Raw genomic sequence first — 57498 nt, forward strand, 5'->3', positions numbered from 1 at the left:
CAGCGGGGCTTCGCCGCCCGCGAGGTCCGGCTCGGCCGCATCGGCGACACCACGGCGGAGGTGATCGCCGGCCTCGCCGAGGGCGACCAAGTCGTGACCCAGGGCGCGCTGCTCCTCGACGGCCAGGCCCAGCTGGCCCATGCCGCCAACGGCAGCAGTCAGGACCACGGCACGCCCGTGCCCGCCAAGGTTTCCGCGGCCGAACCCGGACACGACGAAACCGGCTACAACCTGCTTCGGCCCCTCGCCTTCGCCGCGGCCGATGCCGCGGCCGCCCTCGCCGCCGACGACCTGCCGGGCTACCAGCACCACCTGCCGGCCCTGCGTGCCACGTTGGCCGCCTACCTGGCCGGTCATGCTCCGGCCTCCCGGGGTCCCTTGGCCGGCCTGCAGGAATCCCTGCGGGACGGACCCGACCTGGACGCGGCCCGCCGCGCGTTCGAGCCGTTCAGCACCGCGCTGGTGGATCTCGCCCGCGCCGCACACCTCACCCATCGCGAGAAGCTGCACGCCTTCGAATGCCCGATGACCCCGGTCCTCGGCAACGGCCGCTGGCTCTCCCGGAGCGCCGAGCTCCGCAACCCGTACTTCGGCTCCGCCATGCTGGAGTGCGGCGACGAGCTCAAATGAGGACCCGACCATGATCAACCGCCTCATCCACTGGTCGCTCCACCACCGGTTCATCGTCCTCGCCGGCTTCCTCGCGCTCTGCGCATGGGGCGTGGTCGCCCTGACCCGCGTGCCCATCGACGCCATCCCCGACCTCTCCGAAAACCAGGTGATCGTCTACGCCGACTGGCCGGGCCGCAGCCCACAGGAGGTCGAGGACCAGATCACCTATCCGCTCAGCGTCTCACTGCAGGGCCTCGCCGGCGTGAAGACCGTGCGCGCCACCTCGATGTTCGGCTTCTCGTTCCTCACCGTCATCTTCCAAGACAAGATCGACCCCTACTTCGCCCGCACCCGTGTACTGGAACGGCTCAACTCGCTCGGCGACCTTCTGCCCGAGAGCGTCACCGCCCGCCTCGGCCCCGACGCCACCGGCCTCGGCTGGATCTACCAATATTACCTCCAGGATTCATCCGGCACCCAGGACCTCGGCTCGCTGCGGGCGCTACAGGACACCTTCGTGCGCTACCAGCTTGCCGCGGTGCCCGGTGTGGCCGAGGTCGCCAGCATCGGCGGCTTCGTGCGCCAATGGCAGGTCGAGGTCTCCGCCCTGAAAATGAAGCAATATGGCGTGATGATCGGCGAGGTCATGGACGCCGTCGCCGCCAGCAACCAGAACATCGGCGGCAAGACCATCGAGGAGAACGGCGCTGAATTCATCGTGCGCGGCGTCGGCCTTGTGCAAAGCGCCGCCGACCTCGAGACTATCGCCCTCATGCCGCGCAATGGCACGCCGCTCCTGCTGCGCGACGTCGCCACGGTGCGCATCGGAGGCGACTTCCGCCGCGGCGCCCTGGACGTCAACGGCCGGCAGGTCGTGGGCGGCATCGTCGTCATGCGCTACGGCGAGAACGCCTGGCAGGTCATCCGGGATGTGAAGGCCCGGCTCGCCACCATCGCCCCCGGGCTGCCGGCCGGCGTAACCGTCGAGTCCTTCTACGACCGCAGCGACCTCATCGGCCGCGCCATCAACACATTGAAGCACGCGCTTACTGAGGAAATCATCCTCGTGACGCTCGCCCACATCCTGTTCCTGTTTCATTTCCGCAGCATCCTCATCGTCACCCTGCCGCTTCCGGCCTCGATCCTCGTCTCGTTCATCCTGATGGACCAATTCGGGATCCCCTCCCACATCATGTCGCTGACCGGCATCGCCATCTCCATCGGCGTGCTCGTGGACGCCGGCATCGTCATGACGGAAAATGTCATCCGCCACTGCGAACGCGCCGAGGAGGAGCTGAAGCGACGACTGACCCCGCCCGAGGTTTTCCAGCACACGCTCGAGGCCGCCACCCAGGTCGGCCGGCCGATGTTCTTCTCGATGCTGGTCATCATCCTGGCCTTCGTACCGGTGTTCATGCTGACCGGGCAGGAGGGCAAACTCTTCCACCCGCTCGCCTACACCAAGAGCTTCGCGCTGCTCGGCGCGGTCCTGCTGGCCATCACCGCCGTCCCGGTGTTCTGCACGATCCTCGTGCGCGGCCCCTTCAAGCCCGAGAGCGAAAACTGGATGATGAAGGGTTTGTTGAAAATCTACGAGCCGGTGCTCGACTGGGCGCTGGTCCACCGCAAGACCGTGATGGGTTGCGCCCTCGGCCTGCTCGCCGCTTCGTGCATCGTCGCCTTCGGCCTGCCGCGTGCCGTCACCGCCCGCTTGCCCGATTCGATCGCCCGCCACACGTCGGGTTTCGGCAGCGAGTTCATGCCGACCCTCGAGGAGGGATCGCTGCTCTTCATGCCCGTGCTCCTGCCGGCCACCTCCCTCACCGAGGTCCAGCGCATCATGGCCTGGCAGGACAAGATCATGAGTGAACACCCCGCGGTCGCCTCCGTCGCCGGCAAGCTCGGCCGCGCCGAGACCGCCACCGATCCGGCCCCGGTCGAGATGATCGAGACCACCATCATGCTGAAGCCCGAGAGCCAGTGGCCCGCCGGCACGACCAAGGCCTCTATCATCGCCGATCTCTCCGCCAAGCTCATGAACGTGCCCGGCTATGTGCCCGGCTTCCTCCAGCCCATCGAGAACCGGATCCTGATGACTAGCACCGGCATCCGCGCCCAGGTCGGCGTGAAGCTCTACGGCGACAACCTCGACGCCCTCCAGCAGAAGGCCTTTGAGATCGAGCGCGTGGTCACCCGCATCCAGGGCGCCACCGGCGTCGCGCCCTCCCGCGTGCAGGGCAAACCCTACCTCGAGATCGCCGTCCGCCGCGCCGACCTCGCGCGCTACGGCCTGAGCGTCAGGCAGGTCTACGAATACGTCGAGGCCGGCCTCGGTGGTGCCACGGTCGGCACCACCTTGAAGGGCCGCGAACGCTGGCCCCTGTCTGTCCGGCTGGAGCAGGCCGACCGCGAGGACATCGACAAACTCGGCGAACTCCCCCTGCCCACGCCCTCGGGCGCCAACATCCAGCTGAAGCATGTGGCGGACATCAAGCGCACCGTCGGCCCCAACGAGATCCAGAGCGAAAACGGCCGCCTGCGCGTCTTTGTGCAGGCCAATGTCACCGACCGCGACCTCGGCGGCTTCGTGGACGAAATCAAGGCCCGCATCACCCGCGACGTAAAACTCGAGCCCGGCATGTCCATCGAGTATTCCGGCCAGTATGAGCACCAGCTGCGCGCGCGGCAGACGCTGCTCTATGTGTTCCCCGCCGTCATCCTCATCATCTTCGTGCTGCTCGTGATCACGTTCCGCTCGATCCCGGAGGCGGCGCACGTGCTCCTGGCCGTGCCGTTTGCCCTCACCGGCGGGGTCATGCTGCAGGCCTTGCTCGGCTACAACTTCAGCGTCGCCGTCTGGGTCGGTTACATCGCCCTCTTCGGCACTGCCATCCAGACCGGCGTCATCATGGTCGTCTATCTGGAGGAGGCTGTCGCCCGCCACCGCGAGCGCCTCGGCCGCGATCTCACCCACGACGAACTCATCCTCGCCGTGAAGGAAGGTGCCCGGCTCCGGCTCCGGCCCAAGGTCATGACGATCGCCACCACCGTGGCCTCGCTCCTGCCCATTCTCTGGAGCACCCAGACCGGTTCCGAGGTGATGAAGCCCCTGGCCGCCCCCGTGGTCGGCGGCAGTATTTCCAGCCTCCTGCACATCCTCATCGTGACCCCGGTGATCTTCACCTGGTTGCGGAAACGGAAACTCACGATGTGAGGCAATTTTGCACGGAACCAGACCACCCCCAACCCAGTCGAAGACTGCATCATGAACCACCGTCTCTTTCGCACCCTCGTGCTCGCTTCCAGCCTCGGCTTCCTCGCCGGTTGCCAGTCCGTGGAAAGCCGCATCAAGGAAAAGCCCGAAGTCTACGCCGGGCTCGATCTCGAAACCCAGGACAAGATCCAGCAGGGCATCATCGATATCGGCTTCACCCCGGACATGGTCTACCTGGCCCTGGGTGAACCCAGCCAGAAGCGCGAGACCAAGACCGAGAACGGCCGGACGCAGACCTGGATCTACAACACCTACTACAACCGTTACGACGGTTCCCAGATGGTCGGCTACCACCGCCGCGTCTACTACGACCCCTACCTGCGTAGCTACCGGGTGCACTACCGTCCGGCCTTCGCCGACACCTACCGCGAGGAGGTCCAGGAGAACATCCGCATCACTTTCCAAAACGGCAAAGCCACCGTCATCGAGCAGGCCAAGGACTGATCCGCGGCCGCGGGATTACTTCTTCGCGAAGGGCGAGCTGGTCTCGCGCTTGAGCTCGCGGGTCATGAGGGACATCAGGGCATCGATCGGCTTCTTCTGCTGGTAGAGAATCGCATGCACCTCGCCCAGGATCGGGGCGGTGAGGCCGCGCTGCAGGCACAGATCATGCAGCGCCTGCGTGGTGCGATAGCCCTCGACCACGGTGCGCCGCCCGGCCAGCAGGTCGGCCACGGATTCGCCGGCGCCGATCTTCTCGCCGAACTCACGGTTGCGGCTCCAGGCGCCGTGGCAGGTGGCCACGAGGTCGCCGAAACCGCTCAAGCCGTAGAAGGTCTCCTTCTTCGCGCCCAGGTGTTCACCGACGCGCACCATTTCCGTGAGCGCCCGGGTGATGAGCGAGGCCTTGGCATTGTCGCCCAGCTTCAGCCCGTCGCAAAAACCCGCGCCGATCGCATAGATGTTCTTGAGGGACGCCCCGTATTCGGCGCCGGCCAGGTCATCGCTGGTATAGAGCCTCAGCGTGGAGCCGCTCATGGCGGCCTGCACCTGATCCACGAAGGCACCCGGCGTGGCCACCGCCAGCACCACGGCCGCGGGCAGGCCTTGCGCCACCTCCGCGGCATTGGTCGGCCCGGTGAGGGTGGCCACGTTCACGCCGGGCAGCGCCTGCGCCATGACTTCGCTGGGCCGGAGCAGCGTGCCGAGTTCCAGCCCCTTCACCAGGCTGATGAAAAGCTGCAGCCGGCCGACGCCCCCGAGCTCGGTCGCCATGCGCTGGCACCAGTCGCGCAGGGCATGCGAGGGGCTGGCGATCAAAGCCACGTCGGCCTCCGCCAGCGCCGCCCGCAGGTCCGACGTGACCATCAGCGCCGCGGGCAGTTTCACCCCGGGCAGATAATCCCGGTTCTCCCCGGCCAGTTGCATGGCGACGGCGTGCTCGGGCCGGCGGGTCACCAGCGAGGTGCGCTGGCCGCGCCGGGCGAGGTGCGCCGCCACCGCCGTGCCCCAGGCTCCCGCCCCGATGACGGTGAACTGGAGTGGGCGGGGGTCGGACATGGGGTTGGCCGTCAGATTTTGAGGAAGCCGGGGATCTTTTCGCCGGCGACCATAGTCTCGAAAGACTCGCGGACGTTGACCAGCTCGAAGCGGCTGCCCGACACGAGCACCTCGGCGACCTGGCCGCGGGTGTTGTAGCGGCTGGCCATGGTGTAGCCGTAGGCCCCGGCACTCATGAAGGCGATGAGCTCGCCCTCGCCGACGGCCTGCAGCGTGCGGTCCTTGGCAAAACAGTCGCCGGACTCGCAGATGGGGCCGACGATGTCGGCCTTGAGGGCGGCGCGGGTGGTGTCGCGCGTGAGCGGCACGATCTCATGGTAGGCCTCGTACATCGCCGGGCGCACCAGGTCGTTCATGGCGGCGTCAACCACGAGGAAGTTCTTGGCGGCACCCCGCTTGAGGTACTCGACGCGGGACAACAGGATGCCGGCGTTGCCGACCAGGAAACGGCCGGGCTCGAGCAGGATCTTGAGCCCAAGCGGGGCGAGCAGCGGGGTGAGCGCCGCGCCGTAGGCCTCGGGCGTGAGCGGACGCTCGGCCTCGGGCTGGGCGTCCCACCAGGCCTGGCTGCCGCTGGCGAGGGCGTCCTGGTAGATGATGCCGATACCGCCGCCGATGCTGAAATAGGTGATGCCGTAGAGCTTTTTCAGCTCCGCGACGAAGGGCACGACCTTGGCCACGGCCTCGGCGAAGGGCGTGACGGAGGTCAGCTGCGAACCGATGTGCATCTGTACGCCCTTGAGCTCGAGGTGGGGGAACTGCGCGGCGGCGGCGTAGGCCGCGGCGGCGTGCTTGAGCGGGATGCCAAACTTGTTGTCGCTCTTGCCCGTCGTGATCTTGGCATGGGTCTTGGCGTCGACATCGGGGTTGATGCGGATGGCGATGGGCGCCTTGCGGCCCAGCTGCCCGGCCACGTGATTGATGCGGGCCAGCTCGGGCTCGCTCTCCACATGAAAACCAAAGACTCCGGTCTCCAGCGCGAGCCGGATCTCGGCCTCGGACTTGCCCACGCCGGCGAAGACGCTGCGGGTGGTGTCGCCGCCCGCGGCGGCCACGCGCCGCAATTCTCCGCCGCTCACCAGATCAAAGGCCGCGCCGAGGTTCGCGAAGTGGCGCAGGACGGCCAGGTTCGAGTTGGCCTTCATCGCGTAACAAATCTGCAAATCCAGGCCGGTGAGGCTGGACGCCAGCCGCCGGTAATTATCGGCAATCGTCTGGGCACTATAGACGTAGGTCGGCGTGCCGTGGAGCTGGGCGATGGCGGCGAGGTCGACGGACTCGCAGTGCAGTTTTTGACCGGCGTAGTGGAAGTGATGCATCGGTGGGTAAAGGCGGCGTGAAAGGTGTCCAGATAGAGATAAACGATTTGAACGGAAGCGCTATTTTGAAGGAGGCTGACCGTCCGCCCATGTCACCGACGCTCCGCCGCCTGCTCAACTACCTCCCGCTGCCCACCGGCGGCCGGGTGCAGTATGTGCGGGCCAGCTGGCACAAGCCGACCCCCTACGACCAGTGGCGCAGCCAGCCGCCGTTCCGTCCGGTCAACACCCTGCGGGCCGACCATTTTGGCCGCGGCCTGCGCCGGCGTCGGCTGGGCCGGGCCGCCCTGCGCTGGACGCTGGCCGCCGGCGTCGCTTGGGTCGTCGTGGAAAGCGTCCGGGCCATGACCCTTTTCTAGGCAATTGGCGGTGGGAATTGACGCCGGCTGTACCGGCGGTTGGATCGGGCCATGACTCCATCGCCCGCCCCCGTCGCGACGTCCTCGTGGTTTCAGCGTTTTCTCACGGTCATCGAGCGGCTTGGCAACCTCCTGCCGAATCCCTCCACCCTCTTCGCCCTCCTCGCAGCCACCGTTGTCGTGCTGTCCTGGATCTTCAGCCGGATGGGCGTCTCGGCCATCCACCCGGCCACGGGCCAGGTCGTGCCCGTGATCAACCTCCTGAATGTCGAGGGCCTGCACCGCATGCTGATCAGCGTGGTGCCCAACTTCGTGGGGTTTCCCCCGCTCGGCACTGTCTTGGCCTGCCTCGTGGGCATCGCGGTGGCCGAGCGCACCGGCCTCGTGACCGCCGGGCTGCGCCTCATCGTCCTGGCCACCCCGCGCCGCTGGCTGGCCTCGATCGTCGTGTTCGGCGGCATCCTGTCGCACTCGGGGGCGGATGTCGGATACGTCCTTTTCATCCCGCTTGGCGCGGCGATGTTCCATGCCGTGGGCCGGCATCCGCTGGCCGGCCTGGCGGCGGCCTTCGCCGGCGTCTCCGGCGGCTTCAGCGCCAACATCGTGCTCGGCACGATTGACGCCCTGCTGGCCGGCATCACCCAGGCGGCGGCGACGGTGGTGCGGCCCGGCATGCTGGTGAACCCCGCGGCCAACTGGTACTTCCTGATTGCCGCTTCCATCCTGATCACCGTCGTGGGCACCTGGGTGACCGAGAAGATCGTCGAGCCGCGTCTCGGCCCCTACCAGGGCGACGCCCAGGCGGAGGAAATCAAGCCGCTCAACGCCGGCGAGAAGCGCGGCCTGCTTTATGCCGTGCTCGCCACGCTCGCCGTCACCCTCGTGATCCTCTGGGGCACCCTGACCGACGGCGGCTTCCTCCTCGACCCGAAGAACCCGACCTTCCTCGGCTCCTATTTCATCAAGGGCCTCATCTTCTTCATCTTCTTCTACGGGCTGGTGGCCGGTCTGGCCTATGGCATCGGGGCCGGCACGATCCGCAACGACAACGATGTCATCCGCGGCATGGACGCCTCGGTTTCCACGATGGGCTCTTACATCGTGATGGCCTTCTTCGCCTCCCAGTTTCTCGCCTACTTCAACTGGACCAACCTCGGGACCGTCCTGGCGGTGAAGGGCGCGGGCCTGATCAAGGACATGAACCTGCAGGACAGCCCGACGCTGCTCATGGTTTCGCTGGTGCTGTTCACCGCGACGGTGAATCTGGTGATCGGCAGCGCCTCGGCCAAGTGGACGCTCCTCGCGCCAATCTTCGTGCCGATGTTCATGCTGCTCGGCTACACGCCCGAACTGGTGCAGGGCGCCTACCGGGTCGGCGACAGCTGCACCAACATCATCACGCCGCTGAACCAGTATTTCCCGCTGATTCTCGGCTTTGCGGTGCGGTACGTGCCCAAGACCGGCATCGGCACCATGCTGGCCATGATGCTGCCCTACTCGATCGCCTTCCTCATCGCGTGGACGCTGATGCTCATCGCGTGGATCGCCCTCGGCCTGCCGGTCGGCCCCGGCGCCGGGCTCTTTCTGCCACAATAACCCCCGCGCCCCACCCATGAGTTCCTCCCCCGCGCCGACCTCGCCACTCCAGCGTTTCCTCAATACCGTTGAGCGCACCGGCAACGCCCTGCCCCATCCGGCCACGCTGTTCGCCCTGCTCGCCGCCCTGGTGGTGCTCCTCTCCTGGATCTGCCACACCCTCGGCGTGTCCGTGACCAACCCGGCCAGCGGCAAGGTGGTGACCGTGATCAACCTCCTCTCGGCCGAGGGCATCCAGCGCATGATCCTTGAGCTGCCGCGCAATTTCCTGGCCTACCCACCGCTCGGCATCTCGCTCACCTGCATGCTCGGCATCGGCATCGCGGAGTACACCGGGCTCATGGGCGCGATGCTCCGGCTCATCGTGCTCAACTCACCTGCCCGGCTCATCACGCCGATGGTGGTCTTCTCCGGCGTCATGTCTAACGCCGGCAGCGAGGTCGGCTACGTCTTGCTCATCCCGCTGGCGGCCGCGCTCTACCACACCCTCGGCCGGCATCCTTTCCTCGGCCTGGCGGCGGCGTTCGCCGGCGTGTCGGGGGGCTACAGCGCCAACCTCATCGTCGGCTCGGTGGACGTGCTGCTCGCCGGCCTGTCCGAGGCCGCCGCCCACATCGTCGATCCCACCTACACGGTGGATGCCTTCAGCAACTGGTATTTCATGATGGTCTCCACCTTCTTCATCACGGCCGCCGGCACCTGGGTGACGGAGAAGATCGTGGCCCCGCGCCTCGGCGAGTACCGCGGCGAGACCAAGCGCGACGAACTGAAGCCTCTCTCCGCGCAGGAAAAGCGCGGCCTGTGGGCCGCGCTGGCCGTGACCGCGGGCCTCACCGGCCTCGTGCTTTGGGGTACGCTCGCCCCGGGCGGATTCCTCATCGACCCGAAGAACCCGTCCTTCCTCGAGTCCTATTTCATCCGGGGGCTGATCTTCTTCATCTTCGTCTACGGCCTGTTGCCCGGCATCGCCTACGGTGTCGCGGCCCGCACGGTCCGGAACGACCACGACATCATGGGCGGCATGACGACGACCATGAAGTCCATGGCCTCCTTCATCGTCCTGGCGTTCTTCGCCGCCCAGTTCATCTCCTACTTCAACTGGACCAACCTCGGCATCATCACCGCGGTGAGCGGCGCGGAGTTCATCCAGCATCTTGGCCTCGAGAGCATGCCGCTGCCGCTGATGCTCGCCCTCGTGCTCTTCGCCGCCACGGTCAATCTCCTGATCTCCAGCGCCTCGGCCAAATGGGCGCTGCTTGCTCCGGTGTTCGTGCCCATGTTCATGCTGCTGGGCTACTCGCCCGAGCTTGTGCAGGGCGCGTTCCGCGTCGGGGACAGCTGCACCAACATCATCACGCCGCTGCTCAGCTATTTTCCCCTGATCCTGACCTTCGCCCAGAAATACGACCCGCGGGCCGGCATCGGCACCCTCATCGCCACCATGCTGCCCTACTCGCTCTGCTTCCTGGTCGTCTGGACCCTGCTGCTCATGGCCTGGATCGCGCTGGGCGTTCCCATGGGACCGGGCGCCCCGTTGCTGCTCGGGAAGTGACCGTCATGACCGACCTGACCGCCCACTACCCCTGGATCTCCGCCGGCGCGATCGCCTGGGGCCTGCTCGACGTGTTCTTTGGGTACCGGGTCTTCAAGGTCACGCTCGCCGTGGTCGGCGGCCTGATCGGGCTCGGCGGGGCCCACGTCCTCGCCACGTTTCTCGCGGTCACTCCGGGCGTGGCCACCGCGTTGCTGGTGGTCGGCGCGATGCTCGGCGCGGCGCTGGCGTTCCTGCTCTACCTCGCGGCGGTTTTTGTCGCCGGCTTCGGCTTCGGGGCCACGCTGGCGCTGCTGTTGCTGGCCCGCCAGCCCCCGGTCGTCGCCCTGGTGGCGGGCATCGTGCTCGGCATCCTCGGCGGCTTTCTGGCGGTTAAGGTCCAACGCATCCTGATCGTGCTGTCCACCTCGCTGCTCGGCTCGTTTCGCGCCCTGCTGGCCCTCACCTATTTCACGGCGCAGATCGACTGGTTGTTCTACGTGCGCCAGCCCGAGCAGCTGCCGGCCCTGCTGGACGGCCACAGCTGGATCATGCCTGCCACCCTGGCGCTCGCCACGGTCGGGGCGGTGGCCCAGCTGGGGCTGGGCGGCGACAAGGAACCCAAGAAAAAGAAGGCGGAGTAGTTCTTGCCGCCCCTCCCGCCATCGCCACATTTGTCGCCATGAAGAAGCTGTTCGCCCCTCTGCTGTTCATCCTTGCTGCGCTCGTCCTCGGCGGCTGCGGCAGCAACACGGCGGTGATGACCGCCGGCCTGCGGGCCGATCTGGTCCGTCTCCAACGCGCCAGCAACGGTGACGTCCAGGTCACCTGGCGGGTCCAAAACCCTAACGTGGTCGGCTACGTGCTGACCCGGAGCATAATCAAGCTCACCCTCGACGGCGTCCCGGTCGGCACCCTGGCCAGCCAGGAGCGCATCGGCATTCCCTCGATGAACCAGGCCGAACGGACCGCGGTCCTCACGATTGCCAATCCGGCCGCCGGTGCGGCCATTGAGCAGGCCCTGGCCCGGGGTTCCGCCAGCTACGCGATGCACGCGACGATCTGGATGCTCGTGGTCGATCAGGAATTCGAGAAGTTCACGCTCACCGCCACCGGCACGGTGCCCGCGGGGGCCGAATAAAAAAGGCCCCGGCATGAGCCGGAGCCTGTAGAGTCACTTGCGGAGGGACGGGACTTACGCGGCCATCCGCTGCGCCGGCGTCGCGACACTCGCGGCGCGCAGCGCCACGGGCAACCGGATCGGGCGGCGGCTCATGAGCGACCGCGGCACGCGGCTGTATTGCTCGACGGTCCAGGCCACGAGGCCGGTGCTGAAGAGGATGGCGGTGAAGTCGGCGGCGTCGAAGGGACGACCGCTGGCGAGAGACGCGATGCCCAGGAGGGTCGCGGTGAGAACGGAGATAAGAGCGGTTTTCATGGGATTCATTGTTGTTTCCCTGATAACCCGGGTCCCCGCGAAAAGTTGCAGGCATTCGTCCGCGGCCCGGCCCAGGGCCAAGTCCGCAGTCTGCCCACGGTGAATGAAGGATTTGCGCAGACCGGGCGGGGCCGGGTCGGCGCCGGTCCTCAGCCGGGGCCAAAAAAAGGGCGCACCATGTGCGCCCGGGTTGCGATCCTCGTCGAATCGAGACTCAGCCCGCGCCGCCGGCGCCGGCGTTGGACGCGGGCTGGAGGCTGCTGCGGAAGAGGGCGCCGATGTAGTCGCGGTTCATGCGCGCGATGAAGTCGTGCGAGATGAGCTTCGGACAGGCGGCGGAGCACTCGTACTGGTTGGTGCAGTTGCCGAAGCCGAGTTCATCCATCTTGCTCACCATGTTCAGCACGCGGGTGTCGCGCTCGGGCTGGCCCTGCGGGAGGAGGCCCAGCTGGGAGACCTTGGCGGACACAAAGAGCATCGCGGAGGCGTTCTTGCACGCGGCCACGCAGGCGCCGCAACCGATGCAGGCAGCCGCATCCATGGCCAGGTCGGCGACGGGCTTCGGCACCGGGATGGCGTTGGCGTCGCAGCAGGCGCCGGTGCGCACGCTGATGAAGCCGCCGGCCTGCTGGATCTGGTCGAAGGCGCTGCGGTCGCTGATGAGGTCCTTGATGACCGGGAAGGGCTTGGCGCGGAACGGCTCGATGACAATCGTGGCGCCGTCGGCGAAGCTGCGCATGTAGGTCTGGCAGCTGGCGACGCCCTGGTGCGGGCCGTGGGGTTTGCCGTCGATGACCAGCGAGCAGGTGCCGCAGATGCCCTCGCGGCAGTCGTGGGCGAAGGCGATCGGGTCCTCGCCGCGCTTCTCGAGGTCGTCGTTCACGACATCCAGCATCTCGAGCAGGGACATGTTGGGGCTGAGGTTCGCGGCCTGGTATTCGACGAACTTGCCGGCACTGCCGGGGCCGGCCTGACGCCAGACGCGGAGGGTGACGGAGATGAGCTTGGGGGAGGTTTCAGCGACCATGGTGGTTTTTTGAATTTCGATTGCGGGTGGGGCGGGCGCTTACTTGTAGGAGCGGACGCTCATCTTCGTGAACTCGTAGTTGAGGGCCTCGGTGTTGCGGAGGGGTTCCTTGCCCTCGCCCTGGTATTCCCAGGCGGCGACATGCCCGTATTTTTCGTCGTCACGTTTGCACTCGCCGTCGGGGTGCTGGTATTCCTCGCGGAAGTGACCGCCGCAGCTTTCCTCGCGGGTGAGGGCGTCGCGGCACATGAGCTCGCCGAGGTCGATGAAGTCGGCCACGCGGCCGGCGCGCTCCAGAGCCTGGTTCATGTTGTCGGCGGAGCCGGGGACATTGACGTTGGCCCAGAACTCCTCGCGCAGGGCGGGGATTTCCTTGAGTGCCTGCTGCAGGCCTTCCTTGGTGCGGGCCATGCCGCAATACTTCCACATGATCTTGCCGAGCTTCTTGTGATAGTAGTTCACGGGCTCCTTGCCCTTGTTGCCCATGAGGCGCTGCACCATCGCGTTCACGCTGGCCTCGGCGTCCTTGAACTCGGCGCGGTCGGTCGAGGGCTTGTTGTTGGGCTTCTGGCCGGCGAGGTAATCGCCGATCGTGTAGGGGATGACGAAGTAGCCGTCGGCCAGGCCCTGCATGAGGGCGGAGGCACCGAGGCGGTTGGCGCCGTGGTCGGAGAAGTTCGCCTCACCGAGCACGAAGAGGCCCGGGATGTTGGACATCAGGTTGTAGTCCACCCAGAGGCCGCCCATGGTGTAGTGCACCGCGGGGAAGATGCGCATCGGGGTCTGGTAGGCGTTCTCGTTCGTGATCTCGTGGTAGATGTCGAAGAGGTTGCCGTAACGCTCACGCACGGCGGGCTCGCCAAGGCGCTTGATGGCGTCAGCAAAGTCGAGGTAGACGCCGAGACCGGTCTCGCCGACGCCGCGGCCCTCGTCGCACATGCGCATGGCGGCGCGGGAGGAAACGTCACGCGGGGCCAGGTTGCCGAAGCTCGGGTAGATGCGCTCGAGGTAGTAGTCGCGGTCCGCCTCGGGGATGTCGGCGGGGTTCTTCTTCACGTCCTCCTTCTTCTTCGGCACCCAGATGCGGCCGTCGTTGCGGAGGGACTCCGACATGAGGGTCAGCTTGGACTGGTAGTCGCCGGAAACGGGGATGCAGGTCGGGTGGATCTGCGTGTAGCAGGGGTTGGCCAGGCAGGCGCCGCGTTTGTAGGCGCGCCAGATGGCGGTCGCGTTGGAGCCGCGCGCGTAGGTGGAGAGGTTGAAGACGTTGCCGTAGCCGCCGGTGGCGAGGATCACGGCGTCGCCGGAGTGGCGGTGCAGTTTGCCCGTGACGAGGTCGCGGGTGATGACGCCCTTGGCGTGGCCGTCGACCACGACGAGGTCGACCATCTCGTGCTGGGTGATGAGCTCGACCGCGCCGGCGCCGACCATCTTGGAGAGGGCGGAATAGGCGCCGAGGAGGAGCTGCTGGCCGGTCTGGCCGCGGGCGTAGAACGTGCGGGAGACCTGGGCGCCGCCGAAGGAGCGGTTGGCGAGGAGGCCGCCGTACTCGCGGGCGAAAGGCACGCCCTGGGCGACGCACTGGTCGATGATGTTCACCGAGACCTCGGCGAGGCGGTGGACGTTGGCCTCGCGGGCGCGGTAGTCGCCGCCCTTCAGGGTGTCGTAGAAGAGGCGGTGCACGCTGTCGCCGTCATTCTGGTAGTTCTTGGCGGCGTTGATGCCGCCCTGCGCGGCGATGGAGTGGGCGCGGCGCGGGCTGTCGTGAAACACGATGCACTTCACGCGGTAGCCGAGCTCGGCGAGCGTGGCCGCGGCGGAGGAGCCGGCAAGGCCGGCGCCGACGACGATGACCTCGTATTTGCGCTTGTTGGCGGGGTTGACGAGCTTGATGTCCGCCTTGTGCTTGCGCCACTTGTCGGCGAGCGGGCCGGCCGGGATTTTGGAGTCGAGTTTGGCCATGGCGGGGAAGATTAGCGTTGGGCGAGGGTGGTGGCGGCGGTGGTGCCGGGGGCGGGTCGGGCCACGCCGGTGAGGATCGCGCCGGGGATGGCGAGGTTGCCGAGGAAGTAGGCCAGGCAGTAGACCGCGACCACGCGGCGGAGGCCGGGGGCCCAGCGGTGGTTGCGGAGGCCGAAGGTCTGGAACATCGAGTCCACGCCATGCAGGAGGTGCAGGCTGAGCAGGCCGACCGCGATGATGTAGAAGATCGAGACGACCGGGCTGGCGAAGCCGAGGTAGACCATGCTGTAGACATCGTGGACGTGCAGGCCGGCGGCGACGACGGGGAAGCCGAGGATGTGGAACTCACTGCCCATGGCGTATTCCGGCAGCGCGGTCTTGAAGCTGTCCGCCTGCGCGGCGCCGACGGTGAAGTGGGCGATATGGTAGACGATGAAGGCCAGGATCACGAGGCCGGTGTGTTTCATGTAGCGGGAGGCGAAGATGGCCTGCAGCCACTTGCTCACGCCGTAGGATTCCGGACCGCGGGCCGCCTTGTTTTCCAAGGCGAGGGCGATGGCGGCCCACACGTGGATGCCCACACAGGCCAGGAGGAAGAGGCGGATGCCCCACAGCGCCGGCCCGAGGGACTGGAGGAAGTGGGCGTAGCCGTTGATCTTGTCGGGATGGGCGAAGATCTGGAGGTTGCCCACCAGGTGCCCGGTGACGAATCCGACGAGCACGAGGCCGGTCAGGGCCATCAGAAATTTTCTGCCGATCGAGGAGCGAAGAAGCGCACCGGGTAGATTCATCGAGTGTGGGTGGGGGTGGGTAAACGGAGCGTCGTAACCGAAATAGTGGCTGGAGGTTAGTCCACCCGTTCCGAGGTTGTAAAGAAACGCGACCGAGCCAAACCCAATATTAGCGAGCCTACAGCGTGGCAGAAGGCCCGGGGCGGATCTCAGGGCCGGGCGACCTGGTTGCGTTCGCGAGCCGCCGTCACCAAGGCCCGTTCCTCGGGCAGGAGAGCTTCGCCGTCTGTGCCCCTGAGCAGTGCCTCACTGGCAGCGGCGCGTCCCGCCTCCGCCAGGATCACCCCTCCGGCCAGCGCATAACGCGGTTCGTTGTAGGAACTGGAGGGCAAGGTCTCGAGTACGGCTAGGGCGTCTGGCACCCGCTTTTCCCGCCAAAGAGCGAGGGCATGGGCTACGGTGGCGCCGGAATTCAACGGCTGCTGCCGCAGGTATTCCGCCGTCTCGACCGCGGTGGCGACCCGCCGGCGCCCGAGGAGGTGGCCCATGATGGCACTTTCAACCTGCACGACGGGGTCGCCGGGCATGGCCAGCCGCCATTCGGTGTAAACCTGCCAGAGCTGTTCACTATCACCGCGTCCGAGGGCCGACGCAATCAGCTGCCGCCAGGCCCAAAGCTCGCGCGGCATGGTGCGGGCAATGGTCAGCAACACCAAGCGGTGCTCGGCCGGCCAGCCCCACAGCTCGGCCAGACGCAGCAGCATGCGCAGTCCGGCGGGTGAGGCCTTGCCGGCGTCGAGCGCCGCCGCCCAACCCGGGCGGATTCCCCCGGAGCGGCCCAGCGTGTCACTGGCCTGCGCGCGGAAGGCCTGTTCCACGGCCTCGGTGGGCACAGGCCCCCAGACCCCGGCCAGCAGCAAACGCCGCAGACGGGGCCAGTCTTTCAATCGGGCCGCGAATTCCCCCTCGGCGGATCGCAGCAGCGGGTTCGAACGCAGGTCCTCCGGGAGCGTGTCGATCCACTGCAGCACGGTCTCGGTCTGGCCGTTCAGGGACATCCAGTTGGCGAGACTGATGACATCTTCCGCCGCAGGTCGCGGCTGCTGCATCGCGTAGGCGACCAGCCGATCGACGTGGTCCAGCTGGCTCGGCAGCGCGAGCAACGGTCCGCGAGGCGGGGCGAGGGTCACGGCTAGCGCCCGCAAGGCTGCGTCACGCTCCGCGGTCGGCCGAGGCCAGCGCCGCGCCAGGTCGCCGAGCAGCTCCGCCACGGCACGCATGCGCACCGGGTCCTGGCGCGCAAGTTCCAGCAGGGCGGCGCGAGCCGCCGGGGCCTTGGCCCCGTGCGGATCAGCCAGCCGGATCATCGCCAGGTTGAGCCGCACGCGAAGATCGTCCGGCGCGAGCCGGGCCAGCTCGGCCAGAGATTTTTCCTGCTCGGCCGGATTTCGCTCCAGCAGGGCCAAGCCGGCTTGCAGACGAAAATACTCGGCCGGCTCGGGCCCCGGCGCCGGTACCTGCTCCAAGGCCGCGCGCGCGATTCGTGGATCACCGAAACGGATGGCGGCCCGGGCCAATCCCAAACGGCTACGCTGATCTTCGGGATCGAGCGCCACGGCTTCCTGCCAGACCACAATCGATTCAATCTGCCCCATCCGTTCGTAAAATGCCGCCAAGCGTCGGCGGATCGCGGCGTCGCCCGGATGGAGGCGGGTGAGCTGTTCCAGGGTCAACATGGCGCTGCGTCCGTCTCCCTCTTTCTCGTAGCGCTCGGCGTTTCTTATGTCCCTATCATACCTCCACTTGGCTATAAAGGGACGTCCTGAATAATAACCCACCACCAACAAGGTGAGGCTAGCCGCCGAGACCAGCAGATAGCGTTTCACGGTTCGGCGCTGATTCAGCCGAAAGGGGGGTTCCGTGCGACGATCGTCGATCATGTGTTAAAACCGATTCAGGACCATTTAGGACTGGCAAGCCACCCATAATAAAATAGGTATAAGTACCTAGATGAAGACTGGCTCATCCCGCAAACCCAATCGCGCCCGGCTCCTGCCCTCCCGCTGGCAGACCGTCGTATTGGCGGGGCTTTTTCAAGCGGTTAATTTGTCCGCTCAGGTCGCGGTCACCGGCATCACCTACGACGCGCTGGTGGACAACGCCAACACGAGCTCCGGGGGCATCACCTATCTGAATCGCGACCGGGAGGTAAGCACGGTGGTCACCGGGCTGGGCTCCTATCGCTTCGACGGGCCCTTGGCCGACAACGTCTTTTTCCGCCGCAACACGGACTCGAACGGCAACGGCACCGCCAACCAGGCCGCCGACAATCCGAACAATTCGACGATCATCTATCAGCACGACGGCTCGAACCGGCATTATGGCGAGTATGAGTCCAGCCTCGAGCAGCTGTTTCTCGACGGCAATCTGTACGGCGGGTTGCGCAATCCCTTTGGCAACGGCGCCGGCACCAGCACCAACAGCAACATTGAGCGCATCGATTTCAATTTCGCCGGCGGCTACACGGTGCAGGCCGACGACGCCCTGGTGTTCTTCGATGTCGAGAATCTCGGCAGCTTCGGCGATGGCTTCCGCATAGCGGCCTACACCAGCGTCGGGACCGTGAACGGGTTCAGCAACGCCCCCACCGCCTACGCCAACACCGGCCTGCTGGTGGCCCCCGATTCCTTCGGCGGCCCGGTGAACAATCCGCAGGGCGGGGCTTCCGGCAACTACCGCCGCGCCACCTTCACCAACGGCGACAGCCTGGCCGGCACCGCGTCCGGCATCACTTCCGTGGGTGAACTGCAGCTCGTGGGCATCCTGATCCGTTTTGCCGATCTGGGCATCACCGCCGGCACAACCATCCAAGGGTATTCCCTCCTGGCGGGCGACACCGCTCCCACCACGGCCGCGAGCCTCGTCAACTGGAACGACGCAACCTACTACCCGACCAACACCGACCCGGCGGGCTACGGCAACATGGATTTCATGGGCTTTGGCGCCCAGATTTCCCGGCCCGTGCCCGAACCCTCGACCTACGGCGCCATCCTCGTGGCACTCGGGCTTGCGTGGGTCGGCGTGCGCCGGCTGATTGGGCGTCACCACCCGCAGCCCTCCTGATGCGCCTCGCCCGATCCACCGCCCCGCAGTTCATCCGCCACCTGCTCGGAGCCGTGGCGTTGGCCCTGGCCGCGCGCGCGCCGGCCCAGATCGCGATCAACCTGGTGAACACGGCCACGACCGACCAGTCGAACCAGACCATCAACGGCACGGTGTTCGAACGGACCACCACGCGCATCACCACATTCTACGACGCGGCGGCCAACATCTACGATGCGAACACGGTGGCCGGCTCCGCCTTCATCCGGCGCAACACCACGGCGGGCAACGGCAACAATTCCTCGGTGTGGTATGACCAGGGCACGCAGGCGGGCCGCTTCAGCTCGCCCTACGCCACCACCTATGCGGACCTGCTCCTCGGCAACAACATCCTCCGCGGCTCCGACAACACCTTCTCGAACGACGCCGGGGTGGCCGGCGGCAACATCGAGCGCATCGATTTCCTCCTGAGCAGCACCGGCATCAGCGCCTCCCTCGACACGGCCTTCGCCATCTTCGACCGCGGAGCCGTCAACCAGCACGACTACGTGAAGATCGCGGTGATCACGGGCTGGGATTCCGTCAATAACCGCCCGACGGCCTACGGCGGCACCTTGGTGAGCGTCGACACCGCCGACTACGGCTCCACCAACCCAATCGGCGATTTCGGCTACAACCTCTTTCGCTACGACAGCGGCGACGCCATGGGCGCGGGCACCTACTGGGACAACAACACCGAGACTGGCAGCCAGGGCATCGGCGGCGTCGCCGTCTCGCTCTCCGACCTGGGCCTGGCCGCCGGCACCACGATCTACGGCTATTCCCTCATGGGCTACGACGTCACGAATGGCGGCAACATGGCCAACCTCGTGGATTGGAACAACACCACGTATTACGCCACCAACACCACCGGTCAGTCCGGCACGGGCGGCATCGACCTCTCGGCGGTCAACGGCGTGCTCTACAACCGGCGCGTGCCCGAGCCCTCGACTTACGGGGCGTTGTTGCTCGGTCTGAGTGCGGCGTTTTTCGGGTGGCGCCGCTGGCGCCGCAGCCTCACCGCGCGAGCGGCTTGATCAGCGCGAACTTCCCGCTGGCTGCCGGCTGGATAAACTTGCGGCGGAACAACGCCACGCGCGTCCCCGCCCCCAGGGCGCCGGCCAGGGCCTCGGCCACCGATTCGGCGGCGACTTCGTCGGCCACATACTGAAATTCCCAGCGCTGCTCGGAGACCTGCACCAGGCTCCAATGCCAGCAGGCGAAGCTGTCGGGCAGGACCACATCGATCTCGTGGGCCGAAACGACCGTCCCATCCGCGCGCAAATGGAGATCCTTCTCGCGCCCGAGGATCCGGTAGCCCCGGGACGTGCGGCGCACGATGTCGCCGGTGAAGTAACGCAGCAGCGGCATGGCCTCGCGCCCGCGCGTCGTGACATTGATCTGGAAAACATCTTCTTCGCCGTTCGCCGACCCTGAGGCTGCCTGCGGCGAGCCGGTCGAAACCGTCGCAGGGCACCACGGCGTGAGCTCGATGAAGGCATTGTCCTCGACCACGCGCAGGTTGTCGCCAAAGGCGTCGCCGACGAACAGGTAGCCCGCCTCGGTCGAGCCATAGAGATCCACCTGCTCCGCTCCCGGGAAAGCCGCGGCGATCCGCCGGCCGTGCTGCCGGCTGGCCTTGCCGTAGGTGAGGATGACGGTCTCGACGCTCGGCACCGTGATCCGCCGGCGCGCGAGGGCCCGGGCGAGCAGGGAGAGGTAAACGGGCTCCCCCTCGATGACCTGCGGCTGCACCGCCTGCAGCTCGAGCGTGATGCGGTCCCACTCCGCCTCGGGAAAGGCAAAGGGATCGCTGGAGAGATTCAGGTACACCGTCCCGTCAAAATAGCGGTGGGGAAACGGGTGATCCTCGTACGGGCAGAGGTTGCTCGAGCAACCGACCGGCGCGAGCACGCACTTGCGGTAGGGCCGGTCCACGTAGCGCGCCAGCCGCGGATGCGCGAGGTAGGCGCGGCGGGTCTGGGCATTCCACCAGCCGTCCTCCATGACCACCGTCATCGGGCCGCTCGTCGTGCCGGAAGTGTGCTCGTATTCGAATTTCTTCTGGGCGAATCCGCGTTCGATCTCGGCGTAGTCCGCGAAAAAGGCGGTGTGGCCGTGCTGCACGATCTCCTGTTTCGTCAGCAGGGGAATCTCGCGGTAACAGGACCACTGCAGCGGTTCGGAGTGGAGGGCGAAGCGCGCGGGATAAAGCGGGCTGCGGCGATAAATCGCGCGGATCTCCTGTTCCAGGACCGCCGGCACCGCGCCGGCCTCGGGTGGGAGGCAGGCATTGGCGAAGGCGGGAGCGAGGGTGGCAGTTTCCATCAGAAGCGGGGAGTGAAGCCCGGGCCGGGGGTTAGTCAAACGACCTCCGGCCGCCATCGCGCCCAGTGGGGCTGGAACAGCAGCAAGGCGTTCAGCACCATCGCGTGCGTGATGCCGCCCGCGGCGGCGAGCGCGAACACCTCCGCCACCGGCCGGGTCAGGATTTCAAATTCCTCGTCGGGGTCCCAGTCAAGGTCGGCCACGCGCCGGGCCTCCTCCACGAGCACGAGGTGACAGCGGTTGCTCTGCATCGCGGGATTGGGGTGGACGGCGCCGAGCAGCCGCGCCCGCGCGCCGACGTAACCCGACTCCTCCCGCAACTCGCGCACGCCGGCCGTCACGGGATCCTCGCCGGGATCCATCACGCCGCCCGGGATCTCGAGGGAAAAATCATTGATGCCGTAGCGGAACTGCCGGACCAGCACGAGCTCACCCGCGGGCGTGAGCGCGACGACATTCACCCAGTCCGGCGGCTTGATGACGATGAAGTCCTGCTCCTTCTCCCGCGCCGGATGCCGGAAGATCGCGCTCACGACGTCGAAAATCCGTGTCGTGCTATGCGGCTCTTCGCGCAGTTTCTGCCAGCGCCGCGGGGGACCGGGATGATTCATGGCGAAAAAAATGCCTCCGCGACACGAGGTCTGGGAGGCACGGGGAAAGGGGATTCCGGAAATTTACTTCTTGGGAATGCGGATCTTCTGGCCGACGCGCAGCTTGGTCGGGTCAAGGCCGGGGTTCTCCGCCTCGATGGCATCCATCTTCACCGCGAACTTGCGGGCGATCTTGGCGAAGGTGTCGCCGGAGCCGATCGTGTAGGTGCCGTCGGCGTTCAACACGCCGGTGGGGGCAGCGGCGCCGCCCTTGCCCGCGGGAGCCGCGGCCTTGGCTTTCTGGGCTTCCTCCACCTTGGTGATCTGGGCGCGCAGCGTGCCGATCTCGGTGCCGACCTGGGTCAGGGCGTTCTGCACCCCTTCGCGCAGGCCGCGGAGATCGGTCTCGGACTTGGCGGTCGCGGCCCGCAGGTCGCCCTCGATCGTGACGATCTTCGGGATCTCCAGGTCATGCGCGGCCACGGTCTTTTGGAGCGTGGAAAGTTTGACCAAGGCGACGATCGCAAGGATCAGGCCAAGGGCACCGGCAATCACACCCACCAGGGGCAAAACATTGCTGGAGCTGCTGCTGTCACGGGAAAGAGTATCCATTTTTAGTTAGGTTGAGGATTCGTGTTTAGGGCGGGCTGCAGGGTGAAGCAAGAAGCTTTTATGCGCAAAAGCCCTGATCCTTGCGGTTAGGTCGGTGCGGATATGCCGCCCGGCCATACAGTAATGAAACCCATCCAGCCCCGCCGGGGGGCACGAATCCCCGCCATTGACAGGGGGCCCCTCCCCCCCTCCCATCCGTGCTGTCATCGGGGTGTAGCTTAGTCTGGTAGAGCGCCTGGTTTGGGACCAGGAGGTCGTAGGTTCGAATCCTATCGCCCCGACCATTTTTGATGGGTGAATCGCCTGAAAATGGGCGGTTTTCACTCACGGTCGGAGGAGGTCACGGTGGTAGCCTGCCGCCGTCAACCGCACGCCATGCCGAGCCTGCCAACCCAATGGTCCCTCCTCCGCCTGCTGGCCGGGCTGCCTTTGTCGGTGATGGCCCAGACCACCCTCGTCAGCTACACCTTCGAGGGCACCACGATCCCGGTGGTGGGCTCGTCCCTTTCCACCGTGACTTGGAATTCCGGCGGGTTGACGGGATACGCCAGTCCATTTTCCAGCCAGGGACAGGCCCTGAGCGTGGGTAATTTTCAAGTCTCGGAATATTACCAATTCACCCTCAATGCGACCGGCTACGGTAACCTCGTGCTGAATCCGTTCCGGGCGAATGGCAGTGGCACGGCCCCGCTGAACTGGAGAATTGCCACCAGTCTCGCGGGGCTGGACGGCCCGTTTGCTGAGGCGGCCACCTTCACGCTGGCGGCAAACAGCGCCGTGGACAGTACCACCATCCCGGGGCTGGAGCTGGGCGCCGGCGCCGACAACAATGCCTCCATCGTCCTCAGGTTGATCGCGACCTCCTCGACCCGGATCGATGGCAACCCGGCCGCCGCCAGCGGCACCTTCCGCCTCGACAACATTTCGTTCACCGGCACCGCGATTCCCGAGCCAGCCACCTATGCGGTATTCCTCAGTCTGGTCGCCCTGCTTTACCGCCACTGGTACCGGCGGCGACCGGGACCGGCCCGGTCACGATGGCCTTGATCTTGAATAAGTCTCAACGGGCCAAACCCCGTGGCGTTTGCTGAAACCCAACCTGGCAGCCAATCCTATCGCCCTTTGCATGAGCCTGCTGGCAGGCTGTTCCTTTCCGACCTAACTGAGCCTGCGCCTGGGTATCGGGGACCCCATGGGCATAAAAAAGGCCCGCCGGGAGGCGGGCCGTGGAGGTTGAGGCGGGAGGCGATTACAACCCGACCGGTTTGCGCGCCATCAGGCTGGTCGCGCGCTGCGACCAGATGCCGGCGGGATCGATCTTGCCGATCTCGGCGACGAGCCGCTCCACCTCAGCCTGATTGCCGGCCTCCACGGCCAGGGACGTCAGGTGGTAGGTGGCCTCGGCGCGGGCCGACTTGGAGAGTGCGGCGTCCGCCGAGATCGCCTTGAGCGAGGTGGTGGCGGCGGCCGAATCACCGCTGAACAACTGGCTCATCGCGACGCCGAGGCGGGCCCGGGCGAGCAAGGCGGGGTTTTTCAGGCCGGCGACGGACTTGGTGTAATTCTCGAGGGCCCCGCGGTAATCGGCGGCGGCGTAGCGCTGGTCGGCAATTCGCAGCCAGGCGATGCCGGCCAGGGCATGGCTCGAGTGGGCCTGGGCAAAGGTGGCCAGCTGCTCGGGGCGGTCGGCCGCACGGGCAAATTCCGCCTGCACGCCCTTCTCCTGTTCCGCAGCGTAGTAGCTCCAGCCCTCGCGGCCGATGACGACCAGCAGCGCGGCGGCGCAGACCATGAGGATCAGGCGGCGATTCTTGTCCCAGAAGACCTGGGCGGCCTCTTCAAACCCGGGCTGGATCGCGACAGGCTGTTCTGGGGTCTGGTTTCCGGCGGGCGGGGGAATAGTCATGGAGCCGGGCAGACTGCGAAACCAGCCGCGGCGCCTCAAGGAAAAAGGCAGGGGGCCCTCCGCCCGACCGACCCGGCCGGTCCCACCTCAGTCAAAAACGACCGTCTTGTTGCCGTACACGAGGATGCGGTTCTCCAGGTGCCAGCGCAAAGCCTGAGCCAGCACGAGTTTCTCCAAGTCCCGGCCCTTGCGCACCAGGTCCTCGACCCCGTGGCGGTGGGTCACGCGGACGACATCCTGCTGGATAATCGGGCCGTCATCGAGCACCGCGGTCGCATAATGGGCGGTGGCCCCGATGAGTTTCACCCCGCGTTGGTGCGCCTGGTGGTACGGCTTGCCACCCGCAAAAGCCGGCAGAAAGGAGTGATGGATGTTGATGACGGGCTGGCCGCACTCGCGCAGAAAATCGGCCGACAGCACCTGCATGTAGCGGGCGAGCACGACAAACTCCGTGCCTGCCTCGCGCAGGATCGCGCGCTGGCGGGCCTCGGCCTCGGCCTTGGTGGCGGGTGTCACCGGCACGTGGTGAAACGGCAGGCCGTAATGCCGCGCCGCCTCGCCGAGGTCCGGGTGGTTGGAGATCACACAGGCGAAATCGCCGGCGTACTCCCCCGCCTTCCAGCGCAGCGCGAGGTCGTGAAAACAGTGGTCTTCCTTCGAGACGAAGAGCGCGCCCTTCGGCCGGTGCGTGGACAGCGCCACCCGTGCCGTCATCCCGAGCGCGGCGGCGTGCGCGCGCAACTCCGCCGCTTCCTGCGTCGCCCCGGTCCCGGCGGGGACCCACTCGATGCGCTGGAAAAATTCCCCCGCCTCCATGTCCCGGTGCTGGTCGGCGTGCAGGATGTTGCCCTGCCGCGCGTAGATCCAACCTGACGTCTTCGCCACCAGGCCGGGCTGGTCCGGTCCGTGCAGCAGGGCGACCAGGGTGGCGGGTGTGGGCATGGGCGGAACGGGCGCGGCGGTCAGGTGACCTCGACCACGTTGCCGCGGTATTCCTGCAGGGGGCGCACGTCGACGCGCTTGGCCCGCATGGCCTTGATGCCATTGATCGAGGCGCGCACGCCGGTGAGCGAGGTCATGATGCAGACGTTGTTGGCCCAGGCGGCCGCGCGGATGGCGTTCTCGTCGTGGCGCGGGATCATCCCGCGGGGCGTGTTGATCACGAGGTGAATCTCGCCGTTCTTGATCATGTCGATGCAGTTCGGCCGGCCCTCGAGGAGCTTGTTCACGTGCTGCACCTCGACACCGTTGTCGCGGAGGAGCTTCCAGGTGCCGCTGGTGGAGCAGAGGGTGAAGCCTAGCGCGATGAACTCGCGGGCGAGGTCCACGGCGTGCGGCTTGTCGGAATCCTTCACGCTGAAGAACACCTTGCCGGTGAGCGGCAGGCCGGGCTTGGCCGCCATCTGGGTCTTCGCAAAGGCGATGCCGAGGTCGTCGTCGAGGCCCATGACTTCGCCGGTGGAGCGCATCTCGGGGCTGAGCATGATCGCGGCGCCGGGGAAACGGTTGAAGGGGAACACGGCCTCCTTCACGCACCAATGCTTGGGCTGGATTTCCTTGGTGAAGCCGAGGTCCTTGAGCTTGGCGCCGGCCATCACTCGGGCGGCGAGCTTGGCCAGCGGCACGCCAATGGCCTTGGCCACGAAGGGGACGGTGCGCGAGGCCCGGGGGTTGACCTCGAGCACGTAGAGCTGGCCGTCCTTGACGGCGAACTGGACGTTCATCAGGCCGACCACCTGCAGGGCCTTGGCCAGGGCGTAGGTCGCGGAGCGGATGGTTGTCATCATCTCCTTGGGCAGGGTGTGCGGGGGCATCACCATCGCGGCGTCGCCGGAATGCACGCCGGCGTACTCGATGTGCTCGAGCATGCCGCCGACGAGGGTCGTCTCGCCGTCGCTGATGCAGTCCACATCGACTTCGATGGCATCCTCGAGGAACTTGTCGATCAGCACGGGCTTGCCCGGCATCACGTCGAAGACCTGGCGGACCACATCCTTCAACTCCGCCTCGCTGTACAGGATGAACATGCCGCGGCCGCCAAGCACGAAGGACGGACGCACCAGCACCGGGTAACCGAGCTCGGCGGCGCTGGTGAGCGCCTCGGCCTCGGACATGGCGATGCGGTTGGCCGGGGACTTCAGCCCGACGCGGTCGAGCACGGCGGCGAAAAGTTTGCGGTCCTCGGCGGTGTCGATGCTCTCGGGGGTCGTGCCGATGATGTTCACGCCGCGGGCCTTCAGGGCGCTCGCGAGGTTGAGCGGAGTCTGGCCGCCGAACTGCGCGATGGCGCCGCTGCAGCCCTCCTGCTCGTAGACCTCGAGCACGTCCTCGAGCGTGAGCGGTTCGAAATACAGGCGGTCCGAGGTGTCGTAGTCGGTGGAGACCGTCTCGGGGTTCGAGTTGATCATCACCGTCTCGAAGCCGGCCTCGCGCAGGGCGAACGACGCGTGCACGCAGCAGTAGTCGAACTCGATGCCCTGGCCGATGCGGTTCGGTCCACCGCCAATGATCATGATCTTTTTCTTCTTCGAGGGGATGATCTCATTCTCGTCGCCGTAGCTGGAGTAATAATACGGCGTGAAGGCCTCGAACTCGGCCGCACAGGTGTCGACGAGCCGGAAGGTGGTGTGGACGCCGGCCGTCTTGCGGTGCGCGCGCATCGTGTCGAAATCGGTGCGGAGCAGGTGCGCGAGCTGGGCGTCGGCGAAACCGAACTGCTTGGCGCGACGCAGCAGGGCCGAGGGCAGGCTGGCGAGGGTGTGCGCGCGGACGGCCTCCTCCATCTCATGGATCTCCCGCAGCTGGTGCAGGAACCACGGGTCGATCTTGGAGAGCTCGAAGATGTCCTCGACCGTCAGCCCGAGCTTGAAGGCCCAGCGGATGTAATAGACGCGCTCGGCGTTCGGGGTGCCGAGCTTCTGGCGGATGGTGGCCTCGTCGGGCAGGTCGTCGCCGCCCCACTTGCCGCCGCCGCCAAAGCCGCGGGCGCCGGTCTCGAGCGAGCGCAGGCACTTCTGGAAGGATTCCTTGAAGGTGCGGCCGATGGCCATGGCCTCGCCCACGGACTTCATCGCCGAGGTGAGCGTGGTGTTGGCGCCGGGGAACTTCTCGAAGGTGAAGCGGGGGATCTTGGTGACGACGTAGTCGATCGTCGGCTCGAAGCTGGCGGGGGTGAGGCGCGTGATGTCGTTGCGCAGCTCGTCGAGGGTGTAGCCGATGGCGAGCTTGGCCGCGATCTTGGCGATGGGGAAGCCCGTGGCCTTCGAGGCCAGCGCGGAGGAGCGCGACACGCGCGGGTTCATCTCGATCACGACCTGGCGGCCGGTCTTAGGATCGATGGAGAACTGGATGTTGGAGCCGCCGGTGGCGACGCCGATCTCGCGGATGACGGCGAAGGAGGCGTCGCGCATCACCTGGAATTCCTTGTCGGTGAGCGTCATCGCCGGGGCGACCGTGATCGAGTCGCCGGTGTGCACGCCCATGGGGTCGAAGTTCTCGATGGAGCAGATGACGACGCACTGGTCCTTGTGGTCGCGCATGACCTCCATCTCGTATTCCTTCCAGCCGAGGAGACATTCCTCGACAAGGACCTCGTGCACGGGGGAGATCTCGAGGCCGTTGTTCACGATCTGCTCGAATTCCTCGCGGTTGTAGGCGATGCCGCCGCCGGAGCCGCCGAGGGTGAAGCTCGGGCGGATGATGAGCGGCATGGTGCCGATGAAATCCGCGGCGGCGCGCGCCTCGTCCAGGGTGTGGACCGTGCGCGACTTCGCCACGTCGAGGCCGATGCGCAGCATGCACTGCTTGAAGAGTTCGCGGTCCTCGCCCTTCTTGATGGCCTCGGGCTTGGCGCCGATCATCTCGACCTTGTATTTCTCGAGGATGCCGGCGTGGTGCAGCTCCATCGAGAGGTTGAGGGCGGTCTGGCCGCCGAGCGTGGGTAGGAGCGCGGACGGGCGCTCCTTGATGATGATCTTCTCGAGGATATCGAGGGTGAGCGGCTCGATGTAGGTCGCGTCGGCGAACTCCGGATCGGTCATGATCGTGGCCGGGTTGGAGTTGACGAGGATGACACGGTAACCCTCCTCGCGCAGGGCCTTGCAGGCCTGGGTGCCGGAGTAGTCAAATTCGCAGGCCTGGCCGATGACAATGGGGCCGGCGCCGATGATCAGGATGGACTCGAGGTCTGTGCGTTTGGGCATGGGCGTGAGCGCCCGCGAGGTTTGCCACCCCCCTAGGACGGGGCAAGCGGTAAAGCTGGGGGTGACACGCGCGCCCCCGAAAAACCCCGGCCGGCCCCTCAGCCGAAGCGGAGGGGATCGATGCCGAGGGCCTTGGCCGCGCGGGCTTTATCCCCCTGGCAGGCGTTCAGCACCCGGGCGATGTACTGCTTTTCCTGACCGGCGAGGTAATCGGCCAGGCTGGGCCACTGTTTCATGTCCTGGACCCGCAACGGCAGCTGGGCGGAGGTGATCACCCGGGTTTCCGTCGTGGTGATCAGCTGCGAGATGACCTGGGTGAACTCGTCGAGGTTGCCCGGCCAGTGGTAGGCCCGCAGGGTGGCGAGGGCATCCTCGGTGAACTCCACCTGGCGGGCGTCGAACTGGGGATTGGAGATCTTGGCCGCGACGCTCTTCAGCAGGGCGGGGATGTCCTCGGTGCGCTCGCGGAGGGAAGGCATTTCGACCGGGAGGGCGGCCACGCGGTAAAATAGCTCCTCGTTGAAGCCGCCCGACTCGGCCAGCTTCTCGAGGTCCTCCTCGGTGGCGCAGACCAGCCGGAAGGCGTGGGCGTTGTTGCGCAGGACAGAGATGAACTCGGCCTGGGCCTCCGGGGGCAGGCATTGCAGGTGGGTGAGAAACAGCGTGCCGCCGCGGGCCTGCTGGACCCAGGTGCCGCCGGCGCCGTTCTCGCCCAACAGGCCGGTGCGCATGCTGGCAGCAGAGCTCAGCCGGCAGTCGATCCGCACGAGCGGCGCCTCGGCGGCGTACTGCGCGGCGTGGAGGAGCTCGGCGGCGATCTCGTGGCCGGTGCCGGTCTCGCCGGAGACCAGGATCGGGGTGTGGGCGGTGGCGAGCTTCTTGAGCTGGGTGATCAGGCGCTTGATCTTGGGGCTGCCGCCGACGAGCCGGGCCTCGAAGTCACCGGTCTTGACCGCCGGGGTCGCGCCCAGGCTGTCGCGCTCGGTGATAATGCGTTTGAACTCCAGGCTGCGTTTGAGCGCCTGCATGAGCTCGTCGACCTTGAAGGGCTTCTGGAGATAGTCGAAGGCGCCGTACTTGAGGGCCTGGATCGCGCTCTCGGTGCTGGCGTAGGCGGTCATGATCACGACCACGGCGCCGGGGTCGTAGATCTTCAGCTGTTTCAGCAGCGTGATGCCGTCCATCGGCTTCATGTCGATGTCGCAGAGCACCAGGTCGTATTTCTCGGCCTTGTAGCGGACGAGGGCTTTCTCGCCGTCGGTGGCAAAGGCGGTCTTGTGGCCCGTCGGCTGGATGACGGCCTCCAGCATCTCGTGGATCGAGATCAGGTCATCAACTATGAGGATGGAGGCCATGAATAAGCAGGGCGGCACGTTGCCGGCCGGATGGCCGGCAGGCAAGTGACATCAGCGGGAGGCGGGGGATTATTGCAGGCCGCCGGCGACCGCACCGAGCTGGAAGATCGGCAGGAACATCGCCATGACGATGCCGCCGACCACGACGCCGAGGAACACGATGAGCAGGGGCTCGATCAGCGAGGTGAGGGCGGCGACGGTGGCGTCGATCTCGGTGTCGTAGAAATCGGCGATCTTGTTCATCATGCCGTCGACATTGCCGGTGGTCTCACCGGCCTTCACCATGTGCTTCATCATCGGCGGGAAAAAGGCGTTGGCGGCCATGACGTCGGAGACCTGGCCACCCTGGCTGACGTGCTTGGCGATCTCGCTGCAGGCGTCCTCAACCTGGACCTTGCCGCTGGCGGAGGAGACGATCTCGAGGGTGCGCAGGATCGGCACGCCGGACCGCATCAGGGTGGCGTAGGTGCGGCAGAAGCGGGAGAGGGCGATCTTGTGCACAAGGTTGCCGAAGATTGGCGCGCGCACGAGGAACTGGTCCTTTTGGCGGCGGCCGTTGGGGGTGGAGACATATTTGCCGACCGAGAAATAGATGCCGTAGGCGCCGAGACCGAGCGCCCACCACCAGGCCTTCATGAAGTCGGAGAGGTCGATCAGCATCTGGGTCGGGGCGGGCAGCTTGGCGCCGAAGTCGGCGAACATGGCCGCGAACACAGGGATGACGAAGATGAGCAGCACGTTGACCAGGGCGACGGCCAGGCCGATGACCGCGATCGGGTAGGTCATGGCGGACTTGACCTTCTTGGTCAGCTTGACCGTGGACTCGAAATACCCGGCGACCTTGCCCAGGATCTCGGCCAGGCCGCCGGACGCTTCACCGGCCTCGACCATCGAGATGAACAGGTTGGGGAAGGCCTTGGGGAATTTCTTCACGGCGCCGGAGAACGAGGTGCCGGTGGAGATGTCGTTGCGCACATCGCGGATGACGATCCGGAAAACCTGATCCTCGGTCTGGTCCTGCAGGGCCTCGAGACAGGAGACGAGGGGCAGACCGGCCTGGAGGAGGGAGGCGAGCTGGCTGGTAAAGATGGAAAGCTCGGCCAGGTCGAGCTTGTAGGTCTTGGCTTTCTTCTCGAGCGCCTTCTGTTTGGCCAGTGCTTGCGCGGCCCGGACGTTCGATTGGGATTTAGCCGTGTTTGCAGGTGTCGCCATGTTGCGCGGACGTAAAGGCATTCGGCGGAAACCGGCAATCCCATTATGGGCACCCCCTGCACGTCCCCGACCGAACAAAAGCTTGAACGGGCCCGGGCCCGGGCCAGCCTTTCGCCGGACTTTGCGGCTATAGTTTAATGGTAAAACCTCTGCCTTCCAAGCAGGTGTCGTCGGTTCGATTCCGACTAGCCGCTCCACCCTGCTGAAGGTGCCCGCCCCTCGCCCCGGCGCGCGGCAGGTTTTATCCCGGATTTACCAGCGCGGCTTTCCTCGCCGGCCCGAAGTCCACCCCCGTGGTCCCCGCCCCCGGGGGATGACAAGCCCGACCTAAAAATCAGATCGGCCAAAGACCTGGATTCGGGGCCGGCGGGCAATTCTCCCAACCTCTGTCCTAACCTGCAAACGGCGGTGATTGTCCGTTGCCTGATGGCGGGCGCGCTGGTACTTCAGCCCTAACGCCGTAAGCCATGCGGGCCCCTCCTCCCTTCCTCTTCGCCTGCGCCTGCCTGACCCTGGGTTGGGGTCCGGCCTCCGGTTCATGGCTGGACCCGACCGTGGGCATGCCATGGCTGGAACAACATTCCGCCCGCAGCATGGGCACGGATGCCTCGGCCCTGTGCATCGCCGAGGACCCCTTGGGCCGGCTGCTGGTCGGCTCCATCGGGCTGCACGTGCATGATGGCTCGGCCTGGCAGACCCATCCTGCCGGCAACGATGCGGTGGTGCGTGTTTTCAAATTTGGCCGCGACGGCCGGATCTGGGTCGGCGCCATCAATGAGCTCGGTTATTTCACCGAGCCGACCGTCGGCCATTTCCAGTACCACTCCCTGCTCGACCAGCTCCCGGAAAATGAGCGGCAGATCGGGGACCTCTGGGGCCTGGGCCTCGTCGGCTCGCAGGTGTATTTCATCGGCCGGAACAAACTCTACCGCTGGGACGGCACCGCGTTCCACATTTCAGCCTTTCCCGGGACCAGCCGGCTTTTCCCCCTGCAACGGGGGCAGGAGGCATGGCTCCATCATCGCGAATCCGGCCTCTACCGGCTCACGGAGTCGGGCCCGCAGCTGGAATACGACCGCGCCCGCCTGCCCGACTCCGGCATCCTCGGCCTGTATGACTCCCCCCAGGGCCTGGTGCTGGTGAGCAGCGCTGGATTCTACCTCGCGCAGGAGGGGTCTCGCCGCATTTTCTCGGACGAAGCCAACCGCTTCGTGATGGACAATCGTCTGGCCGGCTACGCGCTGCTCCCGGATGGCCGGCATGTCATCAGCACGGTCAATGGGGGATTGATGATCCTCTCCGCCGAAGGCCGGATCCAGCGGACCCTCGACCACCGGGACCATCCTGCCATCGGCGTGGTCCTGTCAATGTGGGTGCGGCCTGACGGTTTGCTGTGGTGTGCCAGCCAGGATGGGGTGTTCCGGCTGGATCCCTCGGGGCAGGTCACCGTGTTTCACGCGCGCAACGGCCTGGAGGGCGGGATCCTGGACTTGGATCAGCACGCGGACCAGTTCTACGTTATCACGACCGCCGGCACGCATCGCCTCACGCCGGGCGGTGTGCTCCCGGCCCGGTTTGTCCGGGAGCCCCGGCTCACCAAGACCTATACCACCCTCCGGATCCACGGCGACGGCCTCCTGCTGGGCCGGCATGGCGGGATCGATTTTTTCTCCGGCCCCACAATCCGACCGCTCTATCCCCTCGAAGCCAAGGGTGTCTACCACATCATGCCGTCCCGCCAGCCCCGCGGCAGCTACGTGCTCTCGGAGGGGGACGCCCTGGTCCGGCTGCACCCCGGGGACGACGGTACTTTCACCCGAAGCCCGTTTGGGACCATTCCCGATTTTGCCAAGGCCCTGATCGAAGACACCCGCGGCCAGATCTGGACCAGCACCGTGGGACTTGGGGCCCTCGTCACGAATCCGGCAACCGGCCAGACCACGCCGGTCATCGACCCCGACACCGGGCAGTCGCTGCGGGGCCAGATCAGCATCAGCGCCAACGACTCGGATTTGCTGGTGTTCACCTCCGGCCGCGTCCTGCGGGCCGAGGCCGACGGGACCAATTTGCGCAGCCTCCTCGCCCTGCCCGACATCGCGCCCACCACCTCGCTGAGCCTGGAAGGGCAGCGCACCGCCCTCGTCGCGTTCCGGCGCCCGGGCGTGTCGAGTGCCACCTCGTGGAGCCAGGGACTCGCCCGGCTGACCCTCGACGAGGCCGGTCGCGCCACCTGGGAGGAATTGGATGTGCCCGCCTTGGAATCCATCGGCGGGGGCCGGGCCCTGATGGTGCGCCGGGAAAACGGCCGGCCGATCCTCTGGGTGGGCGGCAGTGGAGGCCTGCTGCGCCTCGACTATGACGCTGTCCGCCCCCAGCAAGCACCCCCCGTGCCCAGCATCCGGCTCGACGACCGGGCCTCCGGCGCACCGGCCGGGGACCGCGTGAACGAATTCCCCTTTCACGGGCACCAGCTGAATTTTCGCGTGTTCACCGGCGACCCCGCCCGCAACACGGGGTGGCTGGTGCAGGTCCGCCTGGGCCAGAACGGATCCGAATGGTCCGCGGCCACCACCCGGCGCACCCATGAGTTCTCCCATCTCTCCGAAGGCACCTACCGCTTCGAGGCCCGCACGGTCAACGCCGCCGGCCAGACCAGCGAACCGGCCGGGTTCACATTCCGCATCCTGCCGCCGTGGTATCGCTCCCCCGCCGCCTACGCCGGCTATGCCTTCGCCCTCGCCCTCGCCCTCGCCCTCACGATCCGGTGGCGCGAACGCCGCATCCTCGCCCAGAACGAACGGCTCGAGACACAGGTGCAGGAGCGGACGGCCGCCCTGATGAAAGCCAATGCCACCAAGGACGAGTTTCTCGCCAGCATCAGCCACGAGATCCGCAACCCGATGAACGGCATCATCGGCCTCGCCGACTCCCTGCCCTCCACCCTGCTGGACCCGGTGAGCCAGCACAAGTTCGGCCTGCTGCGCGACTGCGCGGATCATTTGTCCTCGCTGCTGGAGGACCTGCTCGACTTCTCCCGGCTGCAGGCCGGGGGCATCGAGCTGAACATGGCGCCCTTCGATCTGCCCGCACTGGTCGACACGGTCACGGCGCTGACCGCGGGCGACAGTGAGAAGTACCGCATCCCGGTCGAGATGGCGATTTCGCCCGGCGTGCCGCGCCGCCTGCAGGGTGATGCGCGCCGCATCCGGCAGATCCTCGTGAACCTCGTCGGCAACGCCTTGAAATTTTCCGGCCGCGGCAAGGTTGAGGTGACCATCTGGTGCCAGCCGGCCGACGCCGGACGGACGGAGGTCATCTTTGCCGTCGCCGACGAAGGCCCCGGCATCGCGGCGGAGGATCAGAAAAAACTTTTCCAACGCTTCGAGCGGGGCGCGGCGGCCCGGGGTGACCGCGTGCCCGGCACCGGCCTCGGCCTGGCCCTGTGCAAGGGCTACGCGGACAAAATGGGCGGACGGATCTGGGTGGAGAGCGAACCGGGCCGCGGCTCATGCTTCTACTTCAGCGCTCCCTTCGAGCCGGTCGCCGTGGACCGGCCCGTCACCCGGCCCGCGGGCGCACCGGGCCGGCCGGCACTCGTGGTGGATGATCAGGAATACAACCGGATTGTCCTCACCGACCTGCTCGACCGCCTCGGGTTTGAGGCCCGGTCCACCGGTGATGGCAACGAAGCCCTCGCCCTGGCGGATCGCGAGGCGTTCGCCTTGATCTTCCTCGACTACGACCTGCCCGGCCGCAGCGGGCCCGAGGTGGCCCGCGGCATCCGGGCCCTGCGGGGCGGCTCGGCCCGCGCCGCGGTGTTCGCCACCACGGCCTTCAACACCCACGAGAAACAGCGGCAGTGCCTGGACGCCGGCATGGATTTTTTCCTCAGCAAACCCGTGACCTTGGAACGGCTGCGCCGGACCCTCACCCTGGCCGGGCTCATCGCGGAGCCACCCCCGCCGCCCGGCACGCCCCCGCCGGCGGACGGTCTCGGCAACCTCCGCCTGCTGGCGGCCAAAAAACAGGTCGCCTTCGGGGAGGAGCTCGCGCGGTACCTGGCGGAGTTGCAGGCCGAGGTCGCGAACCTCACGGACGCCGTGCAGCGGGAACACGCCCGGGATGCCGCCCACCATGCCCATCTGCTGTGCGGCCGATGCAGCTTCATCCATGAGCACCGGCTGGAGCAGGCCATGCGCCGGATCGAGCAGACCGCCACGAAGGAACGGTGGCCCGAGGCGGCCCGGCTATGCGCGGAACTGCCCGTGCTCGTCAGCGAGCTGCACCTTCGTCTGGCTTTCGCCGGCCTAGCTGCTCGGCCCGCGTGAGGCCGTTCACGATCGCGTAATGGATCAGCTTGGGCGTGGAATGGATGTCGAGCTTGCGCATGATGTCGCGCCGGCGCGACTGCCCCGTGGCCGGGCTGATGTTCAGGGCCGCGGCGATCTCCTCGTCGGTTTTCGACTCGCCGATCATCGCGAGGATGCGCGTCTCGTAATCCGACAGCACGCGGATGAAGGATTTCGGGTCGCGACGGATGGCCGCGCTCGATTGGTTCACGATCTGCGTGTAATAGACCCGGCCGGCGAGCACCGCATGGACGGCATCGGACACCACGTCCGGCCGCTGGTCACTCTTGTCCACAAAACCATGGATGCCGATGCGCTGCACCTGCAGCATCGTCCACGGGTCATGGTGCGAGGAAATGGCGAGGACCTTCACGCGCGGCTGCTCGTCGATCACGAGCCGGGCGAGGTCGAGTCCGTCCCCGTCGGGCAGCGAGAGATCGAGCAGCACCAGGTCGGGCTTGTGCCGGCGGATGACCTCAAGCCCCGCCTGGTAGCCGGCCACCGGCGGCAGGACATCCAGCCGCAGGTCGCGACAATGAAACTGCAGAAATTCCGCGAACATGCGCTGGTCCTCGACGATCACCGCGCGACCGATGAATCCACCGGCGCGGCCTTCCCTGACGGGTGTTGTGTCGGATGCTTTCACGTGTTTGGTCATGCGCCGGCCGGCACGATTTTCTGAAAATCACGCCGGCCTCCGCGTGAACATAATTCTTTTTTCCCTCTCAGAAGTCGAGCTTCCCCTGCCCCGTAGCGATTTCCGTGCCCGTCATATCATGGAAGTTTTGCGCCGACGCCCGGGAGACATTTTTGACGCGGGTTTGATCAATGGTCCGCGCGGACAAGGCACGTTGGTCGCGGTGGACGAGCACGCCCTCACGCTGTCGTTCGTCTGGGGAAAACCACCCAGACCGTTGTCACCAATCCGACTACTTGTGGGCCTGCCGCGACCCCAGACCGCACGGGACATCCTCCGCGAAGGTGCCAGTCTGGGCGTCGCGGCCATGGATTTTGTGCGGCTGGAGCGGGGCGAATCCAGTTACGCGCAGAGCACGCTCTGGACGTCACGAGAATGGGAAACGCTGCTCGTGACCGGCGCTGCGCAGGCCTTCTGCACCCGCCTGCCCGAGGTGCGCCACGGCCACACGCTGGCCGAGGCCGTCGCCACGCTGCCCGGTGGGGTCACCCGAATCGTCCTCGACAACTATGAAGCGACCGAGGCTTTGGGAAATATTCCCTTTCCAACCGGGACAGAAGTCGTGCTCGCGCTCGGCGCGGAGCGCGGCTGGACGCCCGCGGAGCGCACGTGGTTGCGACAAAACGGTTTTCAGTTCGCGCATCTGGGCGAACGGGTCCTGCGCCTCGAGACGGCCTGCATCGCGGCCGTGGCCGTGCTCAAGGCAAGGCTCGGTTGGCCCTGAAGATCGCCACGGTGGGCTGGCGGGCACCCTTGCCCAGCCGCTTCACGCAGGTCCAACCCGCGGGAGCCAGCGCCAGTTCGCCGGGCATTTCAAAAATCACCAAGGGGTCCGCCTGCCGGGCCAGCAACTCGTCGAGCCGCGCAAAGAGTTTGGGTCCGACCGCGGCGATCAGGTCGTAAGGTGGATCAATGAACACCAGATCCGGTGGTTCGCCGGGTTGCACCAGGGTGGCATCGGCCGTCACGACCTGCAGACCGTCGGTCGTCCGCCCGAGACTCTTGCACACGGCGGCGAGGTTCTGCCGGATGAAACCGGCCGTGCGGGCATCCTTTTCCACAAAGATCCCGCCGGCGGCACCGCGGCTCAAGGCCTCCAGCCCGTAAGCCCCGCTGCCGGCAAACAAGTCGAGGAAACGCGCCCCCTCGACCCGAGCCGCCAGGCTCGAGAACACCGCCTGCCGCATCGCATCCGTCGCCGGCCGCACCGCATCACCCTTGGGCAGGGTGAGCGGAATGCCGCGGGCTAGTCCTCCGGTGATGCGCATGGATCTGATTCAGGCTAAAGGGGATGAATTCAGGCGAAAGCCTGATTTTCGTGGAACACTTTCCCGCCAAAGCGGTTGAAACATAGCATTTGCGCCCTTCCCGCGTGAGGTATTCTCTTTCGGGCGGTGGAAAGTCATCCTGACCTGACTGACTTTCGACCACGCAAAGGCAATGCCTTACCCAGTCCACCAAGCATGTTTTCCCGTCATCTGATCCGGTTGGCTTCCGCCAGCCTGCTGCTCGCCTTCGTCCCCGCCCGCGGTGACGAGTCGAACCTGTGGCCGTTCTTCGTTCGGCACACCGATCCCACCACGGGCACCGCCACGGCGGAAGGTCTCGGTCCCCTGTTGTTCGCCCGCGCCCGCCCGGGGGAGGAGCAGCAGGGCCTGCGTCCGGTGTACATGACCACGCGCACGGCGGAGGTCACCGAGGGCAATATTCTCTACCCGTTCTTCACCTGGCGGCAGCAGGCGGACTATCGCACGTTCAGCTTCTTCCAGCTGGTGAACACGCGCGCCGACACCACGGACGCGGCGCACCCGGATCATCGTTTCGACGTGTGGCCGTTTTATTTCTCGCGTCAGACCGACGATCCCGCCCTGAACTACCGCGCGCTCTTCCCTCTGGTCGGCGAAATCCGGCAGCGCTTCGGGCGGGACCGCCTCTCGTTCGTCGTCTTCCCGCTCTACCTGCAAACCGAGAAGGGCGGCCGGCAGGTCACCCATGCGCCGTGGCCCTTCCTGCGGTTCATCGCCGGCGACGGGCACACGGGTTTCGGGTTCTGGCCGCTCTACGGCCAGAGCGCGCGCGCCGGCGACTACGAACACCGCTTCTGGCTCTGGCCGCTGGGCTTCAAGTCGGTCACGAACCTCGCCGATCCCGAGCCCGAGGTGAAGCTGGGCCTCCTGCCCTTCTATTCCCGCGACACCGGACCGGGCTATATCCGCGAGAACTACGCCTGGCCCTTCTTCGGCTACACGCACCGCACCGCGCCCTACCGCTACGACGAGCGCCGCTACTTGTGGCCCCTCCTCGTGCAGGGACGTGGCGACGACCGCGTGGTCAACCGCTGGGCGCCGCTCTACACGCACTCCGTGATCAAGGGCACCGACAAGACCTGGCTCCTCTGGCCGCTCTATCGCCACCAGCGCTGGGACGCCGATGGCGTGGCGCAGGAGAAAAACCAGGTGCTCTTCTTCCTCTGGTGGTCGCTCGAACAAAGGAGCCTCGCCCACCCGGCCGCCGCCCCCGCCCACAAGACCCACCTCTGGCCGCTCTTCAGCTCATGGGACAACGGCGCCGGACAGCGACAGGTGCAGGCGCTCAGCCCCCTCGAGGTCTTCTTCCCCGGCAACCCCACCGTGCGCCAGCTTTGGACGCCCCTTTTTGCGCTTTACCGGTACGACCGGAAATCCGCCGACACCGTGCGCCACGCCCTGCTGTGGAACGCCGTCACCTGGCAGCGCACCGCCACCACCCGCGAGTTCCACCTCGGGCCGCTGGCGAGCGTGCAGACCGATACCCGCCAGCAGCGCCTCGCCCTCGGCTCCGGCCTGATCGGCCTCCGGCGCAAGCCGGGCGAGCGCACCTGGCGCCTCTTCCTGTTCGATTTTCCCACCGCCGCCGCTAGCAAGGCTGACCAAGCCACGACACCATGAGCCTACCGACCACCCTCCTCGAACACCTCGGGGGCACCCTGCTCCTGCTGGGACGTTCGCTAAAACACCTCGGCACCCTGCCCCGCCAACACCGGCGCTTCATCGAGCAGTGTTATGTCATCGGCTACACCTCCCTGCCCATCGTCACCATCCTCAGTTTCTTCATCGGCAGCGTGCTGGCGCTCCAGAGCGGCTACAGCATGGAGAACTTCGGCGCCAAGCAATTCATCGGCACCCTGGTCGGCCTCACCATGGCGCGCGAGATGGGCCCGGTCATGGTCGCGATCCTCATCGCCGGACGCGTCGGCTCCGCCATCACCGCCGAACTGGCCTCGATGAAAGTCTACCAGGAGATCGATGCGCTCACCACGATGAACATCCCGCCCGAGCGCATGCTGGTCCTGCCCCGCCTCGCCGCCATCGTCGTCATGATGCCCGTGCTCACCATCATCGCCAACCTCTGCGGCTGGTACGGCGGCGCACTTGTCTGCGAATACACCCACTTCATCTCCGTGGACTCCGAGGCCTACTTCACCGCGCTGAAGGCCTACATGAAGCCCTCCGACATCATGGATGGCCTGATCAAGGCCGAGGTCTTCGGCTTCGTGATCGTACTCGTGTGCTGCTACATCGGTCTCAACACCCGCGGCGGCCCGCGCGAGATCGGCGCCTCCGTCACCAAGGCTGTCGTCGCCTCCCTCATCCTCATCCTGGTGCTCGACTACTTCGTCACCAAAGCCCTCCTCTTCTCATGAGCGACGCCCACACCGCCTCCCCTTTTCTCGGCAAGACCTTCGGCGTGACCGTCAGCGGGCTCACCAAGCAGTTCGGCACCACCACCGTGCTCCACGACGTCAGCCTCGACATCAAGGCCGGCGAGATCTTCTGCATCATGGGGCCCAGCGGCTCCGGCAAAACCGTCATCCTGAAACACATCGCCGGCCTTGAGCGTGCCACCCGGGGCGGGGTCACGATCGGCGAGTTCGACGCCGCCGACCCCGAGACGCGCAACAAGGTCCACCTCGCCCTCGTCTTCCAGGCCGGCGCGCTCTTCAACTCGCTCTCGGTCTACGACAACCTCGCCCTGTACCCACGCGAGCACCGGCAGTGCAACGAGGCCGGCATCCGCGAGCGGGTCATGCACGCCCTCTCCATCCTCTCGCTCGAGAAGGCGGCCAACAAGTTCCCGTCCGACCTCTCCGGCGGCATGAAGAAACGCGTGGCCATCGCCCGCGCCCTCGTGATGGAGCCCCAGCTGCTCCTCTACGACGAGCCCACCTCCGAACTCGACCCGGTGATGTCCGCCACCCTCACCGAGATCATCGCCACGCTGCGCGAACAAACCGCCGTCACCAGCATCGTGGTCACCCACGACCGCGATCTGGCATTCAACATCGCCGACCGCATCGCCTTTGTGATGGACGGCCGCATCCGTGGGGTCGGCACGCCCGCCGACTTCAAGAACCCCACCGACCCCGTCATCGCCAACTTTCTCAACCCGGTCATCGACCTCAAGAATCCCCGCTTCAAACAACTGGAGTAATCGCCATGAACAACACGTCCCAAACCATCCGCGTCGGCCTCTTCTTCCTGCTGGGGCTGGCGCTCGCCTGGATCACCTTCGAGTCGCTCAATGGCGGCCGCCTCTTCAAACAGGAGGGCTACAGCCTGGTGGCCGGCTTCGCCAACCTCAAGGGCCTCAAGACCGGCGACGAGATCCGCATGGCCGGCGTCAAGGTCGGCGCCGTCAAGCTCACCCGCCTGGCGGGCAATCGCGTCGAGGCCGTCCTCTCCATCGAACCCGGCGTCAACATCCCGACCGACGCCGTCGCGAGCGTCGAGCAGTCCAGCCTCCTCGGCAGCAACTACCTCGGCGTCACCTTCGGCACGCCCGGCAGTCCCCTGCTCAAGGACGGGGACGAGATCCAGACCAAGGCCACCGTGGACATGAGTGAGGTCATCAGCCAGCTCGGCAACCTCGGCTCGAAGCTCGAGCAGGTCATCGGCGAGATCGGCAAATCCATGGGCACGGGCGGGGAGAACGGCAGCATCTTCGAGCGCGTGGACAAGCTCGTCACCGAGAACGGCCCGAAGCTCACCGAGACCATCGCCAACCTCCAGGACATCACCGCCAAGATCAAGGGCGGCGAGGGCACGTTCGGCAAACTCGTGAACGACTCCAAGCTCCACGACGAGCTGCTCGCCGGCGTGAGCGAGATCAAGCTCGCCGCCGCCGACGCCCGCACGTTCATGGGTGATGCCAAGAACATCGTCGCCGACGTGAAGACCGGCAAGGGCGCCCTCGGCGTCCTGCTCTACGACGAGCCGACCGCGGCCAGCCTGAAGGTCTCCGTGAACAACCTGAAGGAGGTTTCCGAGAAGCTGAACAGCGGCCAGGGCACCCTCGGCAAGCTGATCTCCGACGACAGCCTCTATCTCAGCGTGCAATCCACGATGAAGAAGGCCGACCGCATGATCGACGGGCTTGGCGACCAGGGGCCGATCACCGCCGTCGGCGTGGCCGCGCAGTCGCTCTTTTGATCGGGGCCGGCCGCGGCGGCCCCGCCGCCGCGGCTCAACCCTCGGGGTAGGCGGAAAGAAATCCGTCCAAGCCGGCGACCACCACTTTGCCGCCGACGAGCACCGGGCCGCCGGCATAGCCGGAAAACCGGCCGGCCGGGGCCTTCGGCAGGATGAGCCGCCACCGGATCGCCCCGGTCGCGCGGTCCAGTTTCACCAGGCCCGCCTCATGATCGATCATCGTGCCCGCCAGATTTTGATTCACCGTGCCGGCAAAGACATGCCGCTCCGTCACGAGCGGTGAACCCCAGCTCATCCCGTGCACCACCGTGCTCCAGCGGGACTGGCCGGTGACGGGATCGATGGCGCTGACCCGCGCAAAATCGGAGCCCCCGAGGTAGAGCAGGCCGTCCCGCAGCACCGGCGTGGATTCAATCCACGAGAACCAGGCTGAGAATCGCCAGGCCGGACGGCCATCCCGGTGAAAGGCGTGCAACTGATAATCGCGGCTGCCGGCCACGATGCGATCCGCCACGACCAGCGGCGTGGTGACCACGCCACCCCCGGTGTGCAGGCGGAGCAACTCCCGGCGCGTCCGGAGATCGAGCTGCACGATGGACCCGTCCATGGTGCCATACAACAGCGTGTCCGCGTCCACCAGCCCGGCGCCGGAATACACGGGAGCCCCGGCCTCGTGCCGCCAGCGCACGGTGCCGGTGTCCGGGTTGACGGCGTAGAACCCGCCGTCACTTGAACCCACGTAGAGGGTGCCGTCGTGCAGCAACGGCGTAGCCGCCCGGTGATTGAAGGTGGGGTTGGCCGGGGCGGAGCCCCCGGCGAGAAATTCGTTGTGCAGGGGCAGCCGCCAGCGCAGGGCCCCGGTCATCCGGTCCAGCGCGACGAGATGGAAGCTGGTGTCGAGAAAGTACACGGAGGTGTCATCCAGCGTCGCGCGCCCGTCAATCGGCGTGCGGCCGCGCCAGACCCAGGCGGCGATGCCGTCGGCCGTCCGCACGGCGTGAAAACGCCCGTCACCGCCCCCCACATACACCACGCCGTCGGCGGCGACCGGTGGCGCCCAGGTGCCCACCCCCAGCCGGTAGCGCCAGAGGGCCGCCGGCGCCGGGGGGTGCACCGCCCGCGGTGGGCGCGGCGGGAAGTCGCCGCCCCGGGTCAGCGCCAGCGGCAGTTCCGCGGCCGTGAATGTCCCCGTCAGACGGTCCTCCTCCAGCCGGAACCGCGTATCAAAGAAAGGAGTCGTGTACCGACCCGTCCCGTCCGCCTTCACGGGCGCGCCCACCTCGACCCCGTGCAGAAACATCGCCGGGAAGTGAAACCGAAACGTGAGACCACCCTGACCGTCCGACCTAAACTCGAAGCCGATCTCCGCCTGCTCACCCTGCGGCGAACCCACCGTCCCGGTCCACCGGCCCAAGATCGGATCGGCCGCCGGAGCGGGCTGGGCGGGGAGCGCGAGGGCGGTGAGGCCGGCCAGGGCCAGGATCAACCAAGGGATGCGAGTCAGCATGGGCAAGGGGCGCGGGTGCATGATCAGCTAACCCACCAAAGCGGCGCACGGCACACGCAATGTGTGTCACATTCCTCCGGAACGGGGATTTCGGCGCTCGATTTGGGCGTCTCGTCGCAAACCTCCATCCGCGCCCATTCGCCAGCGGTCCGCACCGACCCGGCCACAGGCAAAGGCCGGAGCCTGACGGCTCCGGCCTGGTTGGATCCTGCCGGCGGGACGTTCGTCAGAACTTGAGGCTCAGGTCGACGTAGAGCGTGCGACCGATGGCGCTATAGGTCTGGGTGTCGGCGTTATGGTCGGTCCACGACGCGGCGGCCGAGGGCGGCGCCCGGTCAAACAGGTTGGTCGCGCCGACGCGGACCGTGAGGCCGTCGACCGCCGAGAACAGGCCGCGGCCCCCGCGGAACTCATAACCCAGGTGGGCATCCACCTGGGTGTACGACTCGACGTGCTGGTCGCGCGTCGGGTTGGTCTCCGTCAGGGCGGCGGTTTCATCGGTCACGCTCGGGACATGGCGGATCGTGAAACCCGCGCGCCAGCTGGCGCGGCTGTACGTCGCGAACAGCGTGCCGGTCCACCGCGGGATCGTGCCGCCGTTGAGGACGGAACGGCCGTTGGTGGTGCCGACGAAATCGTCCCCCTCGACGGAGAACTCATTGAACCACATGGTCGTCAACGAGAGGTCGAAGCGGCCGATGGACTCGAGGTTCAGGTTGTAGTTGAGGGTCAGGTCCACGCCATCCTGCGAGGCGGCCACCAGGTTCTCGGCATAGTTCGAGATGAACACCGGGGACATCGAGCCGAACTGGCCGTAGATCGCGCCCATCTGACCGACGCTCGTGACCGGCGCGCCGTTGAAGCTGCCGATGCGCACGCGGTTGGCGAACTCCGAGGCCGCACCCTCGTCCTCAACGCTCTGGAGGATATCCACGTCGCTCTGGACGCCGGCGATGCCCACCTGGTCGATCTTGAAGTAGGTCAGCTCGGCCGAGAAACCGCGCAGGCCGCGGGGCGACCACACGATGCCGAGGTTATAGATGTCGGCCTTCTCCGGCTGCAGCAGCTCGCTGGCAAAGCCCTGGGCCACGGCGGCGGAGCTGGTCAGCGTGCGAGCCGCGGCCTGGTCGATGTCCGAGGCGTCGAGCCCGTTCCGGAAGACCAGGGCCGAGAGGTCGTCGGAGGAACCGATGGGCGTCGGCCCGAAGAGCGAGTACAGGCTCGGGGCGGTGAAAGACTCCGAGTAGGTGGCGCGGACCACGAACTCGTCGTTGAACGGCATCCAGCGGAGGGAGAACTTCGGCACGGCCGGGGCGTCGGCATCGCTGTATTTGTCCTGGCGGACGGCGAGGTCGAGATCGAGCGCCTTCACACCGGGGATGGCCTGGGCGTCGCGGGCGAGCGGCACGCGCACCTCGGCATAATAGGAGTCGACCGTCCGGGTCACGTCGAACGGATCGGTCGTGGTGGCGCCGTCCCACGCGACGGGGTTGCCGTTCAGCGGGTCGTTGAGGTCGTTGATCGTGTAGCTGCCGGCGTCCGGCCGGGCCTCCAGGGTCTCACGCCGGGTCTCAGCGCCGACGGCGAAGCCGATCGGGCCGGCGGGCAACACGTCGGGAATCTCGCCCACCACGCGGGCGTCGAAGCTGTGCAGCGTGCTGGTGTTCTTCGAGAAGGCCGTGCCGAAGACGTTGCCTTGCTCAAAGGCGCCCGCGGCCTGATCCCGGGCGAAGAGGTTGATGATGCCGTTGTCGATGGCGTTGACGAGATTCACGCGGGCGATGACGTTGGCGTTGCGATAGTCCTGCTTGATCTGGTTCAGGTTCGCCGCGACCTCCCAGCGGTAATTTTCGCCGACCTCGCCGCGCAGGCCGAGCAGGCCGCGGAGGGAATGGGTCTCATTGTAGTACTTGCGCGGGTTCGTCACGAACCGGTTGCGCACATACGCATACTCGCTGGACGGGTTGGTCGGATGCGTCGGGTCGGTGAAACCGATGCCCAGTCCGAGGTCGGTGACATTCTCGGCTGTGATCGGCATGCCGAAGATCGGCTGGGCGGCGAGCTGCAGGAAGGTGTCGGTCTGGGCGTAGAGCAAGTCGCCGAAGAGCTCGATGTGGTTGGTCAGCTTGTGCGACAGGGCCGTGGTGAAGGCCCGGCGCTCGCTGCCGAGCGCGAGCGTCACGTACTCCGAGATATTGAACTGCGAGTTGAAGTTCACGCTGCCCTGCCGCTCGTAGATGCCCTGCGCGACGAGCTGGTCGAAGGTGAGGCCGGCGCCGGCCGGCGGCACCTTCCCCGCGACGAGGCGATAGACACCGGGATTGGCGGAGCCGAGGAACCCGAAGGTCGTCAGCACGCCCGGATAGGCGCTGGTCTTGCCGGTCTGGCTGCGCGAAAAGGCCTTCTCGTTCTGGAAGAGCGGGTCGGTGCGCGCCCATTCAAAGGTGAGGGTGATCGCGGTCGTGTCATTCGACACGCCGGTGGCGAAATGCGCGGAACGCTCCTCCCAGGTGCCGAGGAGCGTGTCGGCGAAGCGGTAACGCCCGCCCACTTCCGCGCCTTGGTAGTTCTTCTTCAGGATGATGTTCACCACGCCGGAGACGGCATCCGAGCCGTAGAGGGCGGAGGCGCCGTCCTTCAGCACCTCGATGGACTCCACGGCTGCGACGGGGATGGCGTTCACGTCCACGAAGTCATAACCGCCGGTCGCCGAGACCGGTGCGAAGGCGGCGCGACGGCCGTTGATCAGCACCAGGGTCTGCACGTTACGGAGCGAGAGACGGGAACCGCCGTTGGTGTCGCCGCCGCCGATGCTGGAATTCTGCGCACCCATGTTCGCGTTGCCCACGAACTGCGGCACGGCCTTGCGCAACACCTCGAGCAGGTCCGTCTCGCCGGTGTCCTTGATGTCATCGATCCCCACCATCGTAACCGGCACGGCGGGGGCATCGACGGAGTACGGGATGTACGAGCCGGTCACCACGAACTTTTCCAGATGGACGGTCTTGGGGTCGCCCTCCGCGGAGGTCGGGACGGCGGTTTGCTGGGCCAAGGCGGCGGTCGCCGCGAGGACAGACAGGACCCGCGCGGCAAGCCGCGCCTGACCCCACCCGCCCGGAGTGTGTTTGGTATTCATGCGTTTGGTTGGTGTGTAACGGGCGCGGCTTTCAGCCGGCGCTTCGTATGACACAGGGGTGGCAGGTCCATGCGACCTGTCTCAATCTCCGTGCGACGAAGCCGCGGCGCGGGGCTGCGAGGGCCCAACTTTCGTCGCCAAGTGACAAACGACCGGCGATGAGCCCCCCGGATTTATGCCACGGGCCGCGGCGCGAAGTGTGGCTGCAGGCGGCCGCTCATTTGTAGGATCGTTGCTTGCGACGACCTCGACAACGAGGTCGGACCAAGGTCCGACCCTACGAAAATGGGTATACGAGTTTAACTAAACTGACCTAGAGGTGCGCCTTCAGCTCGTGGACGAAGGTCCGGCTGACACGCAGCTTCATGCCGTTGCTGAGCTCGACGCTGTATTCGCCATAGAGGGCCGGACCGGCTTTCTTCATGTGGCGCAGGTTCACGATCGTGGAGCGGTGGATGCGCACGAAATGCTTGGGGTCGAGCCGCTCCATCATCTTCTGCAGCGACATGCGCACAAAACGCGACTTGTCGGTCGAGTGCAGGCGCACGTAATCGCCGTCGGACTCGATCCAGAGGATGTCGCCGGGCGCGAGCATGTGGATCTCGCCGTCGCAGCGGATGAACAGGCGCTGGTCCTCCTCGCGGGGACGCGCGGTGGCGATACCCTCCTCGGTGGCGCCGCTGGCCTTGAGGCGCTGGAGCGCGACCATGATGTCGCTGAGCCGGCGGGCCAGTTCCTCGCGGTCGAGGCTGCGCACCGCGGCCTTGGCGCGGCCCAGCGCGGCGGCGAAGCGGGCGCGGTTGAAGGGCTTGAGCACATAGTCAACCGCGTGGACCTCGAAGGCCTGCAGGGCAAACTGGTCGTGGGCGGTCACGAACACCACCTGCGGCATGAGCGTGGCCGGGAGCCGGGCCAGCACCTCAAAGCCGGAGATGCCCGGCATCTGCACATCAAGGAAGACCAGGTCCGGCCGGTGTTCCCGGATGGCCTCGACGGCCTGCAGGCCGTTGCCCGCCTGGGCGACGACCGAGATATCCGGATCGGAGCGGAGCAGGGCCTCGACGTTTTGCCGGGCAAGGACTTCGTCGTCCACGATCAGGGTGCGGATGAGGGCGGTCGCGGTGGTGGTCATGGCGCAGGGGGGAGGGTGAAGGGGAGGATGAGCCGGGCGCGGACGCCGCGCGGCGGCTGGTCGCGGAGCTCAAAGCGGGCTTCGTCGCCGTAGAGCATGTGCAACCGGGTACGGGTGTTTTGCACGCCGATGCCGGTGGCCGCCACCAGTTCGTCGCGGGGCAGAGGGGGACCGTCGTTGTCGACCGTAAGTTCCAGTCGTCCCTGGTCGCGCCGCGCGCTGATGCGCAGCAGGCGGGCCGTGGGATCGCGCGAGATGCCGTGTTTCATGGCGTTCTCCGCCAGCGGCTGGAGCATGAGGCAGGGCACGAGCGCGGACAGGCACTCGGGGGCGATGTCGTATTCGACCTGCAACCGGTCCTGGAACCGGATGCTCTCGATTTCAAAATAGCGGCGCAGGAATTCCAGCTCGTGCTCGAGGGTGTCCAGGGCTTCTTGCCGGTGCTCCAGCGCGCGGCGCAGGAGTTCGCCCAGGCCGGCCACCACGTCCTCCGCCTCGCGTGTGCGGTCGTTGCGGATGAGGCTGGTGATGGAGTTGAGCGTGTTGAAGAGGAAGTGCGGGTGCAGCTGCATCTTCAGCGCATCGAGGCTGGCGCGGACGAGGCGGGTCTCGAGCCGGGCGTTGGCCACGCGCAGCTCGCCGGTGAGCAGCTGCCCGGCGCGCCATTGGCGGTGGTAGCCGACGGCATAGAGCACAGTGACCCCCATGAAGTAGATGATCAGCGGCGTGTAGTCCCACCGGCCCACGCCCCGCAGGTCGTGCAGGATCACGGGCAGGAAGGACCAAGGCAGGTGGTTGGCCACAAGCAGGCGGATGGCCGCAAGGAGGATGAACAGGCCCGTGATCAGGCCGGCCATCAGGGTGTGCAACGCGATGGCCCACGGCCAGTGCCGGTCGAGCCGCGTGAGCCGGTGTTGCAGCCAGAGCACGGCCGGGAGCAAGACCCACCAGAGCAGGGACAACGGCCACTGGTGCAGGCGGGTGGCGCGGAACGAGGCATCCGGCGCGCCCGCCAGCCAGGACCGCGCATCCCACAGCAGCAGACCGGCCAGCACCAGCAGACCGGCCAGCCAAAGCCCGCCCCAGATCCGCCAGTCCCGCAGCCAGGTTCCGAACCAGCCCCGCGCGCTCATAGCCCCTCCTCCCCGCCTAGCGTGGGCGGGACCAGCGGCGCAAGGGCCAGACGCTTGAGCGCCTGACGACCCAACGGGTCCGCATACCAACCCTCGACCTCGCCCGCGAGCAGGGTGCGCCGGCGCTCGAAGAGCATCGGGATGGTGGGCACCTCGGCCATGACGTGGCGCTCGAAGGCCTCCAGCAGTTCCAGCCGCTCGGCCCCCGCCTTCCGGTTGGCCTCGGCCATGAGTTGCGTGTTCACGGGATTCATCCAGTGCGGGGCGTTGAAACGTTCGGGGTGGGCGAAGATGCCCAGGAGATCGCCGGCATCGGGGACGGTGGCGATGACCCCGTTGAAGGCGACGTCGAAGTTGCCGCTCCGGACCCGGCTGGTGCGCTTGTCCGAAGGCTCGTAGGCCAGGTAGGTGCGGACCCCCAGCTCGCGGAACCAGCGGTCGGTCCAGGCCTGGAGAAAGGGGTAGTTGTCGCGGCGCGGGTTCACCGGCAGGATCAGCACCGGAAAATCCCTGCCCCCGGGGTAACCGGCCTCGGCGAGCAAACGGCGGGCCTCGGCGGCGTCCTCCCGGAAGAGGGCCATGCCGGCCCGGCCCGGCATGTCGGGCACCCACGAGTAGGCCGGGACGAAACGCCCGGCGTCCTCCCCCGTGATGGGCTCCGACCGGTCCACGGCCAGGGCCAGGGCCCGGCGCACACGCACGTCGCGCAGGGGACCGCGCGTCACGTTGAGATCGAGCGAGGAGATCAGCAGCGAGAGTTCGGTCGCCTCCGTCACGGCGCGGCCGGTGGGCCACCCCTCCGGCGGGACGCCGGGCGAAAGGTGGGTGAGATCGGCGCGGCCCACGGCCACCAGCAGGCGCGCCATGCTGGCCGTATCCGCCCGGATGAATTCCACACCAGCGAGCCGCACGGCCGGGTGATTGCGGTAGTGCCGGGAAACGCCGAGACGGAATCCGTCCTTGCTGGCCCGGATCAGGCGAAACGCGCCGTTGGTCACGAGCGCGGCCGGCTCCCGCCATGACCGGTCCTCGGCCAGGACGGCCGGCGTCGTGACATGCAGCGGCACCAGCATCGGATCCGCCAGTTCCGCCACGAAGGTCGAGCGGACCGCCGCCAGGCGGATGCGCAGGGTGAGCGCGTCGACCGCCTCCACGCCCAGGGTGTCGGGCGCGGCGGTGCCACGGTTGACCGCCTCGGCCCCCTGCACGGGGTAGAGCACGATCGCGCCCGCCATGTCGTGCCCGACCAGCCGCCGCCAGCTGCGCACGAAATCCCCGGCCGTGACCGGGTCGCCGTTGCTCCATCGGCCGGTGGCGCGGAGTTTCACCGTCAGGGTCAGCCGGTCCTCGGACCAATGCCAGGACTCGGCGGCGGCCGGCATCGGCTGCCCCGACTCGGGATCGCATTCGATCAGCGGCTCCCACAGCCCGAGGATGAGCTGGTTCTGCGCCGGCGTCGGGAAGTACCAGCGGTGCGGGTCCACCACCACCATCTGGGCGTAGGCGATCCGCAGCACGTCACGATCGGCGGCGGGGCGCGGAATCACGGGCAGATCCTGCCGCGGGGCGAGCCAGACCGCCAGCATCAGTCCCCCCGCGCCGGCCATGGCGCAGGCCATCCACCAAGGGATGCGCGGGGAAGTGGTCATGAGGGAGGCGTACCGCGGACCCATCGGCCCAAGCAACGCACGCTTTACCAGCCCTCAACGGAGTCGCGACGGGTGTCCATGTCCCTGCGACGAAACGCCAAAATACCGCGCCAAGGCGCAGGGAGTACAGAGGCAGCCCAAGGGGGAGCCCGACCGACGGGTGGCTCTCCGCCCACGGACAAAACCTGCCCGGAGGTCAGGTTCGACCCGTCATCGGTCCGCTCAGGTCTTCGGGCCGCCCTGGGAGAAGTAACGGGCGCGCAGGCGCAGGCCGTTCAGGCGGATGAAGCCGGTGGAGTCGCTCTGGTTGTACCACGACTTCACGCCCTCCATCGACGCGATCTTGTCGTCATACAGCGAGTACTTCGATTTCCGGCCGCAGGTGATGATGTTGCCCTTGTAGAGTTTGAGACGGACGGTGCCGCTGACGTGCTTCTGCGACTCGTCGACGAAGGCCTGCAGGGCCTCGCGTTCGGGGGCGAACCAGAACCCGTAGTAGACCAGCTCGGCGTATTTCGGGATGAGCGAATCGCGCAGGTGCATGACCTCGCGGTCCATGGTGAGCGACTCCACCTGGCGGTGGGCCTGCATGAGGATGGTGCCGCCCGGGGTCTCGTAGACGCCGCGGGACTTCATGCCGACGAAACGGTTCTCGACGAGGTCCACGCGGCCGATGCCGTGCTTGCCACCGAGTTTGTTGAGGGCCTTCAGGACGCCCGCGGGGGAAAGCTTCTTGCCGTTCACCGCGATGCAGTCGCCCTTTTCGAAATCCAGCTCGACGTACTCGGCCTTGTCGGGCGCGTCCTCGGGGGAGACGGAGAGCTTGAACATGCCTTTGTTCTCCGGGGTGGTCGGATCGAACCAAGGATCCTCGAGGATACCGGCCTCGTAGGAGATGTGGAGGAGGTTGCGGTCCATCGAATACGGCTTCTTGAGCGAGGCCTCGACGGGGATCTTGTGCTGCTCGCAATACGCGATCATCTCGGCGCGGCCGGGAAACTCGTCACGGAATTTCTCGATCTTCCACGGGGCGAGGATCGTGAGGCGCGGGTTGAGCGCCATGTAGGTGAGCTCGAAGCGGCACTGGTCGTTGCCCTTGCCGGTGGCGCCGTGGGCGACCGTGTCGGCCTTCTCCCGCTGCGCGATCTCGACTTGCGCCTTCGCGATGAGGGGGCGGGCGATGGAGGTGCCGAGGTAATACTGGCCCTCGTAAATCGCGTTCGCGCGGATCATCGGATAGATGAAGTCGCGGGCGAATTCCTCGGTGAGATCGAGGGTGTAATGCTTCGAGGCGCCGGTCTTCTTTGCCTTGGCGGACAGGCCCTTAAGCTCCTCCTCCTGGCCGATGTCGGCGGCAAAGGTGACGATCTCCGCGTCATAGGTTTCCTTGAGCCACTTCACGATGACCGAGGTGTCGAGGCCGCCCGAGTATGCTAAAACAATCTTCATGATGGGCTGGCAGTGTGGGCGGCTCGCGCCCGGGGCGGCAAAGTAAAAAAGCGCTTATTACGCCCCGGGGGCCGGTCCGGGTTTGCCTCGGGACGGCGGCGGACGATGATCCGACCCAACACCCCCCCGCCATGCCCTCCCCCGCCCTGCCGGTTGGTTCTGTTCCACGTCGCGGTTTCACGTTGGTTGAGATCATGGTGGCCATCGCCCTCATCGGCATGCTCGCCGCCCTCGCCATCCCCGCCTTTCAGCGCACGCAACGCGCCTCGCGAAACGCCCGCGTGCTCAATGATATTCGCGTCTTCAGCGAGGCCTTCGAGATCTACAACACCCAGAACGGCGGCTGGCCCGACGGAGCCGCCCCCGGCGTCGTACCCACCCTGCCGATCACCCTCGCCGACAACCTGCGCGCCACGAGCTGGCAGGGGCAGACCGGCTTTGGCGGCCAGTGGCAATGGGACAATGCGCTCGCCTCGGCGGGTGATGCCGGGATTTGCATCATCGGCTTCAACTGCGACGACAACCAGCTCAGCGAACTGGACACCAAGATCGACGATGGAAATCTCGGCACGGGCCGGTTCCAGAAGACCTCGCCCACCCGCGTGATTTACGTGATCGCTTCCGGCAGTTGAGCCGGGGCCACCTCAGCGTCGGCCAGGCGCGAGGCGCGCGAGGATGGCCTTCTGCACGTGCAGCCGGTTTTCCGCCTCGTCAAAAATGATGCAGCGGGGATTCGCCAGCACCTCCGGCGTGACTTCCTCGCCGGCGTGGGCCGGGAGGCAGTGCATGAACAGGGCGTCCGGTTTCGCGGCCGCGAAGAGTTTCGCGTTCACCTGGTACGGCATCAGCCGGCGCCGGCGGGCCGCGGCTTCCTTTTCCTGGCCCATGCTGGTCCAGACGTCGGTGTAGACGATATCGGCACCTTCGACGGCCTCGTACGGATCGGTGGTGAAATGGAACCCGCCGCCCAGCTGGCGGACGTCGGCGCGGATGGCGGCCCCGGGCTCGTAGCCCTTGGGGCCGGCGAGCGCGATCTTCATGCCCAAAAGGTTGGCGCCGAGGATCCAGGAATTGGCCATGTTGAACCGCGTGTCGCCGAGGAAGGCGATCTTGCGGCCCTTCAGCGCGGCGAGCAGGTCACCCTTGGGACCGGCCCAGCGCTCCGCGGCCGTGAAGGCGTCGGTGTAGATCTGGCACGGATGCAGGTAGTCGGTCAGCGCGTTGATCACCGGCAGGCCGCCATGCTCGGCGAGCGCCGCGAGATCCGCCTGCGCATAGGTGCGCACGATGAGCCCGTGCACGAACCGGGAGAGCACCTTGGCGGTGTCGTGGATGGTTTCGCCGCGGCCGATCTGGATGTCGTTCGTGTTGAGAAACAGCGGGTGGCCGCCGAGCTCGTGGATCGCGACCTCAAACGACACGCGGGTGCGCGTGCTCGATTTGGCGAAGATCATGGCCCAGGTCTGGCCGGTGAGCGGCTGGGCGTGCCGGCCGCGCTTCCGTTTCAACTGACGGGCGGCGGCGAAGAGCTCCGCCACCTCGGCGCGGGAAAAATCGGTTTCCTTGAGAAAATGCCGCATGGGTCGGTCCTCACTTTTGAGCCGTCAGGACGGCCCGGATGATGGCAGTGGCGCGAGCCAGGTCGGCCGGCGTCGCAATCAACGGCGGCAGGAGCCGCACGGTGTTGCCGCCGGCGGTGGGGGCGAGCAGGCCGGCGTCGCGCAGGGCGGCCACATAGGGGGCGGGATCACTCTGCATCGCCACCCCGAGCATGTAGCCGCGGCCGGTGATGGCCCGGACGTGCTGCGGAAAATCGGTGATGAGCTTCTCCAGCTCGGCCTTCCAGACCGCGCCCTGGGTGCGGACTTTCTCGAGCAGGTTGTCGCGCTCCATCACGTCGAGCACGGCGAGCGCGGCGGCGCAGGCCAGTGGTGTGCCGCCGAAGGTCGAGCCGTGCGTGCCGGGCGTGAAGAGTTCGGCGTGTTGCTCCGCCGCCCAGATGGCGCCCATCGGGTAGCCGCCGGCGATACCCTTGGCCATGCCGACAGCGTCGGCCCGGATGCCGGAGGACTGGAAGGCGTAGAACGTGCCGGTGCGCCCGAGGCCGCACTGCACCTCGTCGAGCATGAGGAGCAGGTTGTGCTGGTCGCACAGCCGGCGCAGACCCCAGAGGAATTCGTCGGTGCAGGGATTCACGCCACCCTCGCCCTGGATGGTCTCGACGAAGATCGCGGCGGTGTCCGCGTCCACGAGGTCCACAAAGCTCTGGAGGTTGTTGATCTCGCCGAAACTGAAGCCCGGCACGAGCGGGCGGAAACCCTTCTGGATCTTCTCCTGCGGCGTGGCGCTCATGCCGCCGAAGGTGCGGCCGTGAAAGGCCTGCTTCGCGCAGATGATCTTGTAGCATTTCCCTTCCACGCCCGCCTTCCGCATGCCGTGCAGCCGGGCGAGCTTGATCAGGCCTTCGTTGGCCTCGGCCCCGCTGTTGCAGAAAAAGACGCGACCGGGACCGGCGTGCTGCACGATGCGCCGAGCCAGTTCGCCCTGGTTGGGATGCCGGAAGAGGTTGCTGACATGGATAAGCTCGCCGGCCTGCCGCCGGATCGCCTCGACCCAGGTCGGGTGGCAGTGCCCGAGCGCGGCCACGGCGACGCCGGAGGTGAAATCCAGATACTCGCGGCCAGTGTCGTCCCACACCGAAACCCCCTGACCCCGCACGAGCGTCAGCGGCGCACGCGCGTAGTTCTTCATGACATAGCTATCATAAAGCTCAGCGGTGTTCGTGCGGACGATGGAGGGAGGAGTCATTTTTGATTTTGGATTCTGGATTTTCGATTTTGGATCAGGCCGATCGAAAATCGAGGGTCGAGAATCGAAAATACAGGTCAGCCGTGCACAATTTCGGTCCCCACACCTTTGTCGGTGAAGATCTCCAGGAGCAGGCTGTGCGGCATGCGGCCGTCGATGAAGTGGACGCGCTGCACGCCTTCCTCGAGCGCGCGGACGGCACTCTGAACCTTGGGGCGCATGCCCTTGTCGATGACGCCGCGTTTCTTGAGCCCCTCGACGTCGCCGACCTTCACGGTCGAGATGAGGGTGTCGGGGTTCTTGTAGTCCTCGAGCAGGCCGGGCACGTCGCTCATGTAGACCAGGCGGCGGGCGCGCAGGGCGCTGGCCACGCGGCCGGCGGCGACGTCGGCATTCACGTTGTAGGGTTTGCCGTCGAGGCCCTCGGCCACGGGCGAGATCACGGGCATGAAGCCGTCGGCGATCTCCTTCTTGATCATCTTCACCTTCACCTCGGTCACGTCGCCGACGTAGCCGAGGTCCACGGGCTTGCCGTCGTCGTCGACCGTGAGCTTCTCGCACACGAGGACGCTGTCGCCGGCCATGCCCTTCGGGTTGGCGCGGACGGAGGTGAGGATGTCGCACACGTCCTTGTTCACGACCTCGTCGAGGGTCCGCTTGACGATGGCAATGGTCGCCGCGTCGGTGACACGGAGGCCGTTGATGAAGTTGGCCTTCAGGCCGGAACCCTCCATCGCGCGGCTGATCGCCTTGCCGCCGCCGTGCACGACCACGACGTTGATGCCAACGGCCGCGAGGAACGCGATGTCGGTGGAAACGCGCTGGCGGGCGGTCGGGTCCGGGTCGTCCATGAAGCTCCCGCCGTATTTGACGACGAAGGTGGAGCCGCGGAAATCCTGGATGTACGGAAGGGCCTCGTGGAGGATCCGGGCCTTCGCGATGAGCGCGGAGATGTCCATGACGGAAAAAGTCAGAGATTCTCGTGCACGACGGTCGCGGGCGGGAAGCCGTTGAACCAGGTCGCCGAGGCGTGGCTGTAAGCGCCGATATTCACGCTGTAGACGAGATCGCCACGCTTCAGGTCGGGCAGGTTCTCGGCCATGGAGACGACATCAAGCGCATCGCAGGTGGGACCGAAGACCGAGCAGAGACTGGTGGGCCCCTTCTTGAACGACAGCACCGGGTACTTGCAGTGGTCGAAGATCACACCGGAGTAGGTATGGTAGACGCCGTCGTTGATGTAGTAGCTCGTCTTGCCCTCACGGACGACCTTGCCGATGACGGAGGAGACGCTGGTGCCGGAGACGGCGGCGAGGAAACGGCCGGGCTCGGCGAGGACCTGGATGTCCTTCGGGAAGAGACGGTCGAGCTCGGTGTTGATGACCTTGGCCAGTTCCTTGAAGGGCCGCACCGACGAATCATACGGGGCCGGGAAGCCGCCGCCGATGTCGAGCAGGTTCATCTTCGTGTAGCCGCGGTTGCGGGCTTCCTCGAAGATGTTGGCGGTGAGGCTCAGGGCCTGGACGTAATTGTCGAAGTTGGTCGTCTGGCTGCCGACGTGGAAGCTGATGCCCTCGACGTTCAGCCCGAGGCGGGCGGCCTCGAGGATGAGATCCACCGCCTCGCCCGGCAGGGCGCCGAACTTGGACGAGAGCTCCACCATCGCACCGGTGTTGGGGACCTTGAGGCGGAGGCAGAGGCCGGCGTCCGGCGCGTGCTGCTTGATCTTGTGGATCTCCTCGAGGTTGTCGAAGGTGACGAGCGGCTTGTACTTGTTCAGCTGCTCGAGCGTGTCCGTCGGCTTCGTCGGGTTGGCGTAGATGATCTTGTCCCAGATCCACTGCTGGCGCTGCTTCGCCGGCAGCTTCTTGATGTTGTCGTAGACGATCTTGAACTCCGGCATCGAGGCGACGTCGAAGCTGGCACCCTCCTTGAAGAGGGTGCGCACGATCAGCGGATCAGGGTTGGCCTTGACCGCGTAGTAGACCTGGATGCGCGGCAGGTGCCGGCGGAACTCCCGGTAGGCTTTCCGCAGCGCGTCATGGTCGATGACGAACAGCGGGGTGCCGTGTTTCTGGGCGAGTTGCTGGAGCCGCGCTTTGGAGATCATGAGGGGCCGTTACCCGGCGTCCGTGACGAGGAAGTTCTTGAACTGCCACGGATCCTTCCGGTCGAGGTCGGGCTTGTTGTACTGGTCGAAGGTCGTGTCGCGGTTCTTCAGCGGGGTCCAGTCGTACGGCTGGGAGATCCACTTGCCGAGGTAGGGCTTCGAGATCTTGAGGACGTAGTCGTGGGGCATCTGGTCGGGGACGACGACACCTTCCGCGGGGTTCTCGATCATCCACATCGTCGCGGCGACCACGGAGATGGCGACCTGCATGGTCGTGGCGTTCTGGTGCGGGACCAGGCGGCGGGACTCCTCGATGCTGAGGTCGGAACCGACCCACCAGGAATTGTAGTCGTGACCCATGATGAGCGCGCCGAGGACGTCCGAGCCCTTGGTGATCTCGTCGTTCATGATGCGCTGGTTCTCGTTCAGGTGGTAGTTGTAGCCGCGCATCTCGTTCAGCGAGGCGATGGCCTCGTCGCACGGGCAGTAGGCGTAGTGCATCGTCGGGCGGTAGACGGCCTTGCCGTTCTTCCAGACGGTGAGTGCATCGGAGATGGTGAAGGCCTCGCCGTGGCGGACGACCATGCCGAGGATGTTCCAGTTCGGCACGAAGGAGCGGACCCAGACGTTGATGCCCATCTGCGCGAGGCAGATCTGGTTCTTCGGTCCTTCCTTGTGGGTGAAGGCGTGCTTCGGGAGCGTCTTCTCGTGCGTGCCCCAGCCCATCTCGGAGGTCGTGGTGCCTTCCTCGCGGAAGCCCTCGATCGACCAGGTGTTCACGAACTCGTCGATTTCCTTCGGCTTGTCCGTGATCTGGGTGTCGCGCTCGGAGCAGTGGATGACCTTCACGCCCAGTTCCTGGGCGAGGACGTTGAACTGGCGGCCGGCGATGAGGCCGGCGATCTTCTCGGCCTTCTTGCCGGTGGCCTTGCCGTCCTTGATCAGGCGGTTGCCGATGTCGATGAGGCCCTGCTTGACGAAGTGGGAGATGAGGCCGGGGTTCGCGCCGTGCTCGATGACGGCGGTCGGGCCCTTCTCCTTCCACTTGCTGGTCATGCGGCGCAGGTTCATGTGGCGCCAGTAGAGGGTCTTCTCGGTCGGGTGGGAGCCGGACTTGTAGGGATCCCAGAGCTCGGTCGAGGTGTTGATGTAGCGCACGCCGTGGTCGTGGCACCACTGGAGGATCTCGCACGCGTCGATGTTCCAGGCGAGGTCGATGAGGATGTCACCGGGGCCGACGTGCTTCGCGAGCAGCGTCGCCATGTTTTCCTCGGTCACGCGGTCGTTCAGGTAGCGCACGCCCTTCTTGATCCACTTGGCCAGCTTGGCCTTCTTGTTCACGAAATCCATCACCGTGACGTTCTT

At 66.5% G+C, this 57498-nt stretch carries 46 protein-coding genes and 2 tRNA genes (2 of these 48 running past the window's edge); 20 read left to right on the forward strand and 28 right to left on the reverse strand.

Features of this window, described 5'->3' with window-relative positions; translation table 11 throughout:
• The 3 genes in view from Verru16B_RS03980 to Verru16B_RS03990 are tightly spaced (at most 51 nt apart) and all read left to right on the forward strand, a layout consistent with a single transcriptional unit that may run on beyond the window.
• A protein-coding gene (locus Verru16B_RS03980) for an efflux RND transporter periplasmic adaptor subunit (protein ID WP_069961074.1) crosses the window boundary here: on the forward strand, positions 1–630 show its 3' portion. It extends 1008 nt beyond the left edge of the window; 630 of the gene's 1638 nt are visible here — the last part of the coding sequence; its start codon lies beyond the left edge, outside the window; it ends in the stop codon at positions 628–630.
• 10 nt (positions 631–640) lie between these two features.
• Positions 641–3826: an efflux RND transporter permease subunit gene (locus Verru16B_RS03985; protein WP_069961075.1), complete on the forward strand. Its 3186-nt coding sequence runs from the start codon at positions 641–643 to the stop codon at positions 3824–3826.
• Positions 3827–3877: 51 nt separating this feature from the next.
• Entirely contained in the window at positions 3878–4330 is a 453-nt protein-coding gene (locus Verru16B_RS03990) for a hypothetical protein (RefSeq protein WP_069961076.1), read from the forward strand.
• Positions 4331–4345: 15 nt separating this feature from the next.
• On the opposite strand, the gene Verru16B_RS03995 is transcribed toward Verru16B_RS03990, so the two are convergent.
• Entirely contained in the window at positions 4346–5386 is a 1041-nt protein-coding gene (locus Verru16B_RS03995) for an NAD(P)H-dependent glycerol-3-phosphate dehydrogenase (RefSeq protein ID WP_069961077.1), read from the reverse strand.
• An 11-nt stretch (positions 5387–5397) separates the two neighbouring features.
• Positions 5398–6705: a diaminopimelate decarboxylase gene (lysA, locus tag Verru16B_RS04000; protein ID WP_069961078.1), complete on the reverse strand. Its 1308-nt coding sequence runs from the start codon at positions 6703–6705 to the stop codon at positions 5398–5400.
• An 89-nt stretch (positions 6706–6794) separates the two neighbouring features.
• On the opposite strand from lysA, the gene Verru16B_RS04005 reads away from it, so the two are divergent.
• Genes Verru16B_RS04005 through Verru16B_RS04025 form a run of 5 tightly spaced genes read left to right on the forward strand, consistent with a single transcriptional unit; the run spans position 6795 to position 11332 of the window.
• Positions 6795–7064: a hypothetical protein gene (locus Verru16B_RS04005; RefSeq protein ID WP_069961079.1), complete on the forward strand. Its 270-nt coding sequence runs from the start codon at positions 6795–6797 to the stop codon at positions 7062–7064.
• Positions 7065–7115: 51 nt separating this feature from the next.
• Entirely contained in the window at positions 7116–8660 is a 1545-nt protein-coding gene (locus tag Verru16B_RS04010; protein ID WP_069961080.1) for an AbgT family transporter, read from the forward strand.
• 16 nt (positions 8661–8676) lie between these two features.
• Positions 8677–10212, forward strand: a complete 1536-nt coding sequence (locus tag Verru16B_RS04015) for an AbgT family transporter (protein WP_069961081.1) — start codon at positions 8677–8679, stop codon at positions 10210–10212.
• A 5-nt stretch (positions 10213–10217) separates the two neighbouring features.
• Positions 10218–10835 (forward strand): TM7S3/TM198-like domain-containing protein, encoded by a 618-nt coding sequence (locus Verru16B_RS04020; RefSeq protein WP_069961082.1) that lies wholly within the window; start codon positions 10218–10220, stop codon positions 10833–10835.
• Between the two features lie 38 nt (positions 10836–10873).
• Positions 10874–11332 carry a hypothetical protein gene (locus Verru16B_RS04025; protein ID WP_069961083.1) on the forward strand — a complete coding sequence of 153 codons (459 nt, stop codon included), beginning with the start codon at positions 10874–10876 and terminating at the stop codon, positions 11330–11332.
• A 54-nt stretch (positions 11333–11386) separates the two neighbouring features.
• Here Verru16B_RS04025 and Verru16B_RS04030 read toward each other — a convergent pair whose 3' ends face one another.
• The 5 genes from Verru16B_RS04030 to Verru16B_RS04050 form a co-directional block, all read right to left on the reverse strand.
• On the reverse strand, positions 11387–11629 hold the full coding sequence (locus Verru16B_RS04030; protein WP_157772190.1) for a hypothetical protein: 243 nt from the start codon (positions 11627–11629) through the stop codon (positions 11387–11389).
• Positions 11630–11843: 214 nt separating this feature from the next.
• Positions 11844–12629 carry a succinate dehydrogenase/fumarate reductase iron-sulfur subunit gene (locus Verru16B_RS04035; protein ID WP_169829308.1) on the reverse strand — a complete coding sequence of 262 codons (786 nt, stop codon included), beginning with the start codon at positions 12627–12629 and terminating at the stop codon, positions 11844–11846.
• A gap of 66 nt (positions 12630–12695) precedes the next feature.
• On the reverse strand, positions 12696–14618 hold the full coding sequence (locus tag Verru16B_RS04040) for a fumarate reductase/succinate dehydrogenase flavoprotein subunit (protein ID WP_069961086.1): 1923 nt from the start codon (positions 14616–14618) through the stop codon (positions 12696–12698).
• A gap of 11 nt (positions 14619–14629) precedes the next feature.
• A complete protein-coding gene (locus tag Verru16B_RS04045) occupies positions 14630–15409 on the reverse strand; it encodes a succinate dehydrogenase cytochrome b subunit (RefSeq protein WP_069961087.1) in 780 nt (259 codons plus the stop codon).
• Positions 15410–15558: 149 nt separating this feature from the next.
• Positions 15559–17289, reverse strand: coding sequence for a tetratricopeptide repeat protein (locus tag Verru16B_RS04050; protein ID WP_157772192.1), 1731 nt, complete (start codon positions 17287–17289; stop codon positions 15559–15561).
• A gap of 70 nt (positions 17290–17359) precedes the next feature.
• On the opposite strand from Verru16B_RS04050, the gene Verru16B_RS04055 reads away from it, so the two are divergent.
• Positions 17360–18472, forward strand: coding sequence for a PEP-CTERM sorting domain-containing protein (locus Verru16B_RS04055; RefSeq protein ID WP_069961089.1), 1113 nt, complete (start codon positions 17360–17362; stop codon positions 18470–18472).
• Positions 18472–19527, forward strand: a complete 1056-nt coding sequence (locus Verru16B_RS04060; protein WP_069961090.1) for a PEP-CTERM sorting domain-containing protein — start codon at positions 18472–18474, stop codon at positions 19525–19527. Before Verru16B_RS04055 ends, Verru16B_RS04060 begins: the two co-directional genes overlap by 1 nt.
• On the opposite strand, the gene Verru16B_RS04065 is transcribed toward Verru16B_RS04060, so the two are convergent.
• The 3 genes from Verru16B_RS04065 to Verru16B_RS04075 form a co-directional block, all read right to left on the reverse strand.
• On the reverse strand, positions 19508–20818 hold the full coding sequence (locus tag Verru16B_RS04065; protein WP_069961091.1) for a phenylacetate--CoA ligase family protein: 1311 nt from the start codon (positions 20816–20818) through the stop codon (positions 19508–19510). The two genes, Verru16B_RS04060 and Verru16B_RS04065, sit on opposite strands and share 20 nt — an antisense overlap.
• 35 nt (positions 20819–20853) lie before the next feature.
• Positions 20854–21429, reverse strand: a complete 576-nt coding sequence (locus Verru16B_RS04070) for an NUDIX hydrolase (protein WP_069961092.1) — start codon at positions 21427–21429, stop codon at positions 20854–20856.
• A 63-nt stretch (positions 21430–21492) separates the two neighbouring features.
• Positions 21493–22020, reverse strand: a complete 528-nt coding sequence (locus Verru16B_RS04075) for a LysM peptidoglycan-binding domain-containing protein (protein ID WP_083270087.1) — start codon at positions 22018–22020, stop codon at positions 21493–21495.
• A 207-nt stretch (positions 22021–22227) separates the two neighbouring features.
• Between Verru16B_RS04075 and Verru16B_RS04080 the strand changes: the two genes are divergently transcribed.
• A tRNA-Pro gene (locus tag Verru16B_RS04080) sits at positions 22228–22304 on the forward strand.
• A gap of 91 nt (positions 22305–22395) precedes the next feature.
• A complete protein-coding gene (locus Verru16B_RS04085; protein WP_157772194.1) occupies positions 22396–23067 on the forward strand; it encodes a hypothetical protein in 672 nt (223 codons plus the stop codon).
• A 202-nt stretch (positions 23068–23269) separates the two neighbouring features.
• Here the strand turns inward: Verru16B_RS04085 and Verru16B_RS04090 are convergent, their stop codons facing one another.
• The 5 genes from Verru16B_RS04090 to Verru16B_RS04110 all read right to left on the reverse strand — a co-directional run bounded on the left by Verru16B_RS04090 (position 23270) and on the right by Verru16B_RS04110 (position 30695).
• Positions 23270–23926 carry a tetratricopeptide repeat protein gene (locus Verru16B_RS04090; protein ID WP_069961095.1) on the reverse strand — a complete coding sequence of 219 codons (657 nt, stop codon included), beginning with the start codon at positions 23924–23926 and terminating at the stop codon, positions 23270–23272.
• A gap of 87 nt (positions 23927–24013) precedes the next feature.
• Positions 24014–24868, reverse strand: coding sequence for a formyltetrahydrofolate deformylase (gene purU / locus Verru16B_RS04095; protein ID WP_069961096.1), 855 nt, complete (start codon positions 24866–24868; stop codon positions 24014–24016).
• A 20-nt stretch (positions 24869–24888) separates the two neighbouring features.
• Entirely contained in the window at positions 24889–28128 is a 3240-nt protein-coding gene (gene carB, locus Verru16B_RS04100; protein ID WP_069961097.1) for a carbamoyl-phosphate synthase large subunit, read from the reverse strand.
• Between the two features lie 98 nt (positions 28129–28226).
• Positions 28227–29483 (reverse strand): sigma-54-dependent transcriptional regulator, encoded by a 1257-nt coding sequence (locus Verru16B_RS04105; protein WP_069961098.1) that lies wholly within the window; start codon positions 29481–29483, stop codon positions 28227–28229.
• 69 nt (positions 29484–29552) lie between these two features.
• Entirely contained in the window at positions 29553–30695 is a 1143-nt protein-coding gene (locus tag Verru16B_RS04110) for a type II secretion system F family protein (protein ID WP_169829273.1), read from the reverse strand.
• Positions 30696–30818: 123 nt separating this feature from the next.
• Between Verru16B_RS04110 and Verru16B_RS04115 the strand changes: the two genes are divergently transcribed.
• Both Verru16B_RS04115 and Verru16B_RS04120 read left to right on the forward strand, forming a co-directional pair.
• Positions 30819–30892, forward strand: a tRNA-Gly gene (locus Verru16B_RS04115).
• Positions 30893–31162: 270 nt separating this feature from the next.
• Entirely contained in the window at positions 31163–35023 is a 3861-nt protein-coding gene (locus tag Verru16B_RS04120; RefSeq protein WP_069961100.1) for an ATP-binding protein, read from the forward strand.
• On the opposite strand, the gene Verru16B_RS04125 is transcribed toward Verru16B_RS04120, so the two are convergent.
• Positions 34968–35702 carry a response regulator transcription factor gene (locus tag Verru16B_RS04125; RefSeq protein ID WP_083270088.1) on the reverse strand — a complete coding sequence of 245 codons (735 nt, stop codon included), beginning with the start codon at positions 35700–35702 and terminating at the stop codon, positions 34968–34970. The genes Verru16B_RS04120 and Verru16B_RS04125 overlap by 56 nt on opposite strands.
• Positions 35703–35745: 43 nt before the next feature.
• Between Verru16B_RS04125 and Verru16B_RS04130 the strand changes: the two genes are divergently transcribed.
• Complete coding sequence (locus Verru16B_RS04130; protein WP_237023463.1) at positions 35746–36465, forward strand: RsmE family RNA methyltransferase; 720 nt, start codon at positions 35746–35748, stop codon at positions 36463–36465.
• Here the strand turns inward: Verru16B_RS04130 and Verru16B_RS04135 are convergent.
• Positions 36440–37009 (reverse strand): RsmD family RNA methyltransferase, encoded by a 570-nt coding sequence (locus Verru16B_RS04135; RefSeq protein ID WP_069961101.1) that lies wholly within the window; start codon positions 37007–37009, stop codon positions 36440–36442. The genes Verru16B_RS04130 and Verru16B_RS04135 overlap by 26 nt on opposite strands.
• 195 nt (positions 37010–37204) lie before the next feature.
• On the opposite strand from Verru16B_RS04135, the gene Verru16B_RS04140 reads away from it, so the two are divergent.
• Genes Verru16B_RS04140 through Verru16B_RS04155 form a run of 4 tightly spaced genes read left to right on the forward strand, consistent with a single transcriptional unit; the run spans position 37205 to position 41209 of the window.
• Positions 37205–38668 carry a hypothetical protein gene (locus tag Verru16B_RS04140; RefSeq protein WP_069961102.1) on the forward strand — a complete coding sequence of 488 codons (1464 nt, stop codon included), beginning with the start codon at positions 37205–37207 and terminating at the stop codon, positions 38666–38668.
• Positions 38665–39423 carry an MlaE family ABC transporter permease gene (locus Verru16B_RS04145; protein ID WP_069961103.1) on the forward strand — a complete coding sequence of 253 codons (759 nt, stop codon included), beginning with the start codon at positions 38665–38667 and terminating at the stop codon, positions 39421–39423. Before Verru16B_RS04140 ends, Verru16B_RS04145 begins: the two co-directional genes overlap by 4 nt.
• On the forward strand, positions 39420–40211 hold the full coding sequence (locus Verru16B_RS04150) for an ABC transporter ATP-binding protein (RefSeq protein WP_069961104.1): 792 nt from the start codon (positions 39420–39422) through the stop codon (positions 40209–40211). Before Verru16B_RS04145 ends, Verru16B_RS04150 begins: the two co-directional genes overlap by 4 nt.
• Before the next feature lie 5 nt (positions 40212–40216).
• Positions 40217–41209 carry an MlaD family protein gene (locus Verru16B_RS04155; RefSeq protein ID WP_069961105.1) on the forward strand — a complete coding sequence of 331 codons (993 nt, stop codon included), beginning with the start codon at positions 40217–40219 and terminating at the stop codon, positions 41207–41209.
• Positions 41210–41243: 34 nt separating this feature from the next.
• Here Verru16B_RS04155 and Verru16B_RS04160 read toward each other — a convergent pair whose 3' ends face one another.
• The 6 genes from Verru16B_RS04160 to Verru16B_RS04185 all read right to left on the reverse strand — a co-directional run bounded on the left by Verru16B_RS04160 (position 41244) and on the right by Verru16B_RS04185 (position 51215).
• Entirely contained in the window at positions 41244–42716 is a 1473-nt protein-coding gene (locus tag Verru16B_RS04160) for an outer membrane protein assembly factor BamB family protein (RefSeq protein WP_157772196.1), read from the reverse strand.
• Between the two features lie 226 nt (positions 42717–42942).
• A complete protein-coding gene (locus Verru16B_RS04165; RefSeq protein WP_069961107.1) occupies positions 42943–45852 on the reverse strand; it encodes a TonB-dependent receptor domain-containing protein in 2910 nt (969 codons plus the stop codon).
• Positions 45853–46165: 313 nt separating this feature from the next.
• The gene (locus tag Verru16B_RS04170; protein ID WP_069961108.1) at positions 46166–46984 is read right to left on the reverse strand and encodes a LytR/AlgR family response regulator transcription factor; all 819 of its coding nucleotides are present in this window, start codon (positions 46982–46984) and stop codon (positions 46166–46168) included.
• The gene (locus Verru16B_RS04175) at positions 46981–48117 is read right to left on the reverse strand and encodes a sensor histidine kinase (RefSeq protein ID WP_069961109.1); all 1137 of its coding nucleotides are present in this window, start codon (positions 48115–48117) and stop codon (positions 46981–46983) included. The genes Verru16B_RS04170 and Verru16B_RS04175 overlap by 4 nt, the downstream gene beginning before the upstream one ends.
• On the reverse strand, positions 48114–49766 hold the full coding sequence (locus Verru16B_RS04180) for a peptide ABC transporter substrate-binding protein (protein WP_157772198.1): 1653 nt from the start codon (positions 49764–49766) through the stop codon (positions 48114–48116). Before Verru16B_RS04180 ends, Verru16B_RS04175 begins: the two co-directional genes overlap by 4 nt.
• 222 nt (positions 49767–49988) lie before the next feature.
• Positions 49989–51215 (reverse strand): argininosuccinate synthase, encoded by a 1227-nt coding sequence (locus Verru16B_RS04185; protein ID WP_069961111.1) that lies wholly within the window; start codon positions 51213–51215, stop codon positions 49989–49991.
• Positions 51216–51346: 131 nt separating this feature from the next.
• Here Verru16B_RS04185 and Verru16B_RS04190 point away from each other — a divergent pair, with 131 nt between their 5' ends.
• On the forward strand, positions 51347–51847 hold the full coding sequence (locus tag Verru16B_RS04190) for a type II secretion system protein (protein WP_083270091.1): 501 nt from the start codon (positions 51347–51349) through the stop codon (positions 51845–51847).
• A gap of 12 nt (positions 51848–51859) precedes the next feature.
• Here the strand turns inward: Verru16B_RS04190 and argF are convergent, their stop codons facing one another.
• From argF to Verru16B_RS04215, 5 genes are all read right to left on the reverse strand, one after another.
• Entirely contained in the window at positions 51860–52795 is a 936-nt protein-coding gene (gene argF / locus Verru16B_RS04195; protein WP_069961113.1) for an ornithine carbamoyltransferase, read from the reverse strand.
• A 10-nt stretch (positions 52796–52805) separates the two neighbouring features.
• Complete coding sequence (locus Verru16B_RS04200) at positions 52806–54023, reverse strand: aspartate aminotransferase family protein (protein WP_069961114.1); 1218 nt, start codon at positions 54021–54023, stop codon at positions 52806–52808.
• A gap of 77 nt (positions 54024–54100) precedes the next feature.
• Positions 54101–54982, reverse strand: a complete 882-nt coding sequence (gene argB, locus Verru16B_RS04205) for an acetylglutamate kinase (RefSeq protein WP_069961115.1) — start codon at positions 54980–54982, stop codon at positions 54101–54103.
• An 11-nt stretch (positions 54983–54993) separates the two neighbouring features.
• Complete coding sequence (locus Verru16B_RS04210) at positions 54994–56133, reverse strand: type III PLP-dependent enzyme (protein WP_069961116.1); 1140 nt, start codon at positions 56131–56133, stop codon at positions 54994–54996.
• Positions 56134–56142: 9 nt separating this feature from the next.
• On the reverse strand, positions 56143–57498 hold the 3' portion of the coding sequence (locus Verru16B_RS04215) for a homospermidine synthase (RefSeq protein WP_069961117.1). The gene runs 96 nt beyond the window's last position; 1356 of the gene's 1452 nt are visible here — the last part of the coding sequence; its start codon lies beyond the right edge, outside the window — the gene reads right to left on this strand; it ends in the stop codon at positions 56143–56145.

The organism is Lacunisphaera limnophila (genome assembly GCF_001746835.1).
GTDB lineage: Bacteria > Verrucomicrobiota > Verrucomicrobiia > Opitutales > Opitutaceae > Lacunisphaera > Lacunisphaera limnophila.

Bases quoted from the DNA above. Each gene is read 5' to 3' on its own strand.
- Verru16B_RS03985 (WP_069961075.1), top strand. From the start codon at position 641: ATGATCAACCGCCTCATCCACTGGTCGCTCCACCACCGGTTCATCGTC.
- Verru16B_RS03990 (WP_069961076.1), top strand. From the start codon at position 3,878: ATGAACCACCGTCTCTTTCGCACCCTCGTGCTCGCTTCCAGCCTCGGC.
- Verru16B_RS03995 (WP_069961077.1), bottom strand. From the start codon at position 5,386: ATGTCCGACCCCCGCCCACTCCAGTTCACCGTCATCGGGGCGGGAGCC.
- lysA (WP_069961078.1), bottom strand. From the start codon at position 6,705: ATGCATCACTTCCACTACGCCGGTCAAAAACTGCACTGCGAGTCCGTC.
- Verru16B_RS04005 (WP_069961079.1), top strand. From the start codon at position 6,795: ATGTCACCGACGCTCCGCCGCCTGCTCAACTACCTCCCGCTGCCCACC.
- Verru16B_RS04010 (WP_069961080.1), top strand. From the start codon at position 7,116: ATGACTCCATCGCCCGCCCCCGTCGCGACGTCCTCGTGGTTTCAGCGT.
- Verru16B_RS04015 (WP_069961081.1), top strand. From the start codon at position 8,677: ATGAGTTCCTCCCCCGCGCCGACCTCGCCACTCCAGCGTTTCCTCAAT.
- Verru16B_RS04020 (WP_069961082.1), top strand. From the start codon at position 10,218: ATGACCGACCTGACCGCCCACTACCCCTGGATCTCCGCCGGCGCGATC.
- Verru16B_RS04025 (WP_069961083.1), top strand. From the start codon at position 10,874: ATGAAGAAGCTGTTCGCCCCTCTGCTGTTCATCCTTGCTGCGCTCGTC.
- Verru16B_RS04030 (WP_157772190.1), bottom strand. From the start codon at position 11,629: ATGAAAACCGCTCTTATCTCCGTTCTCACCGCGACCCTCCTGGGCATC.
- Verru16B_RS04040 (WP_069961086.1), bottom strand. From the start codon at position 14,618: ATGGCCAAACTCGACTCCAAAATCCCGGCCGGCCCGCTCGCCGACAAG.
- Verru16B_RS04045 (WP_069961087.1), bottom strand. From the start codon at position 15,409: ATGAATCTACCCGGTGCGCTTCTTCGCTCCTCGATCGGCAGAAAATTT.
- Verru16B_RS04050 (WP_157772192.1), bottom strand. From the start codon at position 17,289: ATGATCGACGATCGTCGCACGGAACCCCCCTTTCGGCTGAATCAGCGC.
- Verru16B_RS04055 (WP_069961089.1), top strand. From the start codon at position 17,360: ATGAAGACTGGCTCATCCCGCAAACCCAATCGCGCCCGGCTCCTGCCC.
- Verru16B_RS04060 (WP_069961090.1), top strand. From the start codon at position 18,472: ATGCGCCTCGCCCGATCCACCGCCCCGCAGTTCATCCGCCACCTGCTC.
- Verru16B_RS04065 (WP_069961091.1), bottom strand. From the start codon at position 20,818: ATGGAAACTGCCACCCTCGCTCCCGCCTTCGCCAATGCCTGCCTCCCA.
- Verru16B_RS04070 (WP_069961092.1), bottom strand. From the start codon at position 21,429: ATGAATCATCCCGGTCCCCCGCGGCGCTGGCAGAAACTGCGCGAAGAG.
- Verru16B_RS04075 (WP_083270087.1), bottom strand. From the start codon at position 22,020: ATGGATACTCTTTCCCGTGACAGCAGCAGCTCCAGCAATGTTTTGCCC.
- Verru16B_RS04085 (WP_157772194.1), top strand. From the start codon at position 22,396: ATGCCGAGCCTGCCAACCCAATGGTCCCTCCTCCGCCTGCTGGCCGGG.
- Verru16B_RS04090 (WP_069961095.1), bottom strand. From the start codon at position 23,926: ATGACTATTCCCCCGCCCGCCGGAAACCAGACCCCAGAACAGCCTGTC.
- purU (WP_069961096.1), bottom strand. From the start codon at position 24,868: ATGCCCACACCCGCCACCCTGGTCGCCCTGCTGCACGGACCGGACCAG.
- carB (WP_069961097.1), bottom strand. From the start codon at position 28,128: ATGCCCAAACGCACAGACCTCGAGTCCATCCTGATCATCGGCGCCGGC.
- Verru16B_RS04105 (WP_069961098.1), bottom strand. From the start codon at position 29,483: ATGGCCTCCATCCTCATAGTTGATGACCTGATCTCGATCCACGAGATG.
- Verru16B_RS04110 (WP_169829273.1), bottom strand. From the start codon at position 30,695: ATGGCGACACCTGCAAACACGGCTAAATCCCAATCGAACGTCCGGGCC.
- Verru16B_RS04120 (WP_069961100.1), top strand. From the start codon at position 31,163: ATGCGGGCCCCTCCTCCCTTCCTCTTCGCCTGCGCCTGCCTGACCCTG.
- Verru16B_RS04125 (WP_083270088.1), bottom strand. From the start codon at position 35,702: ATGACCAAACACGTGAAAGCATCCGACACAACACCCGTCAGGGAAGGC.
- Verru16B_RS04135 (WP_069961101.1), bottom strand. From the start codon at position 37,009: ATGCGCATCACCGGAGGACTAGCCCGCGGCATTCCGCTCACCCTGCCC.
- Verru16B_RS04140 (WP_069961102.1), top strand. From the start codon at position 37,205: ATGTTTTCCCGTCATCTGATCCGGTTGGCTTCCGCCAGCCTGCTGCTC.
- Verru16B_RS04145 (WP_069961103.1), top strand. From the start codon at position 38,665: ATGAGCCTACCGACCACCCTCCTCGAACACCTCGGGGGCACCCTGCTC.
- Verru16B_RS04150 (WP_069961104.1), top strand. From the start codon at position 39,420: ATGAGCGACGCCCACACCGCCTCCCCTTTTCTCGGCAAGACCTTCGGC.
- Verru16B_RS04155 (WP_069961105.1), top strand. From the start codon at position 40,217: ATGAACAACACGTCCCAAACCATCCGCGTCGGCCTCTTCTTCCTGCTG.
- Verru16B_RS04160 (WP_157772196.1), bottom strand. From the start codon at position 42,716: ATGCTGACTCGCATCCCTTGGTTGATCCTGGCCCTGGCCGGCCTCACC.
- Verru16B_RS04165 (WP_069961107.1), bottom strand. From the start codon at position 45,852: ATGAATACCAAACACACTCCGGGCGGGTGGGGTCAGGCGCGGCTTGCC.
- Verru16B_RS04170 (WP_069961108.1), bottom strand. From the start codon at position 46,984: ATGACCACCACCGCGACCGCCCTCATCCGCACCCTGATCGTGGACGAC.
- Verru16B_RS04175 (WP_069961109.1), bottom strand. From the start codon at position 48,117: ATGAGCGCGCGGGGCTGGTTCGGAACCTGGCTGCGGGACTGGCGGATC.
- Verru16B_RS04180 (WP_157772198.1), bottom strand. From the start codon at position 49,766: ATGACCACTTCCCCGCGCATCCCTTGGTGGATGGCCTGCGCCATGGCC.
- Verru16B_RS04185 (WP_069961111.1), bottom strand. From the start codon at position 51,215: ATGAAGATTGTTTTAGCATACTCGGGCGGCCTCGACACCTCGGTCATC.
- Verru16B_RS04190 (WP_083270091.1), top strand. From the start codon at position 51,347: ATGCCCTCCCCCGCCCTGCCGGTTGGTTCTGTTCCACGTCGCGGTTTC.
- argF (WP_069961113.1), bottom strand. From the start codon at position 52,795: ATGCGGCATTTTCTCAAGGAAACCGATTTTTCCCGCGCCGAGGTGGCG.
- Verru16B_RS04200 (WP_069961114.1), bottom strand. From the start codon at position 54,023: ATGACTCCTCCCTCCATCGTCCGCACGAACACCGCTGAGCTTTATGAT.
- argB (WP_069961115.1), bottom strand. From the start codon at position 54,982: ATGGACATCTCCGCGCTCATCGCGAAGGCCCGGATCCTCCACGAGGCC.
- Verru16B_RS04210 (WP_069961116.1), bottom strand. From the start codon at position 56,133: ATGATCTCCAAAGCGCGGCTCCAGCAACTCGCCCAGAAACACGGCACC.